Raw genomic sequence first — 57,671 nt, 5'->3', positions numbered from 1 at the left:
TGCTGATCTATCTTGTCTTTCTCGCGCTGTTCGCCGTATTTTGGGTTGCGGTATGGCCGACGCTTCAGGGACAGATCCAGAACTTCATCGACAATGCGCCTTATCTCGTTCAGAACATTCAGTACCAGTTCAACAAGCTGCGCGATAATCCGTTATTCGGCCGATATCTGGGCGGTGAGTCGGATCTGACTGTAAGGCTGTACCAGTATTTGCAGAATGCTGTAACCTGGGTGACGAATTCGATGAGCAACCTGATCGCCGTGATCTCCAACATTGTCGTCATCATCGCCACGCTGCCGATTCTGCTGTATTACATGCTGAAGGACAGCCATAAGCTGCCCCGTATCCTCCTTGGCCTCATTCCGCGCAAATACCGCAAGGAGGGCCAGGAGATGCTGACGGATATCGATTCGGCGCTCAGCAGCTTCATTACGACACGAGTGCTTCTGAATGTGATTCTAGGGGCCTTGCTGTATATCGGGTTTCTCATTATCGGTCTGCCGTATGCGCTGCTGCTGGCGCTCGTCTCGATCCCGTTGAACTTTATTCCATATATCGGCGCCATTCTCTCAGCCATCCCCGTAATCGCGGTCGGGTTTATCGAATCGCCCATGACCGCGTTATGGTCTCTAGTTATCATCGTGGTCGCCCAGCAGATCCAGGATAACCTGCTTACACCGATTATCACCGGCAAGACGCTCGATATTCATCCGTTGACCACCGTTGTTCTGGTTCTTGTCGGCGGCGAATTTTACGGCATTATCGGCGTGCTTATTGCGCTGCCCGTCTATATGACGGTCAAAATCATTTTTCTTAAGGTATACGAAATCGCGATTGCCGGGAAGATGGACGAGTATTAGCTTATGACGACCGTCATATTCTCTGAACCTCCCCGTACTTAAATAGGCCTTCCCTCAGTCATCTATATGATTGAGGGAAGGCCTATGCAATTTCATCGCGCTGTATTTCTACGCGCCACATTTCTTCGGCTCGCGCAATACAAGCTGCTAACCCCGCAAAGACCGGACCACGAACAAATGCGTGGACTTCACCAAGGTCCTGCCATCTTCAAGCGTGACCGAGCCCTTCGTATGCGACACCAGCGTTGTATTCAAAGCGACCAGCCGGTCGCCCCTCCATACCGTGACGGCGGATTTGAAATAGACGGCGTTATCGAACTGCAGCCGGTCTTTCATAATATACCCCACGGAATGAAGAACGGGCGGAAGGGCGCGCTCCTTGGGAGCCAGCGCTTTGATCAAGGCAATGTTGCGGATCGGAATGCCGGTCTCCTGGTGACCGACCACAATCCGCCCGGCGGCGGCGTCCCACTTGCGCAGAACTCCTCTCAACGTTACGTAAGGAGGCTCTCCCAGGTACACAATAACGGGTTTGCCCAGCCAATGTCTCATTTCATCAGCCTCCTATTCTTGTCCGCCCTACAAATTGGGAATATTCCAATCGATCGGCGCCAGTCCGTGCCCATTGAGGAATTCATTGGTTCTTGAGAATGGACGGCTGCCTAAGAAGCCCCGATGTGCCGAGAAGGGACTCGGGTGCGGCGACTGGATAACCAGATGCCTGCTCTGATCAATAAAGGCACCCTTCTGCTGTGCGTGGCTGCCCCACAGTATGAACACGAGCGGCGTCTCCCTCTCATTCAGTTTCTCCATAACAGCGTCCGTAAATGTCTCCCAGCCGATTCCTTTATGCGAATTCGGAAGACCTTCACGCACGGTCAATACTGCATTCAGGAGCAGCACGCCCTGGTCGGCCCAGTGCAGCAGCGAACCGTGATTCGGAGGATTAGCCCCGATATCATCGGACAGCTCGGTGTATATATTCCGCAGCGAAGGCGGAATCCGCACACCCGAGCCCACCGAGAAGCTAAGCCCGTGGGCTTGTCCGGGTCCGTGGTAAGGGTCCTGTCCGAGAATGACAACCCTTGTTCCCAAATAAGAGCAGCGTTTCATCGCCGTGAAGAGCAGCTCTTTTGGAGGATAGACCGAATTCTCCTTGTATTCACGCGCGAGTGTATAGCGCAGGTTCTGAAAATAGGTTTTTTGCGTCTCCTCTTGTAATACGTCATCCCAATCATTATCGAAAATCAACCTGTTCCCCTCCGCTCTCCTCGCCTGATGGCTTGTCATTTTCGACCGTAATCCGCCTTGATCTCTCCCCATTCCCTTGTCTGCCACTTCAGCACCTTGTTGCTGTAGGTATGGGTATGCAGCCAATTGACGGCGCGGTCCACCATGGCCCAGATCTCCATCGTTGAATGATCCCGTGGCAAGGTTGTCGATACCTTCTTCTCTCTTACCCATTTCATGGCGTTCACCGAGTCGCTGTAAATGGTGCGGTTGCTTCCCTCTTTCTGAAGTAACGCAAGCGCGTGTACGATGGCCAGAAACTCACCCAGATTATTCGTTCCCTTGTTAATCGGCCCGCAGGAGAAAATCACTTCACCCGTACGGGTATCTACACCTTTATATTCGACAGGGCCAGGGTTTCCCCTTGTTCCCACATCAACCGAAATACTGTCGTAATCGATGGAGCTTGTCTCGCCGGAAGAAGCCGCAGCTTTCGTTCCACCTCCGCCGGTGCTTCCCTTTCCCGCTGCCGAACTGCCCCAATTGCCCTTCCAGCCGGCCCGAAACGCCGCTTCCGCAGCTGCCTTCGATTCATAGGACTTATATTTCGCTCCCGTGAACTGATCCGTCTGTTTCTTGCATTCGGCCCAAGTTAAATAAATTCCGGGCTTCCGGCCTTCCCATACCACATAATACTTCTGACTTGCCAACGCTGACTGCTCCCTTCCGCTTCCATATTTATTTAGTGTAAAGGACAAATCCGAAGGATACAACCTTGAATCCCTATCTTCAAATACGAGCGATAAATTCGACAAATCCGCTGCCCAATCAACATATTTTCGCATTTCATGTCGAAAAACGGCTATTCCCGTCGTTGTTAAATATTTAAAATTTTAGATAAAAAGCAGCGGGCAATCGATTGAATCCGCAGGAAATACGAAAGGATTAAGGACTATGGAGCTATTTTGCATTTTCGCAGTTTTCCGACAAAATCTACTCCTTCACGCTAGGGAGGTGTTCCGGTATCATATTGGGTATACAGTTCGAGGCACAGCCAGAAGGCTCGCCTGAACGGGCAAATCCTGGTGTGCTATCCATTACGTTAGGAGGAACAGCCCATGGTACTCTTAATTCACAGCGTTAATTCAGAAAGGCTGGAACGTCTGTCCTATGATGTGCAGAAGGTGAACGAGGAAGCTCGCCGGTCCTTTTATGAAATGTCCGCCATCCGTAAGCCCTGCGGCCACGGTTATGAATGGGAGGTCACCGTCTATGGCAGAAAGGTCAGCGTGAAGTCGGAGGACATCTTCAAGCTCCAAAAAGAACGCCTGCACCTGAGTGTTCCCGAAATTTTCAAGGAAATCGTCGCATGGAAATTGAAAACGCTTACTATACTGGAATCCTGAATTTCTTTCCTGCTTGCCATACAGCAGCGGCCCTCCCGGCTTCGGGAAGGGCCGTTTGGCTTTTATACATAGATAATCCGTAACCGCCGCACTCTAATTAACAGACCGGCAGAAAGGAATGAGAGTTATGGCAGACAAGCAAACCGCGAAGGAGCCCCCGGCAAAATGGAGCAGATCGTCGGAGGCATCGTGGATAACGTGCAGGAGACGCTGACCGGTGAAGGAGATCATCCATCCCATCCATCCGGATATAACGATCAGGAAGAAGCCATGAAGCAACCGCAGCCCTCGGCAGCGAATCGGCGGCATATCCCTGGCTGTTTGTGACATCTCAACTACGCCTCTGGTTGGTGTACATACAGCGGCTGTACATTTACTGCCATGATCTGTCTTATTTTTCAATCTTGTGACCAATGAGCCCGCCTATTGTAACTTTCCAAACACCATTGTATAATTTAGCAAATTAACGCGTCTGCGTAGATAGGAAACTAACATAGGAGGGATCAGCATGCCTTATACACTTATGAAGAATGTCGAATTTTTTACCGCTGCTCTATCACGCAAATATGTATTCGCGCTTCAGCTTGGGCCGGACGGCATGTACTCCCGGGTCGGCACAGGGATTGTCGAAATGTTCTCCGACGAGCTTGTCCGATTGAAGAATTTCGACGGAACGGCTACGCTCTACTCCAGAAACGATACGAAGTTCCAGCACTGAGGACCGCGACTGCGGTCTTTTTTGTTGGATACGGGAGCTTTGATACGGTAGCTCATCTTCCCGCCTTCTCTTCCGGATTAAGGTCGTTCTTTCTCCATAAAAATCAGGGTTATGTGCTCCGCCAGCGTCTCCTTGCGAAACGGCCGATAACCCAGCGAAGTATAGAGTCTGATATTATCGGCGCTCTTCTCCCCCGCAAAAAGCTCATATCTTGAACAACTCGCAAATTCCCGTTCAATCTCCTTCAGCAGCGCAGTCCCGGTCCCCTTGCCCTGGCGGGCGGGATGGACGAACAGCTTGCCAATTTTGCAGCTTCCGTCCTGCTCATAGGCCCTTACAGATCCAATAATGCTTCCCTCGGCCACAGCTTTCAGTACGACCTGGCTCTCCAGGTCCTCTCTCATCCCGTCCAGAGTCTGGGTCAGCGGTGGAATGGTATAGTCCCCATACCGTTCACCCTCACTTTGATAAGACAAAATCTGAAGCTTAAGAAGTTCTTCCGCATCATTCATTTCCGCCCGCAGAATCGTCATTTACAGCGCCCTCCTTTATACAAAATCCCGGTTCACCCATCTCATACCCGGTGCTCCGGCCGGTCGTTCCTCGAATCCGAACCTTTTGTAGAAATCCGCTTTATCCGCAGCGGCGAATAATTGGACAAGCGGAATTTCCCGTTCTGCGCAGCGTTCCAGAAGCCGTATCAATATGCCCGAACCGACGCCGTCTCCCTGATAATCCGGCCTAATAATCAGATCGCAGATCAACGCCTGCAGCACACCGTCCGAAATGATCCGTCCCATACCGATCACCCGGCCGTCATGGAAGGCGGTTATTGTGTACCAGCTATTCGACAGCGCCTCTTCAAGCTGGGTCGCACCTTTCTCCGCTATTCCCAGCCAACCCGCACTTTCAACCAGACCGGTGAATTCGCTGCCGGAGGGTCGATGCTCGCGGTAGATTACCGGGTTCAGCTGTTTGGCCATTACAATGCTTCTTCCAAAGCGCTCCGATTCCGAAATATGCTGCTCGATATAGCCCATGTTGGCATAGAAATTCTGTGCCGTAACGCTGCTGGGGACTTGCAGGGAGTCAATACCTTTGCGAAGCGCCATCCGCTCCAGCTTCCCAACCAGCATTCGCCCTACTCCCTGCTTATGATAACGGCCGTCGACAAATACCGTATAAACCGTGTTCTCCTGAAGACTTGCTGTTCCGATCACGCGATCCTGATCGACCGCAACCAGCATCTCACGGCTCTTGGCCAATCCGCTGATGTACTCAGATGTGAATAACGAATACATATTCTGAATGATGTTATCGGGATAATCCAGGCTATTCACTTTCAACAAATTCTCGCGAATAAGCGCCGATAAGACCTCGCCGTCTTCTTCGGCATAATGACGGATTTGAATCGGGTTCATCCACGTCCTCCTCTCGCCGGTTTGCGCGCGATCCACAGGGTCCACCGATCCTTTTCCACGACAGGCTGTCCCTCTTACAGTTTTTCACCTATGTAAGCGACAAGATCATGAAGTTCATCAGCGTTCAACTCATGTAAAATAGATCTTCCCGTCCGCCCTGACAGATCGCGGCCAAGCTCTTGAATCTCCCTGTAGCTCCGGCGTAATTCCCATATTGTAAATTCTATAACAAATGCCAGCCCGCTATCGCGAAATGCATCCCTCACTTGTGCTCCGGATGGCCGACGACGAATATCAAGTTCCTGTAACCGGGGGAATTTCTCAAAAATATCACCGGATATGATGGATAACTATATATGCTTCCGGAATCCCCGCACTTGTTCATCCCCGTAACCCAATTGCTCATAGAGTCGATGCGCTTCACTTCGCTGTCCGCCCGATACCACAATAATGTAAGAACAGTCCCGCCGCACTGCGGCCTGTTCGATTTCCAACATCAATGCTCGTGCAATGCCCCGTCTGCGGAATGACTCCGATACGATCACATTCTCGATGACCATAAATGGGCGGCAGCTGCCGACAAGATCCTGACAGACGATTCCCATAAGGGAACCCGCCAGCACATTCTGTTCAAAAGCGCCGAGCAGGATGTAGCTGCCAGTCCGCTCTATGGCTTCAAAGCTTGTCCGCAGTTTGACATCATCTGTAGAAGTTCCCATCAGCTCTTCATACAGCCTGCCTAACCCGGGAAGGTCCTCCTTGCTTATGTCCCGGATTTCGATCATGGCTGAAGTTCCTTCGTCATGGATGGGTCAAAAAAATCATACAGCTCACTCACCGTCTTGAGACAGTAAGTCGGACGGATTGCTTCCATCTCGTCAACGCTGCCATAGCCATATAGCACGCCGATTGAGGTGATACCGTTGTTGTGGGCTCCGATGATATCATGCTTGCGATCGCCGATCATGACAGTCTCTACAGGGACAAGCCCGTTCCGCTCCAGAATAAACCGGATGATCTCGGATTTGTCCGACAACGTCCCGTCAAGACCGCTTCCGACAACCGCCGAGAAGAAGGAATCAATGCCGAAATGCTTCAGAATTCGCTCAGCGAACACCTGCGGCTTGGAAGTGGCGACGATCAATTCCGCTCCATTCTCCGCAAGATGAGCAAGAAGCTCCGGAATGCCGTCATACAGCTCATTTTCAAAAATTCCAGTGTCGGCAAAATACTCCCGGTAATTCTGGACTGCCTCCCACGCCTCTTCCTCTGTGAACCCGTAAAATTCACGGAATGACAATGCGAGCGGCGGACCGATGAACGGCTCAAGCTCATCCAGGTCTTCTACGGTGATGTTCGCTTTGGACAACGCATACTGAACGGACTTGGTAATCCCGATCTTGGGGTCGGTCAGTGTCCCGTCCAGATCAAACAGTATATGACTATACTTCAAGTTCCCGCCCCCCTTCCGGCAGAACGGTATAAATCTCTTGTATAGAATGAATGACTGCATCCGCTCTGGACAAATCCTGATTTCCCGAATTCGGATTCAGAAAGCCTATGCAGCGCATCCCTGCCGCTTTGGCGGCAGTAACACCGTTTCGGGAGTCCTCCAGCACCCAGCAGGATGAAGGGCTCACGCCCAGTTTACTTGCCGTTTCCAGGTAAATATCCGGTGCCGGCTTTCCGGCGGGCACTTCCTCTCCGCTGATGATACATTGGAATACATCTTCCCATCCGAATTTAGCCAAGACTCCTTCAATAAATGAGCGTGGAGAAGAAGAGGCAAGCCCGATCGGTATCGATCGGCTCCGCAAATAGGCCAGCAGACCGGGAATGCCGTCAATCGGCTCCATCGGAGTATCTCTAAGCAGTTCTAGCTTGCGGGTCGACTGGTAATCGATCACTTCCTCCACCGTCTGAGCCAATCCATGCTCCACCTTGATGATGCTCCACATTTCCGGATTCGTCATGCCTACGAATCTCTCCAGATAGTCCTGTTCGGACGCAACTCCCAGAAACTGCAGCACCGCCAAATCAACTTCAAAATGAAGAGGCTCACTGTCCAGGATTACTCCATCCATATCGAAGATAAATGCATCTATCACCTTAACACTCCCGCCTTTCCCAACAGTGAAATGATATGTCTGAAATTATACGAAAGGGCGATCATTCACGAAATGCAATCGGACACACCCCAGCATTTTCCTTAATGCCATTCCTGTAAAAAGACAATCCGCAACAAAGAGGAATAGGGGGACGTTCCTGAGTTCAGCCAGCAGCCGGAGGAAGGAATACTCGGTCATGCTGCCCGCCAGCTTGGTTTCTTCCTAAAAAGCAGCGGCCAGCGATCCCAAATACTCCTTCAGCACGGTGCTCACCTTGCCGAGAGCGTCTGCGCTCGGAGCAAGCTTGCCCGGATACCATGCCGCATCAGCCGCCGAACTGGATTCGAAGGCGGTCGGGTAAGGCTGCACCTCCATCCCCGCATGCTTGAATTCAGTCACCGCCCTTGCCATCTGAAAGCCTGCGGTAACGAGCACCGGATGGCTGAGATTATGCTCTTTCATTAATTCCACCGAATACTCGGCATTCTGCGCGGTGTTCAGCGATCGGTTCTCGATCAGAATATCCTCGGATGCCACCCCGAGCCCAAGCAGCTGCCGGCGGGCAATATCGCCTTCGTTGCCGCTATCCGCATAAACCTTCCCGCCGCTGAACAAGATCGGCAGGCCGCTCTCACGATGCAGCCGGACCGCAGTGATGAGCCGGTTGGCAGCAGATCCGCCCATATTCCCCTCTCCATCGACGTCCGGAGTCCCCGTCACGGCTCCTCCGCCCAGTACAACCAGAACGTCGCCGGATGGCTCCGCAGGCTGCGGGTAGCGGTTCTCCAGCGTGCGCATCAGCGGGTCGGCGACCAGCGGCGTTGAGACCAGATATAAAATCAGGGTTATCGTGATCAGGAACACGGCGGTGCCGCGCTGCCTCTTCCACAGCATCCACAGCGACAACAGCACCAGAAATACGATAAAGATGCCCGGGGGCAATACGAAGCTGTATACAAACTTGATGAAGTAGAGCATGAATACGCCGCCTCCTCTGGCTTGATGAGACTAATGATCTTGCGTGAGCCGTGACCGGATCATCATGACAAGCTGTTCCTTCTCCGCTTCCGGGATTCCTTCCGCCAGCCGTGCGGCAGCTACGGGCAGCAGCCACTCATCGATTGAAGTGCTGTACATTCCCGTGGCTTTCAAATATTGACTTAAATAGACCGACTTAAGCCTGCGTCTGACCAGATTAATGAAGACAGAAGCTGTGCGGGACGTATTCTCCGGCATAGATCCGACGCTTAACAACACCAGGGTCCGCGCTGCATCCCCGGCTGGATGACCGCACATGCCGTTCATCCAGTCAATGGTCCAGCAGCCGTCATTCACGATGACGTTGTCCGGGTGAAAATCCCCGTGGCAGAGCGAAGAGCCCGCCGGCAGCCGGTCCAGATGGAGCCGGACCCTCTGCTTCTCTTCCGGTGTCAGCAGCGGCGCTGCCCCGATATTGTAATCAAGCACAGATTTCTGCGTAACAAGCTCACCACCCTCGCGGGAATGAATCTCCGCGTGCATCCGCGCAAGCGACCTTGCGCTGGAGGAGACGGCCCAAGGCTTCTGAAAGATGATGCCTAGCAGAGTAATTCCCGATATATGCTGATAGACAACTCCGGTGGCTGCATCGATTCGGACACATTCATAGGGTCTTGGAGTACGGATGCCAAGTGAGTAGGCCAGACTGCTCGCGGCCCATTCCCGTCTGACGCCTTCCTGGGGGATTCCCGGCAAATATAACTTGATAACCTTGTCTTCCGCGTATGCATACACCGAGGCGGTCCGACCTTGCCCGAGCAGCTTCAATGCAGAGATATCCAGATCACATTGTTCCAGGCGCTCCATCATGATTTCCTCATTTCTATAGCCGTATATTCCGGCGGCTTCCGATATTGTCATCTCTTGGTTATTTCGATCATAACGGCACAGGTGGCTGTTGACAAGTAATGCCTGGATCGCCGGCCGTTACGGCGTCACCTGACAGCTTAATCTGCCACAGCAGTAATGGGACATCCATGGCCCATCTCTTTAGCCAGGCTTGCTGACTGACAAGATAACGGCAGCAAAGAAGGCAGCCGGAGAGTTTCTCCGGCTGCCTTCTGAATGCCTTATGCCTTCTTTGCCTAAGCTCATAGCGTCTTCATGAACTGATAAATCTTGTCGTTCATGCCCGGAAGGTCTTCGTGCCCGAAATCCGGGAATATTTCGAGCGTGAACGGTGCGGTCATTTTGTTAATGGCCGCGAACTGGGTGGACGGCGGACAAATATTATCCATCAATCCGACGCCAATCAGCAGCTCCGCCTTGATGCGGGGAGCCAGATTCTGAATGTCAATGTAGCCAAGCCGGGTAAAAGTCTCGTCCTCCCGTTTGTGCTGGGGATCGAAATTGCGAAAATAATCACGCAGTTCGCTGTAGGCTCCCGCAGCCAGATCCATTTCCCATACACGCTTGTAATCGCTGAGGAAAGGATAGACAGGAGCCGCCTTCCTGATTCTCGGCTCAAGCGCGGTGCAGGCAATCGTGAGCGCCCCGCCCTGTGACCAGCCAGTAGCCCCTACCCGGTTCTCATCCACTTCGTCAAAGCTCATGACAATGGCAGCCAGCTGCGCGGTATCGAGGAAGATATCCCGCATCAGCAAGCGATCCGCCCGGTCGTCCAGACCGCGGACGAATTGCCCGCTGAAGGTCGTGCCCTTAACACCGCCGGTATCCTCCGACAATCCGGCCTGGCCTCTAACGTCGAGCGCAGCGACGGAGAAGCCGAGCGCCGCATACTGCAGCTTGCCCTGCCAATCCCCTGAGTTCCCCGAGTATCCGTGAAACTGGAGTACGGCCGGGTGCGGCTTGGGAACATTCACCGGGCGGACATATTTCGCATGAACTCTTGCACCGCGTACGCCGGTGAAATAGAGGTCATAGCATTCGGCGAATGGTGCCTGAAACTCCGAAGGGACCAGTTCGACCCGCGGATCGGTCTGCCGCATTTCCTGCAGCGCCGCTTCCCAGTAGGCGTCAAAATCATCAGGACGCGGATTGCGTCCCTTGTAGCTCTTTAATTCATCTAATGGCATATCCAGCATGGGCATCTTATGATCACTCCCGTTGTATAATCGGTTCTCCGGTCTATTGTAACCGATGCAATCCTGGGGTGTTAGTAAGCGATTTCCAAATCTCCGAATTTTCCTCGGATGACATCTGAACCGCCGTTAACTTGAGTGTTCTGCCATGTTGAACAGCGCTTGCGCCGCTTCGGCCCGCGTAACCGCAGCTTCCGGAGCAAACTCGGTATCGGTTCGCCCCTTGATAAGCCCCTGTGCATACGCCGACCGTACAGCGGCATCCGCCCATGCTGCGATCCTGTTCGTATCCTTGAAGGGAACAACCGCCGCACCGGAGGCAACCGGCGACGGAGCAGTACCGCTCAAAAGGGATGCCGCCTTGGTAAGCATCACGGCCATTTCCTGGCGGGTAAGCGTTCCGCCGGGATCGAACACGCCGCCGGATCGCCCGTTAACGAGACCGGCTTCATGCGCAGCACCCACAGCCCCCGCATACCATGAGCCGGATGGCACATCCTTGAACGCCGTGACGCCGGTATCCTCCGGCAGCCGCAGCATGCGGACGAGCATGGCCGAGAACTCCGCGCGCGTCACCTTCCGGCCGGGCTCGAACTGGCCAGCGCCGCTGCCATCCGCAATCCCTCTAGCGGCGAGCGTCCGGATCGCTTCATTCGCCCAGTGAGCGGCTGGCACATCCTTGAACTCATGGCTTACCTTCAGAACAGAGTATACGCTGAAATGGCGAATGGAGGCCGATACCAGGTCTCCCTCCCATTTTGCACCTTGAAACTCGGTCTTGCCGTTATCATCAATGTAATAAATACCCGTAAGACTCCGGTCCCGGGAAGAGTCGCCTCTCAACCGCAATGTCAGCGGAGAGTCAAAAGACTTCACCGGAATGGCCGTCCCCTGTCCGTCGTTCACGCTGAGCGTGAATCCGAAGGTCTGCCCGGCAACCTCAACGGAGCTTGATGCTGTGCCGAACGTGCTTCCCGAGGATAGAAGAGCCGATGCTTCAGCTGGCGAATAAGGCTTCATCTTTAGGGATAAAAAGCTTCCGGAAGCGGACAGCCGCCCCGCCAGCGCCGCAGACACCGCTGACGGAATATCGAGCGAGAAGGACTGCCCGGATATCGCAACAACACGGCCGGATAATAAACTCATCACGTCGGCGGGAATTCGGATCTCAAGAGCGTCTGCCGGGAAAGGCAATGTCGCTTGAGACGATCCTGCGCCGCCTTTCACCATTTCCGGTGTAATAACAACCGGCGTCCCTCCCGCTGCCGGTGAGCCCGCACCGGTCTGCGCGGATGAGGATGAGCCTGAAGTTGCCCCCTGGCTTGAGCCCGTGCCTGAAGATGTGTCTGTTCCACTACCCGTGCCTGTGTCTGTTCCAGAGCCCGTACCGGTGCCTGGGCCATTATCTGTGCCAGTGCCTGAACCGCCTGTGCCACTTCCCGCATCCTGACTTTGGCTGATCAAAATGGAAGCATCAACCGTCTGCTCCAGCTTGACGCTCTTCAGCTTGCTGTCAATGAGCGTAATGCCGGACAGCCGCACAAGCGCCGCACCGGAGCCTGCCGCCTGGAAGGTGACAGTAAGCAGCCCATGCGAGCCGTCCGTTCCGGACGTCTGATCGCCTACCTTCGTGAACGCATAGGTCAGCTTGCCGTCCGATACGCTGACCGGAAGTCCGTAACCGGCCGACTCCAGATCATAGGCCACGCTTTTATACGTCAGCTTCTGCGGATCATAGGCCAGCGTCAGCTCGTAGGCATACAGATCCGCCAAGTTGTCTCCCTTCACCGTTACGCTGACCTGCCCGCCTGCCTGAGCCGTGTCCGGCGCCTCAAGCGACAGGGCAGGGGCAGGGACCGGGGCGGCGCTTGCCGCCTCCGTAACCGGAATCAGCAGCAGAACCGCCGCAAGCAGGATGGACATGAAGCGGAGAAGCCTGTTGTTTCTCACCTTGTGTTCCCCTCTCTGCGATCCGCTTTAGAATTTACCCGGAATTATCTTGGCTGTTGCCGCAAGGTCTGCGATATTGATGATATTGTCCTTATTGGCGTCCAGCGGCTTATACAGGTACCAGTCACTGTCCGAGGAAGTCTTGCCATAGCCCTTGGATACGCTGGCCAAATCTTTGATTGTTACCGGAACGCCAAGCGTTTCGAGGGTATAGGCGGAATCCAGATAAGTCTGCACCGCCGCCGTCAGCGCTGCAATCGCGCTGTTCACATCGCCTTGCGATGCTTCCGCATTATTGTATACCTGCTTCGCTGCCGCTATAGCCCCCTGGAAGGCATTGCGGCTCTCGGTTCCATATCCGCCAAGGAAAGCGCCTGTCTTGGTGGCATTGTACTTCTCCTCGGCCGAGTTGATGCCAGTCAACAGCGCGGCCTTGTCTGCAACGGCCGCTACGGTGATGGATGCCGAGGCACCGGCCGATGCCGTAATATCGTCGCCGTCCGAGACCGAAACGTTGACGGCCGTTACCGTCGCCGCTCCACTGGAGGCGCCTTCCTTCACTTTAAATCGAAGATCAAGCAGCGATGGAGTAGCGGATACGGTCCCGGTTGTCGAAGCCAGAACGAGGTATACCGAGCTGCCATCCTCACTGGCCTTCTGCTGGACAACCTCCAGCCCGGACACGAGAGAATCCGCTCCCAGGAATTCCAGACGAGAAGGATCGAACCGGAGCGTCATTTCCTCTGTAAGAAACGGCTTCTCAAGATTGCTGAGTCCGAAGTTCAGACCGAACTCATCTCCCGGAGCCTTGGTGATGCCACCGCCCGTCAGGGATGCCGAAGGCTGAGATGCTTTTACAAGCTCAAAATCGTCGAAATATCCCCATCCCTGAGCCGGTGCTTCAACATCAAACCCGACAGTAATCTGGCCGTTCGTCACATGGATGTTCTCAACCGAATACTGCTTCCAGACATTCCAGCCGGTATTGACGGCATCCGTTCCCAGCGCGTCTCCGCCGAAGCCTTCCGCCAACAGTCTCAGCTTCGTTTCGCCGCCGCCGCCCGAGGACCAGGCGCGAAGCGTATATACCCCGTTCTCAAGGCCGGTGATGGTCTGGGACACTTTATATGCGTAATTCGAGGCATACCAGTAGTTAAAGGCGTTGTTGCCGGTATGGGCATTCGCCGCGTTCTTTTCCACTTTTCCCGCAGCAGTGCCGGTAACGGTCCAGTTCGTCATTCCGTCCTCAAAGCCCGGATTCAGCACGACATTCTGATTCGCGAGCACCTTTATTTCGATGGAAGCTTCTTCTTCCAGACCGCTCACTTTTCCTTTGAGTGTGAACGTTCCGGGTGTATTCAGACTGTCTGCCGGAATGCTGTCCCAGACTACAGACGCCGTTGTAATCGAGCCATCGTTGTAGAGAACATCCGCCGTCTGGGGAAGCTCCGGCTGCGCTCCTTTGACAATAGTGATTCCGGCGGAAGGGTACACCTTGATTGGAAGCGTATCCAGACTTCCGGGCTCGTATTGGAAAGCGTCCAGCGAATCCAGCGCGTTGCCCTCAAAGTCAAACATCGCCTGGTTCTCCCAGCCGTTAACATCGCCGGATTTCCAGCCTACTCCGGAGAGCCATGCCGGCTCCCAGTAGAATACGCCTAAGCCTTTTCCGTCCGTTACATGCGCCACCGTGTTCATCACCGCTTCGGTTACCAGCTTCTGGTTCGCCACGGATGCCGGGAAGCCGGCAGTATCGGTCTCTTTTTGACCGGCAATATTGCCTCCGGCATTATCCGCATCGTCAAGGGTAAAAGGATACGCCGTTTCGGCAACAACGACTTCTTTGCCATAGCGGGTAGCCATATCGTCCATGTTCGTCTTCAGCTGCTGCAAAGTGCCGTGCCAGTACGGATAGTACGACATGCCGATCACGTCATAATCGAGATTATTGGCCTTGGCCTTATCGAAGAAGCTCCGGAACTTCGCGTTATTGCCGCCCTCGGCCAGATGGAGCATAATCTTGACGCTGTGCCCGTCCGGAGTCGTGTCCCGCACCGCCTTAATGCCTTCATTCAGCAGCGCAGCGAGATTGGTGAAATTGCCGACCGCCCCATCCGGGAGAAGGATGCCGCTGTTAATTTCATTTCCGACCTGCACCATATCCGGGTAAGCGCCGACCTGATCCAGCTCCGTCAGCACCTCGCTGGTGTATGTATACACGGCTGTCTTCAGCGATTCAAAATCCAGATTGGCCCATGCGGCCGGTTTGACCTGCTTGCCCGGGTCGGCCCAGAAGTCCGAGTAGTGAAAATCGACGAGCAGCTTGAAGCCGGCCGCCTTGATCCGGGGCGCGAGTTCGAGCAGCTTCTCCTTGTTGTTGAAGCCATCCGATTCGGTCGGGTTGTTCCATACCCGCAGCCGGACGTAGTTCACGCCGTGCTCTTTAAGAACGGTAAGCAGATCCTTCTCCTGCCCGTTCTCATAATATTTGATGCCTTGGGCTTCCAAAGCCTGAAGCGTGGAAATGTCCACCCCTTTAATAAAAGTGCCGGGATCGGACAATGCCGATGCGGCGGCCGCTTCGTTCTGCGGAAAGCTCATCCCCCACCCCGTAAGCGCTACTATAATAATCAAAGCCATAATGCCCAGTTTACGAAACCTGATGCTGATCCAATCTGATCTCATGAATCGTCCCCCTTTCGTTATCGCTTCCAATTATAAGATTAAGCGCTTACACTAAACATGGAGCGAAACAACGAATCCTAATACCTTTGCTACAATCTGCGGTATAGGTTGAGTGTTCATGAAGTCAAGCTACCCCGAATTGCCAATGCCCGAAACGGCTGGTATCCTTAGCAGCGGGGGTGAACGGAGCTGACTTTTGTGAACTTAACCAATTGGACCGGTGCCGGGCGGGCACATTCTTCTCTAACCTCCCGCCTATGCCTGTGCACCCGTCACTTGCCGGGAATACAGATGGCGGGATGCGTTGCCTGGAGTCCGCTCGTTTTTTGCCCGAAAAATGCAGTTTTGTTCATGAATCTTGGATATCTTCACTACCGGAATTTCGGAATCATCTTTTATAATAAATTTGGAATACAGTCGCTTCGTCCCGGAGCAAGCCAACTATACACAGGGGGAGATTTCCATGACAACGAACGATATGCGAAGCAGAGGGAACTTGTACGCCAAACTGCTCATGACGATCACTTCCTGCATATCGTTAACGCTACTCATCACGACCATTTTGTATTATACCTACTACACCCGCATAGAGAAGACAGACGCCTTTCGCGCCGACCTGGATAATCTGACGCAAACAAGCAGGGAAGTCATCGGCCTGACTGAAAACGCGCAATCGCTTTCATTTCAGCTGTACCGCAACAGCACCATTTCCAAGCTGCTTTTTTACAATGAACCGAATATTTACGACGTTACGGCAGCCATGTCCGAACTGAATAATTACCTGTCTTCCATTCCATATATAGACTCCATCTATGTCTACAATCCGAAGAACGCGGTCTATTACGTTGCCTCCAGAGACAATCAGAACGGGGTCATCGCTGAACAGGAGCTGACGGACAAAGGTATTGTGAACCTGCTGACCAATTATGAAATGATCAAGCCCTTTACTCCGATTCCCCGAACCTATCTCGGGGGCGTGGACGGCAAGACCGAGACTTCGGTATATTCCTTTCTGTGCTTTGACGCCGTCAATTGGAACCGGACGCTCAATTCAGCTGTCGTCGTCAATATATCCGCTTCCTGGATCAACCGGGAATTCGCCGGTCCCAAGAGCCGGGGCGTTACTTATCTGCTGGACGATCAGGCACGTTTCCTGTCCGGAACGACGCTGAAGGCGGAGAGTCTCACGCCTGAAGAGCGGCGGTGGATCGATAAGCGGATCAGCGGCAGCGCGGAGAGCTACTTCGTCGGCAGCTTCAGAGGCCGAAGCTCTCTGATCTCCTACACGTCACCGGATACGCTGGGCTGGCAGTATGTCCGTATCACTCCTTACTCCTGGATCACCCGGCAGACCGTTACCATCCGCAACATGACACTGCTGATCTCTGCCCTGATCCTGCTGGCGGGCCTGCTGGTCTCCCGCATGCTGTCCAAGCGGCTGTACATGCCGATCGGCCGGATTGTAGACGAAATCAATGTGCTGGCTACGGAAAAAAGAGACAATATGTACGCGCTCCGCCAGAACGCCCTGCGCGAGCTGGTGCTGGAATCCAAGCCCTCTGAGGCCGCATGCCGGCCGGAGAAGCTCCGGCATCTGGGCGTTGGGCTCGATCTGAACGAACCGTGCCGGCTCGTCCTGCTCCGAATCGACCGGTTCCGCGAACTGAAGGAGACGAGGGGGCTTAGTGTCCGCCCTTATAAATTTGCCATCATGAACATCGCTTCCGAAATCGCCGGAACAGACGGGCGGATCGAAACGGTGGATTTGAATGACGACAGCGTGCTCTTGTTGATAAACGAGCCCCTCGAAGGCTCGTCCGATAACCCGGACGGTGAAATGGAGAGCCTGCTGACCCAAATCCGGCAGGCCTGCCTCGAATATTTGAAGATCAGCATTACCTCCGCTTACAGCCCCGCCGGAAGCGGAGTCACTCATTTGAATCAGCAGTACAAGGACATCTGCGAGGCGTCGCAGCATCGTCTGTTCGAAGGTCCTGGCAGTGTGATCAGCTCGGCTCGAATGATGGAACAGCATCAGAAGGACTTCGCCTACACCTATCCTTCCGAGCTTGAGAAGAAACTTGTGGAAGCGCTTGCCGGCGGCAAAGCAGCCGAGGCCGGCCAATATTTCTCCGACATTCTGGAGGGCACGCGCGATTTCTCGTTCCGGGTCATTCAGCTCGCCGCTTCCCGTCTGACCGTTACGGTCAAATCCGCCATCGACAACATCCGTCGGAGCGGACTGCTGCCCCTCGAAGAGATCCAGCCGCTCCCTTCCCTGAGCGATTGCGAGACCGCCGGGGAGCTATCGGACGCCTATCTGCGGCTGTTCGAAGAAATCGGCGGACAGCTGGCCGATAAGCGGAGCTCGAAGCAGCATGAGCTGGTCCGCCAAATCAATAGCAAAATAAACGCTTCCTTCATGGACCCGAACCTAAGCCTGAACCAGATTGCGGATGAACTCGGCATGTCTCCGATTTACATTAGCCGGGTGTACAAACAGCAGACGCTCTCCGCCATTATGGATGTCGTCATGGAGAAACGCATGCAGGAGGTCGAGCGGCTGCTGAAGGACACCGATTACTCGGTTTCAGCCATCGCAGAGCAGACCGGCTTCACCAGCAGTTCCTACCTGCACCGGATGTTCAAACGGCATTTCAGTGTCACGCCGATCGAGTACCGCAAATCAGCTAAATAACTTTCTCTGGCGAATAGGCTTGGATTCCGGGTAAATCCTGAATCTGATGAAGGGCACTATACTGAAGCCGGGGCCTCCTGACGGCAGTTCTGAAAGCCGGCAGGAGACTCCATGCTGCGAAGCCGCTTGCGGCCGCGCCAGCGCCGCAGGACGAGCACGCCTCTCAGTGTCTCGTCAGCGATCATGCACCAGTAGATGCCCTTCAGCCCCCAGCCGGCCATGATTCCGAGAAGATAGGCGCAGCCCACGCTGATCAGGAACATGGAGACCACGGATATATACATCGTGAACCGGGTATCGCCGATTGCATTCAGCGCATTCCCCATTGCCATGTTCAGCATTTTGGCAGGCTGCAATAGCAGGTTCATGGCCAGCAGCGACACCCCCAGCGAGATGATGACGGGATCATGCGTAAAAATGCCGAGCAGATGGCGGCCGGACAGAAAGAGAACGGCCATATTGGCGGTAACGATCGCAAGCCCGATGAAGAGAGTACGGAACGCTCCGGCATATGCATCCTCCGTCCTGCCCGCGCCGTACAGATGGGCGGTCCGGATCTGTCCCGCCAGCGCAACGGCATACCCGAGAGCGAAGCAGTACGACTCCAGCGTGTTCAAATATGTGCGCGCCGCCAGCGCTTCCGCGCCCAGACGGGCGAGGAAGGAATAGATGATCAGCTGTGAGAACACCCAGCTGGAGGAATTGACGCCAAGCGGCCAGGCAATGCCCAGAATTTCCCGGAACAGCCGGATGCTGAAGGCGGCGAAATCCTTGACCTTCACCCGCATCTCGAACGATCGGCTGAACATAAAGTAGAGCACGGCGGTTCCGAACAGTCTGCTGACCAGATTGGAAATCGCAATCCCCGCAAGCCCCATTTGGGGCAGGCCGAAGGCGCCGAAGATGAATCCGTAATTCAAGGCGATATGAATAACATTGACCGCAATGCCCGTGTACATCGGCCCCCGGGTGTTGCCTGTATTCCGGATGGCCGTTCCAAGTGCGACGCTCATGCCCACCAGAAATAATCCGCCGCCGACATAGGCGATGTAAATATCGGAGAGCGGCTGAAGCTCGGGCGAGATGCTGAGCATCACTCCGATCGGGCTGGCGAAGCAGAAGAGCAGAATGCTGACGGCTATGCCGAGACCCGCGCTGATGGAGACGCCGAGGATGGCAATCGAGCGGGCTTCTGTGGTGCGCCCCGATCCGATGCGCTGCGCGATCAGTATCCCGGCGCCTCCCGCGAACGTAGTGAACAGCGTGGTTAACGCGCCAAAAAGCTGATTCGAAATACCGACGACCGCGACGGCGTCGTCTGAAATGCGGCTGACCATTAACGTATCGACTGTACCAAGCAGCGTCTGCAGAAACAGCTCCAGAAAAATGGGCCAGGCCAGCATCCACAGGCCGAAGCCATTTTGTTGTTTTTTCACTATACAAACTTCCCTTCCGGCATTATCCTGTAGACAGCAGTACCCGGTCTTTCACAGTGATAATTGATAGTTAATTATGATCCGTGTTCAACATTATAGTGGATTTCATCGTTTATTTAGTTCAGATTGCCAACCTGATCTTTCATTATTCCAACCTGATCAAGGAGTGCGGCCATAATGATCCTGCACCTTGCGGCCCCGCCGCTTCCCTACTATATCGCCAGCGGCACCCATCGGTTCACGCCGGGCCAAAGCCACTTGAACCGTCAGCATATTCATATTTTTGATCTGCTGTATGTCCGCAGCGGTTGCCTGTACATGGGCGAAGAAGAACGCCGGTATGAGGTCCGGGAGGGCCAGGCGCTGATCCTCCTGCCGGACCGGCATCATTTCGGCTCCAGGGGCTGTACCGAAGCGACCCTCTATGACTGGCTTCACTTCTCGACATCCGGCCCGTGGGGCGTCCGCGAGACAGGCGGTTCTGAGGCCAGGCATCCGGAGGCCAGGCATTCGGAAGGCAGGGATTCGGAGACTAAACATTCGGAGACCAAACATTCGGAGACCAGGCATTTGGAAGTCGGGCATCTGGAAGCTGGGGATCTGGTAAGCAGCCTTCAGGGATCAAGCGGCAAAGACCCTGCTCTCCGGGATTTCGAGGCGAATCCGTTTCTTCTTCGTCTGCCCCAGTACACCACCCTTCCCCGGCCCGCCCGTATGGAAGAATTGCTGGACCAATTGACCAAGCTCGCACCGGAAGGACATTTAAGCGGGACGCCGCTTCGCCAGCAGATTCTGTTCCAGGAAATTCTCAGCCTGCTCGGCGGCTCGCTTGAAGCCGGACGCTTCTCGCCCCAGACCCAGTGCGCCGAGCTCGCCGCTTCCTTCCTGAGAGGGCATTACCGTGAAGAGATCACCGCGTCGAGGCTCGGAGAAAGCCTCAATTTCCACCCGGTCTATATCGCCCGGTGCATGAATAAGGCCTACGGCTGCTCGCCAATGGAGTACCTGCTGCGCTACCGGATTGAGCAGAGCAAGCTCCTGCTGATGCAGACCGGATACTCCGTTGCCCGAATCGCCGAAGAGGTTGGATTCAGGAGCGCCCCTTACTTCAGCGCCACCTTCTGCAAGCTGGAAGGCGTCTCCCCGAGACAGTTCCGCCGCCAGTTCTCGTAGAGCGCTCTTCGCGCCTACTTCATCCTTAAAATGCAAAACCGGGTTGCTCCATTACGGAGCACCCGGTTTGCATTTCCCTCGGCTTCTTCAGCTTCTTCGACTTGTTCAGCTACTTTGGCATTCCCAGCCTCTTCAGCTTGTTTAGCCTCTGCGGCTTATTCGGCCTCTTCCAACCTCATTACCCATTCAGCTCTCAGCAGGCACGGCCTGCCAGCGCCCCCCGCCGGGGAGCGGGCAGGACCTCTCCTTCAGCTTCGCGACGACCGGGATGATGCAGCCGCATACCCGGCATGTAACGCCGCCCTCAAGCTTCGGACAGGTCCGGCATGCCTCCAGCCGTTCCTGATACATCGGTTCCGGAACACAGCGCTCCGAAGCGAACATCGGAGCTGCCAATATGCGGGCGATCTGCTCTTCGGTCACCCGGTATTCGTCACGGCAGGCTTTGCAGGCAGATTCCCTATTCATTCCTTCACCTCAGATTAATTCACGCTAGCTCCAGAGCGGTCACCGACATCGGCGGCAGCGTTACTGTCAGTCTACCCGCTGTGAGGGCAAACGCGCTGAACGGCTGCGGCTTCACGGCTTCCGGGTGTGCGAACGTATTATGCGAGTCGAGAGAGCTGCCCGCAAGTGTCATTCCGGTTACCTGCAGCGAATCTCCCGCCAGTCCGCGGATATCCAGCTCAACTTCAGAAGATGCCGAAGGGTTCAGGTTGCACAGGCTGATATGAACCTTGCCTTCACTGTCCTTCGAGGCGGTTGCGGAGACGGCCGGGATTTCCTGTCCGTTATAGGCATAGCTTCCGGCTTCCAGCGTCAGATCCAGATGCTCGGCGTCCTGATGCACCTTGTACATGTCGAACACATGGTATGTCGGCGTCAGCAGCATCTTCTCGCCTTCCGTCAAAATTACGGCCTGCAGCACATTAACGGTCTGGGCAATATTCGCCATGCGCACCCGCTCACTGTGGCTGTGGAATATATTCAGTGTAATGCCGGCCACCAGAGCGTCGCGGATCGTGTTCTGCTGGTACAGGAAGCCGGGAACGGTGCCGGGTTCGACATTATACCAGGTGCCCCACTCGTCAACGATGAGTCCGACTCGGCGCTCAGGATCGTATTTGTCCATGATCGTACTGTGCCGCGTAATCAGCTCATCCATCTTGAGGGATTTCTTCAGCGTGGAGAACCATTCGGTTTCGTCATAGCCGGTGGCATTCCCCTTATCCTCCCATGATTCCAGCGGAAGCGTATAATAGTGCAGCGTGATGGAATCCATGAAGCGCGAAGCTTCACGCATCAGCACGTCCGTCCAGTTGTAATCATCCGCGTTCGGGCCGCAGGCGATCCGGTGAATCTTGTTGTCGTCATAGTTGCGGACATACGTCTGATAGCGTCTGTACAAATCCGCGTAGTATTCCGGACGCATGTTGCCGCCGCAGCCCCAGTTCTCATTTCCGACGCCGAAATAGGTTACCGCCCAAGGCTCCTCATTACCATTCTGCTTCCGCTTCTCGGACATCGGCGATTCGCCGCCGAAGGTCAAATACTCCACCCATTCGGACATCTCCTGCACCGTTCCGCTGCCCACATTGCCGTTGATATACGGCTCGCATTCCAGCTGGCGGCACAGCTCCATGAATTCATGGGTGCCAAAGTGATTATTCTCCACCACACCGCCCCAGTGGGTATTAATCATCCGCTTGCGGTTCTCCTTGGGCCCGATGCCGTCCATCCAGTGATATTCGTCGGCGAAGCAGCCGCCCGGCCAGCGGAGCACTGGAATCCGGATCTGTTTAAGCGCATTCACAACATCATTGCGAATCCCGTTCGTATTCGGAATAGCGGAGTCCTCGCCAACCCAGATTCCCTCGTAAATGCATCTTCCCAGATGCTCGGAGAAATGCCCGTAAATATTCCGGTTGATTGTCCCTTTGCCGATATCGGCGTTAAGTACACCTTTCAGTGACATGAATGTAACATCTCCTTGATTAATATAATTATTAATTAATTTATATTTTACAAAATCATTATAGAGCGATTTCATTCGCAAAGTCAATTCATATATTAAATATATTTCTCCAAAAATGCGTAAGGGATTGCTTTAGCCCGTTCATTTGAGTAATATATTTATTAACGATACTTCCGAAAAGGCGGAATTCTATGAAACTCGATCTTACCGAACAATCACTGCCGGTCTACGAGGCCCTGGCCAGCCCGGTGCGCCTGCATATCCTCCGGCTGCTGACCGAACAGCCGATGAATATCAAGGAGCTGGCAGGCGCGGCCGGTCTGTCCAGCGCGATCATGACGATGCATGTCCGCAAGCTGAGCGAAGCGGGGCTCATCGAGACCCGGATGGCTCCCGGAAAGAGCGGGCTTCAGAAGATTTGCTCGCTTGCCGCAGCTTCCATTGAAATTCTGTTCCCGGCGGATTCTTCCTCTGTCCGCAAGAGCCACCGCGTCGAAATACCGATCGGCCATTACTCGGATTTCAGCATTGAACCGACCTGCGGTCTCGCCACAACCGGGCATGTGATCGGAAGCTTTGACGACCCCCGCTATTTCTGGGATCAGGAGCGGATTCATGCCGCGATTCTCTGGTTCGGCAAAGGCTTCATCGAATACAAGGCGCCCAACTTCCTGCTCTCCAGCCAGCAGCCCGAGGAACTGCTGTTTCGTATGGAAATCGCTTCGGAAGCGCCGGGTGTCAGCCAGGATTACCCCTCGGACATCACCTTCACGCTGAACGGCGTGAAGCTCGGCATCTGGACGAGTCCAGGCGATTACGGCGACCGAAGAGGGAATTTCACCCCGGCCTGGTGGCCGCAGCGCACCAATCAGTACGGCCTGCTCAAGCAGCTGAGCCTGTCTCATTCGGGCACCTATATGGATGGCGTGAAGCTGTCCGGGGTAACCCTGAAGGATGTCGATATCCGGCGGAAGGAATGGACCCTCCGCCTGTCCGTCGAAGATGACGCTGTGCATCAGGGCGGATTGACGCTGTTCGGCAAGGGCTTCGGCAATTATGACGAGCATCCGTCGATGGAGCTGTTCTATGCCGATTCAGGAGACAGCGAGAGCATCTAGCCGCCCTGGCGCACACAAGCGCCCCGTGCAGGGACCGGAGCCTATAGCTTCGGCCGCCTTCATCGGGGCGCTTGTCATTGACGGCACGGCATCGGAACCGGCCGGGCAGTTGCCCGGCACATCCTGAGCCGGGTCATTTTATTTTTTCCGGAACTTATTTAATATTTTTCTCCGGGACTTCGGAACTTGTTTTATTTTTCCAGGAACTTATTTTATATTTTTCTCCGCGCAGTAGGCCTTCCACTGCTTGATATACTCGGTCTGGATCTTCTCAAGCCCCGCCTGCTTCGCCTTCTGCATGAACGTGTCCAATCCCTTCTGCACATCGTCCACCAGTCCGGCTTGAAGCGGATACAAATACTGCTTCTCCACCTGCTCAAGCGCGGCCTTCTCCGCCTGGTAGGAGGTATAATCCTCTGCGAACCCGAGGAACAGGTCCGGCTTCTGTACTTTATCAAGCTCGTCGAAGATTTTCTTCACATTGTCGTAGGACGGCTCAAACAGCATATATTCCGGATTGCGCCAAGCCCAGCCGTTCATGCCCTCGCGCGGGAAGCCGTTGGTGTCGACGGTTCCGATCATTTTGTAGTAACCGTTATCCACCGAATAGTTCTTGCCTTCAATTCCGTATTCCGTCAGCTGGTTATAGCGTTTGTCGGTCACCAGCTTCTCATAAAAGGCCAAGGCGCGCTCGGGGTTCTTGCTGTTCTTCGGAATGGCGAAGCCGTTATGGATCGGGTGCACCGGCGTTGCGAAGCCTGTGACTCCGGCGTAAGGCGTATAGCCCAGCTCCCAGTCGGGATGCGCCGACTTCATCTTCTGGTTCGTCTCATTGAAGCGGTTCGGGTTATCGCCGATCATGCTGGCGGCTTTGCCCGCGATGACCGGATCGTTCAGCGTATCCTTGATATTCAGCACGTTCTTGGGAATATAGCCTTTGTCCTGCCAGCTCTTCATCAGCTTCAGCTCTTCCAGATGCTCCGGCGATCCCCAGTACGAGTAGGCGTTGGTCGGGTCGTCGTATTTAATGCCCACACCGTAAGGCACCCCGGAATAGACTTGGCCATGCAGCTCGGCCCAGGCGTAGTGAAGAGCGCGGATATCGCTGTTCAGCGACATCGGCAGCATATCCGGCTCGTTCGCCTTGATGCCCGCGAGATACGCTTCAAAGGTCTCCAGATCCTTCGGCACCGGCAGATTGTATTTCTTGCGCAGATCCTCCCGGTAGACGAAGCCGCCGGTTACGTATTCTTTGTAGGTGGCCGGCACGGTGTAGATTTTGCCGTCGACCTTAACGGCGTCCCACATGTCCTGGGGAACGAACTTCTGAAGCTCCGGCGCAGCCTTGGGCAGCAGATCATCGAGAGCGAGGAAAGCCCCCTTCTTCGCATACGCCTGGTACTGGGTCCAGTCGGCGGTGAAGATCAGGTCGATTGACTGGCCTGTGGAGAGCAGCAGCTTGTATTTCTGGTCCCAGTCCGTCCAGGTTGTGTAATTGAATTTGACGGTAGCGTTCAAATCTTTCTCCGCCATTTTATTAACCTCGGCCTCGATGACCGAGAGGTCTTTCGGCGCATCGCCGAGCATGTAGAACTGAAGCTCAACCTTCTTCGACGTGTCAATGCCCGAGGAAGACGCAGTTTTCGTGTCTCCTGCCGGAGCTGCCGTTCCTGGCGAATTTCCATTGGAAGCGCTACCGTTATTGCCGCCACAGCCGGCGACCAGGCTCAGGGCCAGCGCCGATGTCAGCAGCATGGACATGCGCTTGCGTGTTTGAATGGTCATTGTTAGAATCCTCCCTTTGTGATTATACCTCTATGTCAGCCGGATTGCCCCCCTCGCCTTCCGGGGGAGGGACTGTCCGGTTCTAACCGCTTGTGACTTTGATTGTTGGACCTTCAGCCCTTAACCGCCCCGATCGTCAGCCCTTTAACGAAATAGCGCTGAACGAACGGGTACAGGAAAAGAATCGGGCCGGTCACGATAATCGCCATCGCCATCTTCATCGACTCGGTCGGAATATCCCCGGCCAGCGAAACGCCGCTGCCCGCCCCCATCTGGGCCATAAAGGTCGCCGAGTTGATAACGTTATACAGATAAAATTGCAGCTGGTATTTCGCGGTGTCATTAATGAACATCGAGGATGAGAACCAGTCATTCCAATAATTAAGCGCCAGAAACAGCCCTACGGTGGCGATACCCGGCATAGCCAGCTTCAGCACAATCTGCCAGTATATCCGGAAATCCCCCGCCCCGTCGATCTTGGCCGATTCGAACAGCTCTTCGGGAACGGCTGATTTGATAAAATTTTTCATCAGAATGATTAGAAAAGGGGTCATCAGTGCCGGAATAACGAGCGCATTATACGAGTCCATCCAGCCGAGATACTTCGTGATCAGGATGTACCAAGGCACCAATCCGCCGCCGAACAGCGTCGTGAAGTAAATATAGAAAGAGAAGCCATTGCGGTAGGTGAAATCTTTGCGCGACAGCACATACCCCGCCATCGTCATGCAGAACAGGCCAAGCCCCGTCCCCAGAACCGTAGCGGAAGCGGTGACACCATAAGCCCGGAATACCTTCTGTGGAACCTGAAACACCGTCTTGTAGCCTTCTAGCGAAAAATCAGTGGGAATGAGATGATACCCGTTCCGGATAATCGCCTCATTGCTGGTCAGGGACGCCGAAATAATGAGCAGAAAGGGCAGCAGGCAAGCCAGCGACACCAGCACAATTATGCAGTAGGACAGCACCCGGAAGAGCCGGGTATAGCTGTCGTCTTGAATCCTCATAGCCTCGTTCCTCCTAAAAGAGCGCGTAATCGTCATTGATTTTACGAATAATGTAATTCACCGTCATGATCAGCACGAAACCGAACAGGGACTGGTAGAGGCCGGCGGCCGTGGCCATCCCCATATCGAACGTCACCTTCAGCGAGCGGTACACATAAGTATCCAGAATATCCGTCGTATTGTAGAGCACCCCGTTGTTGCCGATCAATTGATAGAACAGGTCGAACTGTCCTTTCATAATGCTGCCGAGCGCGAACAGAAGCAGCACGATGAACGTAGATTTCAGCATGGGAACGGTGATATACCAGATCCGTTGAAAAATATTGGCGCCGTCGATTTTGGCGGCTTCATAATACTCGTCGCTGATGCCCGTGATCGTCGCCAGGTAAATGACCATGTTGTAGCCGAGATTTTTCCACAGAAAGAAGAGAATAATCAGAAAAATCCACACCCACGGCTTGTTGTACACATCCACCGGCTCTGCCCCGAGGGAGGTCAGCAGCGTATTAAAGAAACCGTTATCATAATTAAAGATGTTATAGACGATAACGCTCAGGATGACGAAAGAGACGAAATAGGGCAGGAACATCACGGATTGCGTAATTTTCTTGAACCATTTCCCCCGAAGCTCGCTCAGCAGGATGGCTACGGCGATGGCGAGCACATGCCCGAGTACGATAAACGCGACATTGTAGCCGATCGTATTCAGCGTCAGCTTCAGCAGCGTCCCGGATTTCCAGAGAAATTCGAAGTTCTGCAGGCCGATGAATTTGGCGTTGAACAGCGAGGTGTTGAAGTCGTACTGCGTGAATGCGTAGTAAATGCCCACCATCGGAAAATAATTGAATACGAGGAAAAACAGGATGGTCGGCAGCAGCATCAGATACAGCACCCGGTTCTTGACCAGGTCATACAGAAAGCCTTTTTTCCTGCGGGTCAAAAGCGAGCTGCGGGACTCCCGCTTCAACGGCGCTGACGACACCGGCGCACTGACCGTTCCTCCTTGCGAAGTTTGATTCAAATCGGTTCACTCCTTTTTTATTCGTTGTTGCAGCATGGGTGAAGGCGCTGTCTTATGGCCCCACTATAATCCGGGAGGCGATCCTGCGGGAAGTGGAAAGTAGCGATATCCCTGTACAAAACGGCAGTATGGGGTGTGAACAATTCGAACTTTGCTGTCCGGAACCGAATAACGGGTGCTGTGTACAGGCATTTACAGCCAAAAAAGCGCCCGCGAAATCGCGGGCGCTTCAGGTATCGTCTAAACCTATGGATAAATTTCGTTGGTGTGATAAGGCAAACTACAGGGCATTTACATTTACCGCTCCGTATTTGCGCATGCGGATGCGGTAAATATGCGGCGTACCGAAGGACTTCATGTAAGAGGTGTATTCTTCGGTCGCGCTCTTCGGCAGCAGCGCCATGATAACACCGGCGAATCCGCCGCCGTGAACACGGGTTGCGCCAGCGCCGATTTTCTTGATGAACAATTCGGTCAGCGCAAGGGAAATCGTTACCCCCTGCTCGCCCGGAGCCGTGTTGGAGTAGCAGTTCTGCAGCCATTTCCAGGAGGAATTGCCCGATTCGGTTACCAGACGGAGGAAATCCTCCGGACGATCTTCTTCCAGCGCCAGGATCTGCTGGTCGACACGGTTATTCTCTTCGAAGAAGTGAAGGGCACGAAGCACCGCACGGTCGCCGGCCTTCTCTCTTACTTCTTCCAGACGTCCCAGCAGATCGTCCAGCGTCACTTCACCCAGAACCTGGGCTCCGAGGACACGGGCTGCCGCTTTCATTTCTGTCGGAATCGAGGAATATTCCTCGCTGAGGTCGGCATGGTTCGCGCCCGTCGGGACGATCAGCAGATCGTAATCCTTGTCGATGGCTTCAAAATCCACGCCCTTAATGACCGGATTGACACTGTCTTTAAAATCAATCGTAATGAGGCCGCCGTAGCCGCAGGCGATTTGGTCCAGCAGGCCCGACTGTTTGTCCCACTTGTTGTTCTCGGCGTACTGGCCGATTTTGGCGCGGATTACGATATCCATCTCGCCTTTGTTATAGAAATCATTCAGAATTTCGCAGATCAGCATTTCGAAGGAAGCGGAGGAGCTGACGCCCGCTGCGCTGATAACGTCGCTTGTGATGCAGACGCTGAATCCGCCGATGTTGTAGCCGAATTTCTCGAAGCCTTCCAGGATGCCATCAACCAGCGTGTAGGTTCCGGATTGCTCTTCGCCCTCGCCTCTATGGTCAAGGTCGATGACGAAGTCTGTGCCATAGTCCAGACTCTTGATGCTGACTTTGCGGTCGTCTGTCTTCGCGGCGACGCCGACACAATCCATATTGATACTGGTTGCAATGACCTTGCCCAGGTTATGGTCGGTGTGATTGCCGCTGATTTCGCTGCGGCCCGGCGAGCTGAACAGATAGACATCGCCTTCCGCATAGCGGCCCTCGTAGGCGTTTACAAGAGAAGCGTATCTTTCACCTTGGCTCTTCAAAGTATCGGTATTGTCTCCGTAGAGCTTGATCAGCTTCTCCTTGAAATCTTCACTTTGTATTAATTGAATCGTATCAGCGATTGACGGCACGTAGCATTCCTCCATACATGTTAATTCAGTATCTTAATGAACCAGCAAGCTCAACCAAAGGATACCGCAAAATCCGGTTTTGGGCTATGGAGAAACGTTACTTTCTCATGGAATATTATGACCATTGGCTGGAGATGGCATCCCGGAAACCCGCATTGTATCTGGATTTAATTAAGATACCGCTCCGGCGTTCCCCCGTCAAATGTCGGATTTGGATTCGGGCGGCATCGGCTTCTTTTCCGCTCAATAGAGATTATCGAAGTCCCTGTGTGGAGTACATGAAACGAACAATGCTTTCGGCCGTCTTCTCGATATTCTCCCTGCCCTTCATTAACGCCTCTTCAATCGAACCGGCCTCCTTCATAATGCCAAAGACGGAATCGATTCCTTTCTCGTACAACATCTCAATATCTTCGCCAACTCGGCCTGCCAAAGCGACCACGGGCTTATTATGTTTCTTGGCTACGGCCGCCACGCCCAATGGCGTCTTCCCGTATTGCGTTTGAAAGTCGAGGCTTCCTTCCCCGGTCCATACCATATCCGCTTCTTTTATCATTTCCTCAAGGCCCGTATATTTGATGACCAGATCAACACCTCTATGAAGCCTTCCGTCCAGGAAGACCATCAGACCGTAACCCAGTCCACCGGCAGCGCCGGCGCCCGGCACATCCATCAAGTCCTTTCCTAACTGTTCCCTGATAACGTTCGCGTAATGATTCAGACTCCGGTCCAGCTGCCCTGCTGTCTCGGCGTTTGCTCCCTTCTGCGGACCAAACACATAAGAGGCTCCCTCCGGCCCGCACAGTGGACTGGTCACATCGCAGGCCACTTCAACTTGAACCTCCAGAAGCCGGGGATCAAGCCCGGTGAGGTCAATTCGGTCCAGCTGTCCCAGTTCGCCGCCCCCATAGCCGATTTCTTGCCCATGCTGGTCAAACAGCCTGCCGCCAAGGGCTTGCAGGACTCCGGCGCCGCCGTCATTCGTCGCGCTTCCGCCGATTCCGATCAGCAGCTTCTTTACGCCACGGTCGAGACAGGCTTTAATCAGTTGGCCCGTTCCGTAGGTCGTGGTTACAAGCGGATTTCTTGCGGCAGGCGGAACGAGATGGATGCCGCTTGCGCCGGCCATTTCCAGCACACCGGTCTCGCCGTCTCCGAGAATGCCGAAGCAAGCCTCCACTTCACCGCCAAGCGGACCCGTTACGTTCATCCTGAATACATGTCCGTTCGTGGCGTCGACCAGCGACTGCATCGTCCCTTCTCCGCCGTCGGCCATCGGAACTTGGATACAGGTGATATTCGGATCGACTTTTCTGATTCCCAGTTCCATGGCGTCGCAGGCTTCCTTCGCTGTCATGCTCTCTTTGAAGGAATCGGGCGCCAGAACGAATACCAAATGTTTTTTCATAAATCAGCTCCACCTTGTCGTACGGAATCAGCCTCATCCGCGATTTGACTCTAGTTTAACCGATTCGCCTAGGAGGCGGAAGAAACGGTTAATCTGAATGTACTGAAAGCAATCCCTGTGCAAACAACCGGCAGGATGTATAATAGGTAGAAAAAAACTGGATAGGAATGTTGCCCTCTATGCTCCTTACACTGAATCGGCGGCTGAACCGCATGATGCCGCTGATTACGCCAACCAGCATTTTGATCGGCGTTCTGCTCGGCGGACTGCTGTCCCCGTATACGTATCTGTCTCCCTGGCTGTTTGCCTTCATGACCTTCGCCGGAAGCATCAGCCTCGGCTTCAAGGATTTCCTGAACGTCCTCAAGAAGCCCATGCCGATGATCGTCTGTCTCTCCATCCTTCATCTAATCATGCCCTTGATCGCCCTCGGCGCCGGACATCTCGCTTTTGCAGGTGATCCCTACACCATTACCGGTCTGATTCTCGGCGCGGTTATTCCTACAGGCGTCAGCAGCTTCGTCTGGGTCAGCATCTATCGCGGCAACATCGCCATGACGCTGTCGATCATCCTGATCGACACGCTGCTAGCCCCGTTCATCGTGCCGGGAATCCTCTCGGTTCTCGTTGGGGCGGATGTGCATCTGGATGTGATCGCGATGATGAAGAGCCTGCTCTGGATGATCGTCGCCCCCTCTCTGCTCGGCATGCTGCTGAACGAATGGACCAAAGGGTCAATCGCGCCGGTCTGGGGCCCGAGATTCAACCCGCTATCCAAGCTGTGCATGGCTGCCGTTGTCATGATTAACGGGTCCGTCGTCGCACCCTATTTGACGAACTTCAACTGGAAGCTGCTCGGACTCGCCGCCCTCATCATCGGCTTGTTTGCCACCGGATACTCGCTCTGCTTCCTCTTCGCCCGGATGCTGGGGTGGAACGAAGGCGACCAGGTTGCGCTCATCTTCAACGGAGGCATGCGCAACATCAGCGCAGGGGCCGTACTTGCCGTCTCCTACTTCCCCGCCCCGGTCACCTTGCCCGTCATCCTTGGCATGGTGTTTCAGCAGGTGATGGCCTCCGTCGTCGGGCTGCTGCTGGACCGAAGATCAAGAGCCGGTTCGCCTTTGCCCAACGATAATCATCTGCACGCATCTTGATGGCATGGTAGGGCGATGGACGGGAAATACAAGATCAGTTTTATGCGCGAAGCTGATTGTTCCCGATGTCAGCGGCTTGGCTCCAAGGATGGTTACTAACTGCCCCTGTTTCAAAAAAATCGCATAGCCACCGCTATACAAGCGGGACTATGCGAATTTAGCCGGAGGTTCCTATTCAATTTCTATTGACCGTTCATCACTTCATACCTGTTGCGCTTCATACCTGTGGTGGCCGCGTCAAGCCTGCTCCGGACCCAGGAATCGGATGGCCAGTTCCCTGTAGAAGGTAATGGACTCCATATAGGCGTCAATATCCACCCACTCATCCGGCTGATGGGCTAGCTTCTCGTCGCCGGGACCGTAGATCAGGATGGGCGGCTTCCCGTCATGATGCAGAACGGAGCCGTCCGTATAATAGGGGACACCTTTCAGCTCCCCGCGCGATTGACCTGTTAAATCCAACGCCGCCGTGATCAATTCATCATTCGGATCGGTATAGACCGCGCTTCTGTCCAGCAGCAGCTCCATTTCATACCGGTATTGCGGATTCAGCTTCTTCATCCCGTCAAGGCTGATCTCGATCTCCTCCATCAGCAAGGCATGATCCTGGGGCGGAACAGTACGGATATCAACGTCAATGATGCAGCGGTCCGGAATGACATTGGTCTGCACCCCGCCTTGAATCCGGTTGACGGACAGGCTGCCCGTGCCGAGAATCGGATCGCTCGTTCTCCACTCCAGAGCGTGACGGTGGAGCAGACCGATCAGCTCCATCATGCCCTCCACCGCATTCAGCCCGAATTCGGGCATGGAGCCGTGGGCGCTTCTGCCAAACAGCGTAATGCGCAGCCACAGCGCCCCTTTATGGCCGAGCGCCACTTTGCCTGAGGTAGGCTCCCCGATCACGATTCCATCCAGGTCCCGGGTGCTGTGCCGATCCAGATACATCCGGGCACCGCAGCTGTCCACCTCTTCCCCGGCTGTCGCCAGGAACAGGAGGTCTCCGTCAAGCCGGATTCCATCCTGCCGCAGAGACATCATGGCCAGCAGCATGGCAGCCAGCCCGCTCTTCATATCGGAAGTGCCTCTGCCGTAAATCCGGTTGCCGCTGATATCGGCGCCGTGGGGAGCATATTGTCCGGCCGAAGCCGACCAGGGACTTACCGTATCCATATGCCCGCAGAACATCAGCCGTCTGTGTCCGCTCCCCTTAAGCGCCGCCGTCACATTGCTGCGCTTCGAATCCAGAGGGACGATCTCGCAGGGGATTCCGGCTTCATTCAGGAACGGCTCCAGCACTACCGACAGCCGGTGCTCATTGCCGGGAGGATTACAGGTATCGACGGCGATCAGTCTTTGCAGAAAAGGGATGGCGAACTCCCGGCTGCGGACATCTCTCATCGCTTAAATCCCCTCCAGCACTTGCAGCTTCAGCGGAGTCACCTTCCAGCCGTTGACCGGCGCAAGATCCTGCGAGCAGGCGGACACTGCCACAACCACATCGTCTAGCGCTTCCAGCATGACATAATCGCCCGGCTTGGACAGGGGAGGCTCAATAACATAATCGCCGTTGTCGTCCAGCACATTGTTCATGAACCAGTTGATCGGGTCCGGAAGCTCCGTATAGCCGAGTCTGTATGGCTTGAGCGCTTTTTCCAGATTATCGTGGCAGTTCGGATGCTCCTCCAGATCGAAATCCACTTTATACCGGTAATAGTCGCAGGCGGGGAAGAAAAAATCATGCTTGCCGACCGTATCTTTGACCAGTGTCATCAGCGGCCGCCGATGATTGCTGTACAGCCCGTCCCCTTCCTTCAGCCGAATGCTGCTCAGCGATGATCTCATATGGACAGGAGACACATGTTCTCCGGGATTGCCTTGGTTAAAGCAGACGAAATCACCCACCTGCTGTCCTTCCATATCAATAATGCATAGATAATGGCCCTTGGGCACGACGACGGCCCGTCCCTCATAAGCGGGTATGATAACCTCTTCCTTCAGTCTGGTTCTCAGCATTGCTCTTCCTTCTTTCCGTATCCCCCGATCCGCTCTAGTCGATCAGCACAGCGACCGCCCGGACAGGCGAGCCTGTGCCTCTGCGGATTTTCAAGGGGAGTCCAAAATAGAGAAACCGTTGATTGACAACCTCGTCCAGCCGGCACATATTCTCCGTATTTGTCATTCCGTATTCCCGGCAGATCAAATGGCCCGCATAGCTCATGTCCGCCGGATTATCGATGGACGGAGCGTCAACGCCGATGTTGACCACACCCTGCTTCGCCAGCCATTCCCCGGCGCCGTAGTCAAGGCCCGCATGACGTGTCAGCCACTCTTCCTTGCCGTATGACCTTGTATAATGCCCGGTGTGAAGCAATACGATATCGCCCCGTTCGATAAACAGTCCCGAGCGCTTCAATTCCTCCTGCAAAATGGAAGCCGTAATGTAGGAGTCCGGCGATACATGCGAGACATCCAGACAGATCGCGGGTCCGTAAAAATACTCCAGCGGCATCTCATCAATCGTCTTGCCGTTGCGGTCATATTCGTAGATCGCGTCGCTATGCGTCGGTCCATGCTCATTAATCAGCAGATTATTGGTGGCAAATTCAAAGCCGAGCTTCTCCTTGCTCTCCTCATGCGACATATTCGGGAAGATCATCGTCTTCTGATGCGGAGGAAAGACCGGCATGCCCTGATAAATTTCCTGCGACAGATCAATCAATCTCAGCCCCATGACCATCTTCCTTTACTGTAAAATAGTCGGCAGCTTCTCGAACTTCTCCGCATCGATCAGTCCGAGATCGGTAATCTTCCACTTCGGACTGGTTACGAGGGACAGAAAGCTTAGATGCATGAACGGAACATGCAGCGTACAGCCCAGTTCTTCCTTCGCCAGTCGGTGAAGCTCAGATACAGCCGCGCTCATCTCCTTGCCGGTCAATTCATCGGACATCAGCCCGCCGATGCGCAGCGGCAGATCGCCGGTCACCTTCCCGTCCTTGATCATGCAGATGCCGCCGTTCATGGCGATTACGCGGTTGACGGCCACCTTCATATCCTCATAATTGGTTCCGGTGACGATAATGTTATGCGTATCGTGGGCGATGCTCTGGGCGATGGCCCCTTCGCGCAGCTTCATACCGCGCACGAACGTCCGGCCAATCCGGCTGCTGCGGCCATGTCGTTCAACGACAAGCAGCGGCAGAATATCGCTCGCGACATCAGGCTGGACGACGCCATCCTTCACCCTCAGATCGACCTCCAGCGCCCCGGTCAAATTCTGATCGGGAATCACTTCAAGGGCGCGGGCTTTGACTTGCGTTCCTTTCGCTTCGATATATAGGTCCTTCACCGTAACGGGTGAACGCTTCACCGACGACTTCACGGACGCCGGATACGTATAAGAAGGAATATCGAGCAGCAGCTCGCCCCGCGCCGCCGTCTTGACGCCGCCGAGATATACGCTGTCGATGGACATCTGCTGCAGGTCGGAGATAACGGCGATATCCGCCCGTTTACCCGGCGCAAGAATCCCGATATCTCCGAAGCCGAAATGAGTCGCCGGATTGATCGTAACCATCTGGATCGCTTCCACCGGATCAATCCCCTGCGCGATCGTTCTGCGGACGATGTCGTTCATATGACCGAGCTTCAGCAGATCCTCCGGGACCATATCATCCGATACCAGAATGGCCCGGCGCGAATCGACGCCTTCCTCGGTAATGGCGCGGATGCATTCCGCCATATTGCGCTGGGAGGAGCCTTCCCGGATAAACACGCTAACGCCGTAGCGGAGCTTCTCCATCATCTCTTCCTTGGTCGTCGTCTCGTGGCAGGAGACATGCGTTCCTCCGCCGATAATATGGGCGGCCAGCTCCTTGCCGAACAATCCCGGCGCGTTCCCTTCCACCGTCTTCCCGATGCTCTTCGCATACACGACGGATGCGATCAGATCATCAATAAGGGGAGAGGCATGGTTGTAGACCGGCATGACATTGCTGAATCCCTGGATTTCGCCGATGCCCTGTACGTAAGGATCATTCAGCAGCTCCTTCATGTCTTTGGAATTGATCTCGGCGCCCGCCGTTTCCAGACCCGGCGCATCCGGCGTCAGGCACGGAACGGTATAGAGCACCCGGTTCGGGAGGCTCCGCGCCTCGTCGATCATCGCCCGGATGCCGGGAACCCCGAGTACATTTCCGATTTCATGGGGATCGGCAATCAGCGTTGTCGTTCCTGTGGGAATCGACAGCTTCGAGAATTCGGTCACCGTCAGCATTGCGCTTTCAAAATGCATATGGGAATCGATAAAGCCCGGGCTGATAAATTTGCCTGCTACCTGCTCAACAACCGTATCCGGGCCGATCAGGCCAGAGCAATCCCCGACCATGAGAATGCGTTCGCCTTTGACCGCGACATCTCCCGGGTATATTTCTCTTGTAATGACATTGATGATGAATCCGCCGCTGAGCACCAGATCGGCATAGCTGCCGCGATCCAGCAACGTATCGATCAGCCGCCGGTATTCCAGCGCTTCCTTGATTCTTGTTGGTTCCACTTGGATCAGCCCCCTACTGTTCACTATCCAGACTGTCTATGATGCCGACGATCGCCGCGTCGACAGGAGCGCCTTCATTCGCAATCGCTCTTGCGGCCATGCTGCCCACCACAAAAATCACCTGCTCCCCTACTCCCGCTCCTACGGTATCCACCGCAATGATGGGAGTTCCGGTCAAAGTCCCGTCAAGCCGGATGGGTTGAGCGATCAGCAGCTTGGTGCCGACAAGCCGCTCATCTTTTCTGGTTGCGGTCACTCGCCCGATCACTTTTCCGATTTGCATCTACATCGTCTCCCCATCCCGCGCCTGCAGGATCTGTATTCCGTATTGTGCCGCCAGGTCGCGGGCAAGCGGCGTTATGATCGAACCTCGTCCAGGCTTCAGTTCCGTAACGCCGCTTGACACCGCCGACAGAATATCCTCTCCGGCAATCAGTACCTTCTTCTCACTGCCGCTGGCGATCCAATCCTCTATGACTTCGCTGCCCAGCAGCGTAATTCCATAACTCCGCAGCGTCCCCAGCATCGCTGCCGCTTCATGCCTCATCGCAGGCGGCATGGACAAGCCGCGCGCCATCCATTCCGGACCGCCATCCTCAGCGCCTGAACGAAGGGCGGCGACTTTCTTGCCCGAGCACAGGCCCTGAAGGATCATCCGCACGATAGACGATTCGTCATCCAGCCTGGAAATCCGGGACATTAAGGAGAAGGACAGCACCGGGATGAACAGATACTGAATATTGGAGGCCAGCGGCAGTTCCATGCCGGCATGATCGCCGGGATTGCGGTGATTGCCAGAATTGCCGGAGTTTCCGAGAACGCCGGGATTGCAGGGATACCCGGGACCAACGGAATTTCCGGGGTCACTGGAAATTCCAGGAACGCCGGAATCGATTGCAATCCGGAAATTCACCCCCGGCTCCAGGAAGTCATCCACTCCGGTTGCTAATGCAATCTCTCTCCGTCCAAGAGATTTCCCCATAGCAGGGTCAATGCAGAGCTGAAGCCTCAGCTTCATCCCGGCAAGCCGCCGAACAGCGGCCAGGCCTTCCTCCATCCCGATCCAATGATCGGTTAGGAGTACCAGTACACGGGGATACTGCATGTCCAGCTCCGCTTCCCTGCCGCGATACAGCATTTCGGCGGCGGTTCGTACGGCGAGCGTGCTAGATGAGGATCGCATAACGCGACCTACGCTTTAATGCTCGACAGAATTGCTTTTTCCACTTCGCTGTGAGGTCTTGGAATGACATGCACCGAGATCAGCTCGCCTACCCGCTTGGCCGCACTGGCTCCCGCATCGGTAGCCGCTTTAACCGCGCCTACATCTCCCCGCACCATAACGGTAACAAGACCGAAGCCGATTTTTTCATACCCGCAAATCTCTACGTTGGCCGCTTTGACCATCGCATCCGCCGCTTCAATTGCTCCGACAAGCCCCTTCGTTTCGATCAATCCCAAAGCTTCTCCCATTTCCAATTCCTCCCGTTTCATTAATGATTCTGCATGCAGGCTATGTTCCAGGGAACTTAGGCCGCCTATGATGTTTACATACTGCTATTTCAGCTCACATGTTCTATGCCAGCTTACATACTGCGCTTCAGTTCAAAGGCTGCTTTTTTCGGCTAACATGCTGTTATTCCATCTCATATGCTGTTATCCGCCTCACAAGCTGAGCATCTATTGTGCTCGCATGCTGCTAGTTGGTTCACACACTGCTATTTGTCTCACACACTGCTATCCGGCTTCGGCGGAGTTTGTCTGCCCGGCCCTGACGGCCGCTTCTTGACCTCGGCTGCGGAAGAATCCGGCTCAGCGATTTGAGCCTGCGCCGGCTGCTCCGCTGGGAACACTTCAAACCGCGACAGCATCTTCGTGACGACATCGCTGTGGGCTCTTGGAATGACATGCGCGGAGACTACCTTGCCGATTCGCTCGGCCGCCGCTTTACCGGCCTCGACCGCGGAGGCGACAGCCGCCACATCCCCGCTGAAATGGATGGTCACACCGAGCATCCCTCCCACTCCGATAACTTTTTCCACAGCTTCAATCGTGACATCTGCCGTCTTCAGCGCAGCGTCCGCTGCCGAGACGGCGGTTGTAAATCCGATCGCTTCAATAAGTCCCAATGCTTGCTGCATCAGCTAATCCCTCCTTCCGTAATCAGGCATAAGGCTCTATCAGCTTTCCGAGCAGCGCCGAGGCTTCCGACAGAACTCCCCGCTCTCCGGTAAGAATCACGTATTCATCTGCAATGCTGATCTTCACCCGGGGACTCATGCCCAGCTTGAGCGCTCTGTCCAGGAGTGCAACGCTGCGGTACCGTGAAATCCCCTCCAGAGCGGCGACTGCATCGCCTCGGGAGATATTCAAATGCTTTATCAGAATTGGCGAGGGTTCAAGAGCGATATAGCTCTGAATCCGGCGGCTCGCATTACGCTCGCATTGATCGTACATGCACTGAAGCGCGCTTCGGATATCGGATGAAGCCTCGCCGGTAAGCACGGCTTGAAAAGCTCGCTCGCCATCCAGCTTCCAGTTAATCTCCACATCGACGCCGGAAGCGACGGAGCATCCATCCAGCAGGAATAATTGCCCGGGCCGACAGCGGTCCTCGGTGATAATTCCGGCGGATTTCGCCGAAGAGCGGCGGATGCCCAGCTCCCCGAACAATTCGGGCTGCAGCTCCGGGTAATACCAGAAGTCCATCCCGGCGCAGCTTCGGCCTAGCATACCGGATTCATCCGGAGCAGCCGCAGTATCCGCGCAGACTGCCGAGCACTCTTCCCGGCTGTTCCCCTGAACCAGGGACATCCGCATCAAGGGCGCCAGCGATTCCTCAATGAAATCGCGAGTCAGCAAAGCCGCGGATGCAGCGGCAGAAGCCGGAACCGCCGGGACCTTGGCGGCCACAGGCGCATCTGCCAAATGAGACGCGAACGCAGGTAATGATGACGCATGCGCAGGCACGAATGCTGCCGCAGGCGAACCGGCCGAAGCCGGTACAGATGCAGCCGTCAGTACTGCCGCTGCTCTTCCATTACCGCCTGAGGCTGAACCTGTCACCATCCCCAGCCCCGCTTCTAACGCCGCATCTGACACCGAACCGGCTGCCAAGCCTGTCACCGATCCGGTCACCGCGCCGAGACGCTGCTCCTTCCGGTCCCGCTGGTAATTGGGACGGCTGATGCCCGGTACGGCGGATGTGCTCCGCGCGCCCGGATTTTGCCGGGAAGGCTCATTGCCGCGAATCAGGTCCTGACGTCTGCCGGCCCCGCCGCGATTCGAGTCCTGACGTCTGCCGGCCCCGCCGCGCAGCGCCTCCTGCACAATTTCCTTCATAAAATCCGACACCGCCCATCACCTCCTAGAATAAAATTTTGGCAAGCTCGGGATGAGGACGCGGGATAACATTGCAGGAGATCAGTTCTCCCCCCGTGCGCTCATAGGCGGTCTTCCCGGCTTCCACCGCAGCTGTCACAGCGGCGACATCGCCTTCCACGACGACAGCCACAAGGCCCGAACCGACGACTTTCATATCGATCATCTTGACGGTAGCGGCTTTGCACATCGTATCCAGCGCCTCCATTGCCGCGACAAGTCCGCGGGTTTCAATCAGGCCGATGGCTTCCATAACAACGATTCACCTCCTTCATCATAAATAATCCTGGATATTGAAATCGGGAGCGACCGGAATGCTCGTACGCCGATAGGACTCCTTGGCCGCGATCGGATATGTCGCATCGATTCCCATCTTGGCCGACACTCCCCGAAGCTGATGGGACGGCTCCAGCGGCGAGCCTTTGGCTCCGGGAACGATGAACACATCAAGATCGGCCTGTACGCGCGTCGCAATCGCCCATTCCACATCCTGCGGATCGAACAGATTCACATCTTCGTCGACTACCACGACATGCTTCAGATCCTTGTCGCTCGCGAAGGCGGCCAGCAATGCCTGCTTCGCGTCCCCTTCACTGCGCTTGCGGATCGAAATCACCGCATGATAGCGGCCGATCCCGCCTACCGTTAAATGCACATTCAGCACCTCCGGCACAACCTGCCGCACAGTGCTGAGCAGCGTCGCTTCCCGGGCAAGCGCCATCGGCAGATGCTCTTCATGGCTGGACGGATAAATCGTCTGCCAGATCGGCTCGTTCCGATGCGTAATCGCCGTGAATTCGATAACGGGCTGCGGCGTGCAATCTCCGTAATAGCCTCCGAGTTCACCGAACGGCCCCTCCGGCTCCCGGACATGGGGCAAAATCTTGCCCTCCAGCACAACTTCCGCCTCGGCAAGCACCTCCAGATCCACCGTCCGGCATTGCACGACATCCAGCGGCGTACCGAGCAGCGCCCCCGCTACATCAAGCTTGTCGCAATGGTACAGATGCGTGCTGATCTGCGACGCAAGCACGACCGCAGGCACGACGCCGAACATGACCGCAACCTCCATCGGCTCTCCCCGCTGCTCGGATTCCAGGAACTGCCGGTGCAGCTCCGGCGAAGAGATCAGCACGCTGGAGCGATTGCCTTCCAGCATCTGCATCCGGCGGATCGAGGTATATCGTCTGCGGCCGCTCCGGTCCTTAACGACGAGAATGCCGGAGACAAGATACGCTCCCGAATCGTCCTTGTGATACGTACAGACCGGAAAATAATCGGTCACCCTTTTGGGCCGCAGCACTACATTTTCATGAACGGGACCCGAAGCGACCTTCCGCGTCTTGATCGGATGAACGATGGAGTCGATCAACTTCTCCAATAGCCGGTCCTTCGTAATCCCCATCGTCTCTGCCAGCAGATCGCGGTCCCCGCCAAGCCCCGAGACCATCGGCATGTTATAGCCCTTGATCTTCTCGAAGTAGAACGGCTGCTTCCCTTTCCCGGTCTTGATGACCGCCCCAACCTCAAAGACGGGATCGACTTCCTTGCGGATATGGGTGATGCGGCCGCTGCGTTCCAAATGCTGAACAAGCTCCCGGATGTTATTCATTCGTCCACCGCTTTCTCTCCCCATCTGGCCATCAGCCGGTGGTCGATATTCAAGGCGTCCAGAATCCGGGCGATCACAAAGTTGACCAGCTCCCAAATTTCGGTCGGATGATGATAAAATCCGGGCGAGGCGGGCAGGATGTCCGCTCCTGCGCGGGCCAGCCGGGTCATATTCTCCAGATGGATCAAATGAAGCGGAGTCTCACGCGGAACGACGATCAGCCGTCTCTTCTCCTTGAGCATGACGCTCGCCGTCCGGCTGAGCAGGGTGTCCCCCACGCCGTTCGCAATCGCGCCAAGTGAATTCATCGAACAGGGCAGGATGACCATCCCGTCCGTCTTGAACGAACCGCTCGCTACGGATGCGAAAAGATTGCCGTTGTCCAGCACCTCCGCGTAAGCCTTGATCTCGTTCATCGTAATGCCGCACTCGAACTTCATGACCTTTTTAGCCATTTCGGTCGCAATAACATACGTCTCGATATTCAATTGATGCAGCGCCCGAATCAGCGTATATGCGTAGATGGAGCCGCTCGCTCCTGTAATGCCTACCACAATTTTCATCTAGATGTCTCCTTTAACTGCTCCGGAACACGTTGTTAGCTCCAGGGAATCATGGTCTGCACTTTCTCCAGTCTGCGTGCCAGGAACACGAGCAAAATCGGAGTGCCGATCACAAGCGGAGGCACATCGCTGATCCCGATCCACAACATGGCCCACCAGAAATCAAATATGCCAAGCAAGCTCATGCTGGCGCATGTCACCACAATCATGATTAATCCGGCAATCAGCGACCAGACCGCCGATTTAATCATCAGCGACTTCTCATGGCCCAGCTGTTTAAGAGTCTTGCCCCGGCCAACCATCATTGCAGGCAGCCAGCCGGTGAATCCGACCATAATACCGTCAGCCAGCATCGAATGAGCCGGCAGGAATGTCCCGGCGAGCAGCGCCCATACAACGGTTCCGATATATCCGCAGAAGAATCCTGTTCTTGGTCCGAAGATGATGCCAACCACAGCAGGCAAAAAAGCGAAGATGCGCAGATGAATCACGCCGGGAACAATAGCAATCGGATTGACATAAGCCCAGAGCACACCGGTGAGCACACCGAAAATCACCCAATATACAACGCTCATCATCATGTTCGAGCTTGTTCGTGCATCGTTTTTTGTATTAAGCTGACCTGTCATGTGGAACCACTCCTTTAAAGGTTGAATTTGTAATTCGTCTGAATGACCTGTGTCAGCATTTCTTGCAGCTTCTGTACAGCGTAGCGGATAAATACATGACCTTTCTCGACCGTCGCCAGAGTAGGCGCCCCGATGACGCCCTTTCGGGATACGTCCTTGGTCTTCCAGCCCGGTGTAATCGGGCCTTTGAGGGTGACATACGGATTATCCGTCAGCTGCCGGTCGGGATATTCATCCACGGCTTTGCTCATATCCACCCGCTCCGGGCAGAATACAAGCATTAGCGATGTTTCCAGCTCGCAGGCATGGAATACCCCGTAATTGCCGGACTGCTGGACCTGCTCCAAAATGTCGTTCCAGAAGGAGGTGAACCACCAGTCAAATACGAACAGCTCCATATCATGCTTGATCCGCATATCCCGGCTTAGCACATTCAGCAGATCCGTATTGCCCCCATGACTGTTCATAAGCAGCACTTTGGTGAACCCGTGGCGGCGGATTGATTCGCACAGATCATCAAGCATGGAATAGAATGTTCGGGTGCTGAAGCTGAGGGTTCCCGGGAATTCCATATGCTCCATGCTCTTGCCCACCGGCAGCAGGGGAGTGATCAGCACCTGATGATCCGGGAACTCGCACTCCTTCATGAACACCTTTAGCAGGTTCTCCAGGATGATTGAATCCGTTCCGACCGGCAGATGGCTTCCATGCTGCTCGGTTGCCCCGATCGGAATGATTACCAGAGAATGATCCTTGTCCATCCCTCCAATCTCTTCGGTTGTGCACATACTCCATTGTTGAATCATGAACACCCGCTCCTTTACGCTTTTAGCATCGGAAATAGAACTCCCAGACAAACAGCGGCCGCCCACAGCAAGGTGAAGCATCCAAAAAACTGCAGGTCCCTGGCTGTTATTCGAAATGTCCGGTACGAACTGCGTTTTTGCTTGAAATTCAGATTATAAATATGCATGGACAGCGAAATGCTCTGACCCGATTGAATAGCCCGGATAAACAGGGGGAACAGAATTGCCGAGTAGCTTCTCAGCCGCGCAATCAGCCCGCCTTTGTCTAGCTCAAGTCCTCTGGCGCGCTGGGCATCGGCGATCGTCTGAAACTCGGAGATCATCATCGGGATTATCTGGAATACCAGACCGCACATAAAGGCCGCTTTAAACGGCAGCCCCAGCTTCTGAAGACCATAGATGATTTCACTGAAGTTGGTTGTCATGATCAGCGTATAGAATACCGATACCATCAGAAAGATACGATCCGCTGCAACTACCGATTTCAGCAAATCCTTGTCCTCAATCGCGAAGCTGCCAATGCTCCATAATACATGCCCGCCATTATTCTCAAAAGAACCGATGATCAGCCAGGTTAAAAAGGCCAGAATCAGCATGGGCAGCAGACGCCGAAGCAGGCCGCTCATCTCACGTATCAGTCCGGACATCAGCCAGAGCAGTACACAGCCTGCAGTGAACAGGGCCAGCACCACCAGGTTTTTATAGAACACGACCATCAGCGTCATCACGACGAACCAGATCATTTTGACCCTTGGATCAACCCTGTGAAGCAAAGATGGCTTGTGGACATAACCCGAGAATTTCATCCTTCGCCCCCCCCAACGGCTTGACGGATCGGCACTTCTGGACAGCAGGCAGCCACAAATTGCGGAACCGTCAATATATTCTCCTGCCCGAAGCAGTCGGCCAACCGCTTCACCTGGGGCGGCTCAATACAGACTTCGTGAAGCAGACTGCCTCTGCCAAAAATATCGGGCAGCGTTCCCTTCAGCAGGATGCTGCCGCTCTTCATCAGAATCGCCTCATCAGCCGTTTCCGCCACGAAGGACATCTCATGGCTGATCAGGATCAGGGTCTTGCCCATTCCCTTGAGCTTGGCCATCAAATCCTGAAGCATGCTCTTCATCATCCGGTCCATCCCCAATGTCGGTTCATCCAGAATAATGACATCGGGATCGGTGAGAAGCACGGACAGGATGGTCAGCATATGCTTATGGCCCATCGACAGATTCATGGGAAATGCATCCTTGTACTCAAGCAGATCATGTTCCCTAAGCAGCTCTTCAACCCGGCTTTCATCAGCCTTACGCTTCATAATCCGGCTGGAGAACGTAACCTCCTTCCATACGGAGTCCTCGAAGATCATCTGGTCAGGGTGCTGGAACACATAAGCAATGTCTCGCGCCAGGTCCGCCGTGCTTCGGTCCGCGATCGGACGCCCTTTATAATGGATAGAACCCGAGGTTGGCTGATACAGACCGATCAAATGTCTGGCCACTGTCGTTTTTCCCGAACCATTCTGGCCCAGCACCGCTGTGACCGTCCCCGGAAAGAATGAGACGCTGACCCCGTCAAGAGCGCGGAAGCCATCGAACTCTTTGACGAGTTCATGTATTTCAATGGAAGGAGATTGCTGTTCCCGCTCCTCGTGAAGCGGTCTGTATAGTTCTCTTATGCCAGCGCCCGTTCCGGGGCAATGCTCTCGGAAGAAATCGGAGGCCGCCTCAACGGTTGTGAACAGAGCCGAACCTTCATTCTTTCCGCAGGCATGATACAGCTCCAGCATTTGCGGCACCGTAACTCCGAGACGAATATACAGCTCCTCATCGAGAAAAAAATGTGTCTTGTCGCCGTCAAAGACCACTCTTCCGTTCTCAAGTCCGACCACTCTGTCAACCGCTTCAGCCGGCCAATCGAGATTCTGGTCAATCAGCAGCACGGTCTGACCCTCTTGCTTGAGCTGAATGAGCACCTTCTGGATCAGCGATTTCCCCAGCGGGTCCAGCGAGCTGACCGGTTCGTCCAGGATGAGCAGCTGCGGCTCCATTGCAAGTACCGATGCGATGCACACGGTCTGCTTCTGTCCTCCTGACAAGGCGCTGACCGGCCGGTTCCGGAATACCTCGATTCCAAACAGCTTCAGCACCCGTGTCAGACGCCGTTCGATCTCTTCCTGCTCAAGCCCCATATTCTCAAGTCCGAATACGATGGCATCTTCAACCCGATAACCGAATAACTGGTTCTCCGGAATTTGCGATACGAAACCCACCTTATAGTCTCCGGTGTCCCCAAAACTGACTTCGCCGCCAAGCTCGCTCCCCTTGATCATTTGAGGAATAATGCCGCTGAGAATGTAGCCCAGTGTGGATTTTCCGCTTCCGCTCTTCCCGACCAACGCCACTGTCTCGCCGGCCCCAATCTCCATACTTACTTCATCCAGCGCCCGATGCTCTCCATGCATATGCCGGTAGGAAAGATCTCGTATCGAAACCGGCATCTTATTCTCTTCCTCCAGTTTGAGGCCGGGACTCAAATTTCAGATCTTCCACACTGACGATTTGCCCAAGCACATAGTCAATATGCTCCAGGGCGGCTTCATGCTGCTTGGCGCTGGTGCCGGCCACACATTCTCTCGGAACGACCACATAATAGTCATGCTGCTGCGCGTCCGTCGCCGTTGCCCGCACGCATACATCCGTTGCCGCTCCTGTCAGAATAATCGTCTTTACGCCCAGCCCCTGCAGCAGAACCTGAAGATCGGTCTGGAAGAAGGCGCTGTATCTGCGTTTTTGAATGACATAATCGCTCTCTTCCGGCTTCAGCTCCTCAATAATTTCCACGCCATGCGTTCCTTCCACGCAGTGGATCGGCTCGCTGCGGTCCAGCTCCCGTCCAAAGTCAACATGTGACTTCCGGTGAATTTCCTGGGTATAGATGACAGGAACTCCCGACTCTCTGGCGTAGGCCAGCAGCTTCTGATTGGATTCGATCAGACCAGCATCCGCTTTACATGGAATGACAGCTTCCTCTCCGACGAAATCGTATTGCATGTCGATAACAATGATGGCAGCGTTCTTGATGCTCAGCACTTTCATCCACTCCTTTTACTCTGTATAAATTTGTAAAAAAAAGAGAAGCGGCCGTTGCCGGAAGGTATTCCTTCCGGCAACGGTCGCTTCTCATCGTAAACGAATCGAAAGTTACCGTTTCCTCATCATATCAGGCTATCTACCCGAGATAAACCCCGGGAGATCCCCTGCAAGGATTCATTTGTCCGCCGTACTACTCCACAATGACTAAAGTGGATGCCCATTCCGTTAATGGATCGTAATCGCGAAGAATAGAGACTACCTTAAGAGCCGCTTCGGCCTCTACCCTCTCCCGAAAGCGTAATTTGAATTCGGAATGAAGGGCGTGATCGACGGCCATCTTGGTGGAGGCGTGACGCATTTCCAAGGCTTTGAGAGCAACCACCCTCTGATGCTTGACCAGAAAGTGAATCACATTATCTTCAATGGTGATCTTGAGCTGATTGACGCCGTATCCGTAGATTTCCTTGTTAACTTCATTGTAAATCCGGGAGAGCAGCTTCTTTTGCTCGCTGTTATCTTGCCATTTTGGAATAGCCATGGATATGCACCGCCTAATCTCCTGCTATTAAGTGTCTGTTCTAGTTGTCCCGCGATTAGTTCCATTATACGCATATTCAGTTTTAAGTAAATACCTTCATGCAAATTTTCCTGACATGAGTTTTTATTTTTTCTTGCCCTTCTTTCTGGATTCATTGATGGAATAGATCATCAGGCCGATGATTGTTACCACATAAGGCACCGTCGATACGAGCTCGGCCGGTATTTTGAACAGCTGCAGCACATTCGACATCGCTTCGGCAAACCCGAACAGAAACGAGGTCAGTGCCGTTCCGATGGTCGTGCTTCTGCCCATTGATTCCGCAGCAAGCGCAATCCAGCCTCTTCCTGCCGTCATATCCCGGGTGAAGAGCGAGAGATAGCCCATCGACATATACGCTCCGCCAAGACTTGCGAACAAACCGCTTAGCAGAAGGGCTATGTACTGGGTGCGGACAACCTTGACTCCAACGGACTGCGCCGCCTGAGGATTCTCGCCAACCGCCCGGATCTGTAGTCCAAGCGGCGTCCGCTTAAGCAGATAATACACTGCAGCGACGGCAATCAGCGACAGATAGGTCAGCACATGATGTCCCGAAATAATCGGGCCGATAACCGGAATATCCTTGATCAGCGGGATGTCAATGTTGGGCAGCACCTTGCTCGCCACGGACGAAGAGGTCCCCTTGTCGCCGGTGAGCAGGTACAGGACGAAGATCGTCCCTCCGGAGGCGAATGCGTTGATCGCGATACCGCCCAGAATAATATGCGTTTTGAATTTCAATGTAAAAAAAGCTAACATGCCCGCGATCAGCACGCCTCCGGCGGCGGCTCCTAGCAGCCCCAGCCAGGCGCTTCCTGTGTAGGCGCTGAACAGCACGCCCATGAGTGCTGAGGTTAACATAATGCCTTCCAGACCGATGTTGACAATGCCGGCTCTATTGGAGATGAGCGCGCCCAGCGCCGCGAACAGGATCGGGGTCGTAACCCGCAGAATGGAGAAGGCGAACTCGGTTGTGAAGATGGCGGCGAAAAAGTTACCCATTCTTCTGCGCCTCCTTCAGCAGCATTCTGTTCTTCCAGAATTTCAGGAACTGCTCTGCGGACACCAGGAGCAGAATCACGCCCTGGATTATGGAAATCATCTCGGCAGGAACGTCGGACAATCTCGACATCATATCCGCCCCTACCCGGATGTAGGCAAGGAACAGGGCCGAACCGATAACTGCGAGCGGATTGTTCTTGGCCAGCATCGCTACAAGCGCGCCGTCCATTCCGTAACCCGGCAGGGATGTCCAGTCGAACCGGGTGTGCATGCCCAGCACTTCCACCGACCCGCCAACTCCGGCAATAAACCCGGCAAGCAAATGGACATATACGATAACTCTTCCGGTCTTGATTCCCGAGTATTCTGCGAACTCCCGGTTGGAGCCGGTCATCCGCAGCTCATACCCCCATTTGGTCTTGTACATGAACAGATGAGCGCCGACAATACATAGCAGTACGATGATCAAGCCCGAATGAATGCGGGTTCCGGGAATAATGCGGCTTAGAACCGCATCGGGATTGAACTTGAATGAGGCTGTCTGGAACGCCGCCGCATCCCTGAGCTTGTAATTAAGCAGATACAGCCCGACTCCCAGCAGAATGCTGTTGAACATCAGCGAGGTCACCAATTCATTGGCGTTCCATTTCGCTTTGAGGATGCCGGGGATCGCCATGATCAGCGCACCTACAAGCCCTCCCGCGATAATGGCGACAGCGGGATGCAGGAATCCGAGGCCCGAACGAATGGCAATGGATGCCGCCACCAGGCCGGAGAAATAGAAGATCCCTTCAGCCCCTAGATTGAACATGTTCATCTTGAACAGCAAAGCCAGTGACACGCCCGCGAACATGAGTGGAATCGCCATTTCCACCACGTTCCCCGCGTGGGACAGCGAAGAAATCGGCTCATACAGGAAGATGAACATCGTATGCCATGGCTGATCACTGACAAAGGAAATGATCAGAAGAGAAAGGAGGAGAGCGATAACGACAACCGCCAGTGTGCGGAACCATTCGAAATATTTCAGCTTAAAAATGTTGAGCCCCCCTTATCTCTTCCTCATCCTGTCTCTTGATGCCCAGCATGAACAGTCCGAGTTCTTCTTCCGTAAGCTCAGAGGGACGATCGAAATAGCCGACAATTTCTCCTCCGTACATGACCGCCAGGCTGTCGCTCAGCTCCAGAATCTCGTTCAAATCAGCCGAAATTAGCAGAATCGCGCATTTCTCCGACCGCAGGTCGATCAACTTCTGATGGATCAGCTGTGCGGCGCCGACATCCACGCCCCGTGTCGGCTGTTCGGCAATCAGCAGCTGCGGCTCCGTCGAGCTCTCCCGGGCCACGACCACCTTCTGCATATTGCCGCCGGACAGCATGCCGATCTCCTGGGCCGGACCCGATGTCTTGATGCGGAACGAGTCGATCAGACTCTCGGCAAGACGAAACATCTTCTTCCGCTTCATGAACATCCCGCTGCTCCAATCCCTCTTCTTGAAGATGGTGGAGACCAGATTGTCCACAATGCTGGCATCTTTAGCCGTCCCCTGTCTCATCCGATCCTCCGGAATGTAGGAGACACCGAGGTTCCGGATCGCTCCGATATCAAACTGTCCGATATCCGCCCCGCCCACATGGACGGCGCCCGGCGGAGACTTCAACTGGCCGGTAATGGCCTGGACCAGCTCGGATTGGCCGTTGCCTTCGACTCCGGCAATGCCCAGGATTTCACCTTGGCGGATCGAGAGCTGAACGGATTTCAACAGATCGTTGCCGTGCTCTCCCTTGAGCGACAAGTCTTTGACAGCCAATACCGGCTCTCCATATTCATGCCGCTCTTTCTCATATTTCAGTACGACATCTCTTCCGACCATAAGGCGGGAGATTTCCTGCTCGGTAATATCCTGGACACCGAAGACGCCTTCTGTCCGGCCGCCGCGCATAATCGTAATCCGGTCGCAGATAGCCTTGACTTCCTTGAGCTTGTGGGAGATAAAGACGATGGTATGTCCAGCCTCCTTAAGCTGCTTCAGCTCCTGGAAGAGCTCCATCGTCTCCTGCGGCGTCAACACAGCCGTCGGCTCGTCGAGAATCAGAATCTTCGCGCCGCGGACCAGTGCCTTCAGGATTTCCACCTTCTGCTTCATGCCTACGGACAAATCCCTGACCTTCTGCTCGGGTTCAACCGCGAGATTATATTTGGCCGAGTATTCTTTGGTGATTCTGACGGCTTCATTATAATTGAAGGACACGCCTTTTCTCGGCTCCATGCCAAGAACCATGTTCTCGGCTACGGTGAAGGAAGGAATCAGCATGAAATGCTGATGGACCATTCCAATTCCGATGTCGATCGCATCCTGCGGAGAGCCTAGCCTGATCGTCTTCCCTCTCAGGATCATCTCACCTTCACTGGGCTCTTCCATCCCGAACAAGATTTTCATGAGCGTCGATTTGCCGGCTCCATTCTCCCCGGCAAGCGCGTGAATTTCGCCCTCATTCAAGCTGAAATTCACATTCCGGTTCGCGACCACGCCATTCGGATATACCTTCATTACACCACGCATCTCCAGCAACGCCCCCATCATTCGCCGCCTCCTTCCTGCTGTTATTCCCGGATTCATTGAATCACGGATAGGGATAAGGAGGAAATTCCTTACGGAATCTCCCCCTTTGTGTTGCTTGATTTCAATGCGCTTATGGTTTTACAGCGTTGCGAATCTTCTCAACTTCGGATGTTTCCATTTTGGATGCATCACTGACCACGATTTCTTTGTTGATCAGCTTCTTCTCGATCTCTTCGATCTTCGCCTTCATCTCCGGAGTGAACGCAGCGTTGTAGATATCATTCTTGGCGATGCCTACCGCACCTTCCGTGAAGCTGAGCGTTTCGCGCTTGCCGAACTCCAGAGTGCCTTCCTGATACTTTTTCACAGCCCGAAGGATGGATTGGTCAATGTTCTTCATGGAAGAGGTCAGGATCAGGTTCGCCTTGTCCGGGTCGGTGCCCTTAACCATTTCAGCCTGGTCGGAGTCTACGCCGATCGCGTATTTCTTCTTCTCCTTGGCGGCATCGAAGATGCCAAGACCCGTTCCGCCCGCAGCACCGAAGATAACGTCAGCGCCGGAATTGTATTGCACGAGCGACAGCTCCTTGCCCTTGGCCGGGTCGCCGAAGTCGCCTGCATACGAAGTGATTACTTTAATATCAGGTACGACATATTGAGCGCCCTCTATGTAGCCGACGAGGAAGGCGTTGATACCCGGTACATCCAGCCCGCCCAGAAATCCGATGATTTTCTCAGGGTTGGCATTGGGAAGATTAGAGGTGGTTGTCAGTGCCGCTGCCGCTCCGGCGAGGAAGGAAGCATCATTTACACGGTACCACATAGCATACACATTGTCCGGCACATCTTCGAAGTCGGTGTCAAAATCGATGAATTTCTTCTCCGGATGCTCGGCCGCAATGGCGTGGAAGATTTCCGAAGCGGTGGAGTTGCCCGAAATAATGAGGTCCCAATCCTGCTCCACAACATCCCGGTAGATCGGCTCCCATTTCGTTTGGTCCGTGCCCATCTCGATGACTTTGGTTGTTGCTCCCAGCTGGTCCCGAACCAATTCAAGACCTCTGTTCGCCGAATCCAGGAATGATTTATCGCCCAAGTTGCCGGGAATCAGCAGGACTACTTTCAGTTTGTCCCCATCCTTTGAGGCAGCCGCTTCGGAAGCGGCCGGAGCATTGCTGCTGGTAGCTGCTGTGTTGCCGGTGGCGGAGTTGCCCGAGCCTGAACAAGCGGTCAGAATAACAAGCATGAGTACACTTACCAGAGCCAGCATTTTCTTCATAAAATAATCCCCTTCTTCGCCTTAAATTTGTGATGGCTTGGACGTTGACCAGTCAATCTATCCTCTAAACCGTTTCACCTTATCCATGAAAATCCGTACCCGGCTCTCGTCCACCAGGTTGTCGAACTTTCCGTCCACCTTAAAGGTGGTGCCTACCACGGCTCCGTCCGCGATGCTCAGCTGCCGCTCGATATTATCCACGGTACAGCCTGTGTTGCAGAACACCACCGTCTCCGGAACCGCATCCTTCACTCTGGAGAGAACCTCACTGCTGGTCTCCGCCCCGGCCGTCAGACCGGACACGCACAGGGCGTCGGGTCTGTTGTTGAATACTGTCGATTTGGCGATATCTATGATGTCTCTGTCTCCCAGATAGGCCGAAGCCTCGGGTACGATGTTGAACAGGATTTTAAGATCATGGGCTCCAAGCTCCGTCTTGTGGCGGATCGTCTGTCCGACGTTCGTATTCCATAAGCCGAAGTCGCTGGCGTAGACTCCCGTGATGATCTCCCGGATGAAGCTTGCATCGGTGGCGACTGCCAGATCAATCGATGCAATGGGGTCCCACAGTACGTTGACGCCAAAGGGGATTCGGATATCTCTCTTCAGCTCCCCGATGACCCTGGCCATGGCGGCCGTTGTCTCAGGTCTGACCTTTGTCAGATAAGGCAGGCTGAATTCATTCGAGAACATCACGGCGTCTACCCCGCCGTTCTGGAGTCCCATCAGATCCTGTCTGGCTAATTCTACTACCCGATCCATGCCGCCTTCGCGTTCATAGAAAGGGTCTCCCGGCAAAGCGCGAATATGGCACATGGCAATAATCGGCTTTATCGTTCCAAATGTCTGTTTAATCCATTCCATAGTTTTGACTCCTCCGTCGTGGTGTATCGGGTGAGGGCTGCTGTTCCAAGCCCGTCCCTTCGTGTCAGATTAGATAACATATTGCTTTATTAATTTAACGCAATTATATCTACTCTTTTCCGATGACGTCAAGAGCTTTTGTGATAATTTATTTATTTTTATTTTCTTTTTATTATCTTTCGTGGTTTTTCAATTGATTTCCAACAGAAGAAAAATCACACAAAAAATCCGTGAAAAAATGCTGAAACCCTTGATAAACAAGAGGTTTTTCAACATTTTTCCACGGAAATCCAGTGAACAGCATTATTCAGCAATAAGTACCTCTACGCCATTTTTTTCCAACTCTAACCTAAAATGATCATCGATTCGATTTGTTATTAATTTATCAATTTTGGAAATTTCACACAAATAACAAAACACCTTCGTGTTATGTTTACTATCATCCGTTACCATAATCACTTCTTCGGCTGCATCGATCATGGCCTTCTTGGCAGGCACTTCTTCCCTGGTCCGGTTGGAAATCCCGAATTCCAGATCGATGGCGTCACAGCCCAAAAAGGTCTTGTTCACATGAACCTTTTTGAAAAATTCGACGGTCTGATCGCCGACAAGGGTATACACGGAATCGCTGAGCGCGCCGCCTGAAACCATCAGCTTCACGTTGGGCTTCATCGCCACTTCCATCGAGATTTTGATGTCATTGGTTAGCACGGTGATATCCTGCGTCTTCATGCTCTTGGCGATTTCCAGCGTGGTGGAGCCCGCGTCGAAGACAACAATGTCGCCCTCTTCAATCAGACTGGCAGCAAGAGCTCCAATCTTCTTCTTCGCTTCGGAATTCGCCTCGAACTTGCTTGCGATCGGAATCTCGTAGGCGAACTTGTTCATGATGGACATGACGCCGCCATGGGTCTTGACCACAAGCCCTTTCTCCGCCAACTCGTCCAGATCTCGTCTGATCGTGACTTTGGACACCTCGAACTGCTCGCTCAGTTCTTTGACGTTGGCTTTCTTCTTGCGGTTGATATATTCGAGAATTTTCTCAACGCGTTCAATTTGGAACACGGTTCATCCCCCTCCACAAGTGTCAGGCCAGAGCAAGGGCAATCTGCATCATGCCCGTGAAGGTCATCTCCCGCTCTGCGGCCGTCGTCGGCTTCTCTCCCGGCTTGTCCGAGATCGTGACCATGCACAGCGCGTGCTTGCCGGCTCTGGCGGCATTCATATACAGGGCGGCAGCCTCCATCTCGGATGCAAGCACACCCATTTTGAGCCAGCCTTCATCATGCTCCTTGGCATTGTCGCAGTAGAAGACGTCACCCGACATAATGTTGCCCACTCTAACTGGCAGCCCAAGCTCCTTGGCCGCTTCCACGGCCTTGCTGAGCAGCTCGTAGCTGGCAATCGGGGCGAACGTGCCGGGCAGATTGAAGCTTTTGGCATAATTAGAGTCCGTACACGCCCCCATGCCGATAATGATATCACGCATCTTCACATCCGGCTGAATAGCGCCCGACGAACCGATCCGGATAATATTGTCCACATCATAGAAATTGAACAGCTCATAGGAATAAATCCCCATCGAAGGCATTCCCATCCCATGGCCCATTACCGAGATGCGCTTTCCTTTGTATGTTCCCGTGTAGCCCAGCATGTTGCGGACTTCATTGAAGCATACCGGATTGTCCAGAAAGTTCTCGGCGATAAATTTGGCCCGCAACGGGTCCCCGGGCATCAGAACCGTCTTGGCGATATCTCCCGGCGAAGCTGTAATATGCGGTGTTGGCGTTGACATAGTGAATCCCTCCATGTTGTGTAAATCTTGTATTGTGATTGCCGTATCATGATTGGCTGTATTGTGATTGGTTTGTTTGGTTATGCGATTCCTGCGATTCCGGGCTGCTATAATTCCGAATTATTGCGAATTGTATTATCCAATTCTGGTTACTGCGATTCCAGGTTACTGCGGCTCCCGGTCCGATTGCGCCAGAGACTGAAGATAAATATCCGTCGTCTCATGCATCCAGTCTTTGAAGCCGGGATAAATTTTGCGGTACTGTTCAAAAATGCGTCTGTACTTGCGGTGCGCCTCGGGATTCGGAGTGATGACCTTCTCCAGCTTGACCATCGCCCTGGTCGCCTCCGCCAACCCCGGATAGATTCCGGCCGCCACAGCAACGGTGATCGCACAGCCGAGACATGGCGCCTGCCGGTCCTGCGGCACGTTCACCGTCACATTGCTGACATCCGCATGAATTTGCATGAACACATCGGACTGCGACGTGCCGCCTGCAATATTGATCTCCTGTACGGGAAAGCCGCTGTCTCTGAACTGTACCAAAAGATTCTCCGTGCCGTAGGCAATTCCCTCCATAAGCGCACGGTACATATGCGCACGAGTATGATTAAGCGAGAGTCCGTAGAACATGCCCCTGACCTTCGAATCGAGATAAGGATGGCGGTTGCCCTGCCAGTAATCCAGCACAATGAGTCCCTCTGATCCCGGCTCAAGCTCCGCGGCCTGACGGTTCAGATAATCAAATACGCCCTCTTCGACATCCTCCAAATCGCGGCAAAATTCCCGCCGGAACCAGCTGAGTATCGAGCCCGACGAGACCTGGCCCCTGTAGGAGGTATAATAGCCCGGAATCAGATGATCCGGTCCCGTATTGATCAAGCCTTCATTGAACAGGGCTTCAGCCGTCAGCGACATAGCCAGATTCGAGGAGCCGGTAATGAGCGCGAGCTTGCCCGGTTCGCTTACCCCCATCCCCAGAATGGCGATGGAAGAATCGATTCCGCCCTGCGCTACCAGCGTATGATACCCGAGGCCAAGCTCATCCGCCGCCTCTTTCGTCAGCGTTCCAATCGCGTCTCCGACTGCATACACATGCCCGTCCGGGAACTTGGACACCGCCTCCTCCAGGCCGATCGTCTTATAAAAATCCTCCGCGAACGCTCCGTCGCGGGCATTGTACCCCCAGTTACAGGAGTTGTTGATGTTGATGGACCAGATCCCCGTCAGGCGATAAGTAAGCCAATCCTGATATTCGCAAAAGACCTCCGCCTTCTCGTAGTTCTCCCTCTCATGGCGCTTCAGCCAGAGCAGCTTGCCCGGCATCCATTCCGCCGACAGCTTCGCTCTCGTCATTCCTTCAATCTCATTCACTTCCTGCGAAGCGCGGACATCCATCCAGATCAGACAATCCCTCACCGGAGTCCCGTCGAGCATGCTCAAGACCACGCTGCAGCTGGTCGTCGCCGTACTGATGCCTATAATCCGGTCCTTGGTTATGCCTGTCTCCGCCATGCCCTTCGCGAAGCTTGCTTTCAGGGCTTTCCACCAATCCTCCGGCGACTGCTCCGCCCATCCGGTATGTAAATGGGTTGTCCGATATTCGGTCGCCGCGAATCCCAGGGAGTTCCCCTGCAAATCGTAGAATCCTACCCGAATGCTTCCTGTACCTCCATCAATACCGACCAGCACATCCCGTTCCATTCCTTCACCCCTTATCCTGTTCACACATGAAGCCTGATCTTCTAATAGCGATGAAGATTAAAATCCCTGTTAATCCCGTATATGGCCCCCGTGACGACGATGCCGACCTGCTCCAGATCGTTCAGATCGCAGGTCTCCATCGGCGAGTGGCTGTAACGGTCCGGCATCCCCATATCGAGGCACGGAATACCGTCATTCTCCAGCTGCAAATACGCCGTATCACTCAGCGCCCCCCGAGCGGCACTCCGCTGAAGTGTTATTCCTCTATCCTGCGCCGATTGCTTGATTAACTCGAACAGCCCCTTGTGGGCGATATTGCCGTTCAGCGTGCCTTTTCCATGAAAATTGAACAGCGTGACGCCCGGCCCGCCGCCAAGCACCACATTGTTGACGCCCCGCTGATCCGGGGTATCTCCGGCGCCGGGGCCGAGCAGGCAGATGGCCATATCCGTCTTGACGCTGCGGGCCGCCATCATCGCGCCTCTGGCATTAAATTCTTCCATTACAGTCCCCACCAGATGAACGGTGCATTCCGGTTTCTTCTCGGCCAGGGCGGAGGCAATCTGCAGCAGATTCGTCAGTCCGGCCGCATCGTCGATATAGGCGCCGGCAATCCGGTCGCCGAGCAGCTCCACATGATGAGGCGCAAAAGTTACAGGACAGCCGACATGAATACCAAGCTCATGCACCTGTTCCATGCTCTTCGCTCCGATGTCGATGAACAAGCTGGGGAACGGATCGACCTTCGCCTTATCCTCAGGGGATTGAATATGATAAGCCTTCGCGCCGATCAGGCCGGGATAGTAGTCTCCATTTTCGCTGCCGACCATCACGGGAATGCCCTGGACGATCTTCTCGGAAATGCCTCCGACCCGCTCGATCCGCAGAAATCCGTCGGGCTCAATCCGGCTGATGACGAAACCGATCACATCCATATGCGCAAACACCATCAGATGGGGCGCTTCCGGATCACTACCCGGAATGGTGGCGATCACATTCCCTGTCTTGTCGATCATCACCTGATCGGTGTATTTGGACAGATCATCCTTGAACCGGTAAGCCATTCGGGATTCATAGCCCGACAACCGGATGATTCCCATATATTCCCTCAGTGTTGTCTTTAGTTCTTCCTTCTGCATCAAGGAACATCACTCCTTTGGAATCAAATCCGCGAATATGATCATTTATGTTCTTTTATGATCGTTTGATATTCTTTTTCTTATTATTATATACATTTCATGATTGTCTGTAAACAATGATGACATCATTTTCTTGATGCTGTATGAATAACTCAACTTAGACCGCCATGACGTAATATTTTTTGACATTCGATTCAGGAGACATTCCTTGTACACTAGAGCATCTTCATATCCTGTGCGGATGGGTGGGGCGCATGTCGACCTCACTTCAGAAGGCGTACTACCCTTTTTATA

The 57,671-nt window shown here is 54.2% G+C and carries 56 protein-coding genes (1 of these 56 running past the window's edge); 8 read left to right on the top strand and 48 right to left on the bottom strand.

What is annotated here, in order from left to right:
- Positions 1–860 carry the 3' portion of an AI-2E family transporter gene (locus KIH86_RS12055; RefSeq protein ID WP_316503323.1) on the top strand. 226 nt of this gene lie to the left of the window's left edge, so 860 of the gene's 1,086 nt are visible here — the last part of the coding sequence; its start codon lies beyond the left edge, outside the window; its stop codon occupies positions 858–860.
- A gap of 147 nt (positions 861–1,007) precedes the next feature.
- On the opposite strand, the gene KIH86_RS12050 is transcribed toward KIH86_RS12055, so the two are convergent.
- From KIH86_RS12050 to rnhA, 3 genes are read right to left on the bottom strand one after another with little or no spacing between them, the layout of a single operon-like run.
- Positions 1,008–1,412 carry a hypothetical protein gene (locus KIH86_RS12050; protein WP_223086195.1) on the bottom strand — a complete coding sequence of 135 codons (405 nt, stop codon included), beginning with the start codon at positions 1,410–1,412 and terminating at the stop codon, positions 1,008–1,010.
- Positions 1,413–1,439: 27 nt separating this feature from the next.
- Positions 1,440–2,108, bottom strand: coding sequence for a uracil-DNA glycosylase (locus KIH86_RS12045; RefSeq protein WP_223087635.1), 669 nt, complete (start codon positions 2,106–2,108; stop codon positions 1,440–1,442).
- 38 nt (positions 2,109–2,146) lie between these two features.
- On the bottom strand, positions 2,147–2,800 hold the full coding sequence (rnhA, locus tag KIH86_RS12040; protein WP_223086194.1) for a ribonuclease H: 654 nt from the start codon (positions 2,798–2,800) through the stop codon (positions 2,147–2,149).
- Positions 2,801–3,208: 408 nt separating this feature from the next.
- On the opposite strand from rnhA, the gene KIH86_RS12035 reads away from it, so the two are divergent.
- The 3 genes from KIH86_RS12035 to KIH86_RS12025 all read left to right on the top strand — a co-directional run bounded on the left by KIH86_RS12035 (position 3,209) and on the right by KIH86_RS12025 (position 4,214).
- Positions 3,209–3,496, top strand: a complete 288-nt coding sequence (locus KIH86_RS12035; protein WP_223086193.1) for a hypothetical protein — start codon at positions 3,209–3,211, stop codon at positions 3,494–3,496.
- A 165-nt stretch (positions 3,497–3,661) separates the two neighbouring features.
- Positions 3,662–3,823 carry a hypothetical protein gene (locus tag KIH86_RS12030; RefSeq protein WP_223086192.1) on the top strand — a complete coding sequence of 54 codons (162 nt, stop codon included), beginning with the start codon at positions 3,662–3,664 and terminating at the stop codon, positions 3,821–3,823.
- A 181-nt stretch (positions 3,824–4,004) separates the two neighbouring features.
- Positions 4,005–4,214 (top strand): hypothetical protein, encoded by a 210-nt coding sequence (locus tag KIH86_RS12025; protein ID WP_223086191.1) that lies wholly within the window; start codon positions 4,005–4,007, stop codon positions 4,212–4,214.
- A 77-nt stretch (positions 4,215–4,291) separates the two neighbouring features.
- On the opposite strand, the gene KIH86_RS12020 is transcribed toward KIH86_RS12025, so the two are convergent.
- The 10 genes from KIH86_RS12020 to KIH86_RS11975 all read right to left on the bottom strand — a co-directional run bounded on the left by KIH86_RS12020 (position 4,292) and on the right by KIH86_RS11975 (position 15,458).
- A complete protein-coding gene (locus KIH86_RS12020) occupies positions 4,292–4,747 on the bottom strand; it encodes a GNAT family N-acetyltransferase (protein ID WP_223086190.1) in 456 nt (151 codons plus the stop codon).
- Between the two features lie 15 nt (positions 4,748–4,762).
- A complete protein-coding gene (locus KIH86_RS12015) occupies positions 4,763–5,635 on the bottom strand; it encodes a GNAT family N-acetyltransferase (RefSeq protein ID WP_223086189.1) in 873 nt (290 codons plus the stop codon).
- 350 nt (positions 5,636–5,985) lie between these two features.
- Positions 5,986–6,420 (bottom strand): GNAT family N-acetyltransferase, encoded by a 435-nt coding sequence (locus tag KIH86_RS12010; RefSeq protein WP_223086188.1) that lies wholly within the window; start codon positions 6,418–6,420, stop codon positions 5,986–5,988.
- Positions 6,417–7,088, bottom strand: coding sequence for an HAD family hydrolase (locus KIH86_RS12005; RefSeq protein ID WP_235775386.1), 672 nt, complete (start codon positions 7,086–7,088; stop codon positions 6,417–6,419). Before KIH86_RS12005 ends, KIH86_RS12010 begins: the two co-directional genes overlap by 4 nt.
- Positions 7,078–7,743 (bottom strand): HAD family hydrolase, encoded by a 666-nt coding sequence (locus tag KIH86_RS12000; RefSeq protein WP_223086186.1) that lies wholly within the window; start codon positions 7,741–7,743, stop codon positions 7,078–7,080. The genes KIH86_RS12005 and KIH86_RS12000 overlap by 11 nt, the downstream gene beginning before the upstream one ends.
- Positions 7,744–7,965: 222 nt before the next feature.
- Positions 7,966–8,721, bottom strand: coding sequence for a YdcF family protein (locus tag KIH86_RS11995; RefSeq protein WP_223086185.1), 756 nt, complete (start codon positions 8,719–8,721; stop codon positions 7,966–7,968).
- 30 nt (positions 8,722–8,751) lie between these two features.
- Entirely contained in the window at positions 8,752–9,642 is an 891-nt protein-coding gene (locus KIH86_RS11990; protein WP_235775385.1) for a phosphotransferase family protein, read from the bottom strand.
- Between the two features lie 230 nt (positions 9,643–9,872).
- On the bottom strand, positions 9,873–10,832 hold the full coding sequence (locus KIH86_RS11985) for an acetylxylan esterase (RefSeq protein WP_223086184.1): 960 nt from the start codon (positions 10,830–10,832) through the stop codon (positions 9,873–9,875).
- Positions 10,833–10,952: 120 nt separating this feature from the next.
- Positions 10,953–12,773 carry an S-layer homology domain-containing protein gene (locus tag KIH86_RS11980; RefSeq protein ID WP_223086183.1) on the bottom strand — a complete coding sequence of 607 codons (1,821 nt, stop codon included), beginning with the start codon at positions 12,771–12,773 and terminating at the stop codon, positions 10,953–10,955.
- 27 nt (positions 12,774–12,800) lie between these two features.
- Positions 12,801–15,458: a glycosyl hydrolase 53 family protein gene (locus KIH86_RS11975; RefSeq protein WP_223086182.1), complete on the bottom strand. Its 2,658-nt coding sequence runs from the start codon at positions 15,456–15,458 to the stop codon at positions 12,801–12,803.
- Positions 15,459–15,921: 463 nt separating this feature from the next.
- Here KIH86_RS11975 and KIH86_RS11970 point away from each other — a divergent pair, with 463 nt between their 5' ends.
- The gene (locus tag KIH86_RS11970; RefSeq protein ID WP_223086181.1) at positions 15,922–18,156 is read left to right on the top strand and encodes an AraC family transcriptional regulator; all 2,235 of its coding nucleotides are present in this window, start codon (positions 15,922–15,924) and stop codon (positions 18,154–18,156) included.
- Between the two features lie 56 nt (positions 18,157–18,212).
- Here the strand turns inward: KIH86_RS11970 and KIH86_RS11965 are convergent, their stop codons facing one another.
- Positions 18,213–19,595 (bottom strand): MATE family efflux transporter, encoded by a 1,383-nt coding sequence (locus KIH86_RS11965; protein ID WP_235775390.1) that lies wholly within the window; start codon positions 19,593–19,595, stop codon positions 18,213–18,215.
- Positions 19,596–19,769: 174 nt separating this feature from the next.
- Between KIH86_RS11965 and KIH86_RS11960 the strand changes: the two genes are divergently transcribed.
- Complete coding sequence (locus tag KIH86_RS11960; RefSeq protein WP_235775384.1) at positions 19,770–20,765, top strand: helix-turn-helix transcriptional regulator; 996 nt, start codon at positions 19,770–19,772, stop codon at positions 20,763–20,765.
- A 186-nt stretch (positions 20,766–20,951) separates the two neighbouring features.
- On the opposite strand, the gene KIH86_RS11955 is transcribed toward KIH86_RS11960, so the two are convergent.
- The gene (locus KIH86_RS11955; RefSeq protein ID WP_223086180.1) at positions 20,952–21,233 is read right to left on the bottom strand and encodes a DUF6171 family protein; all 282 of its coding nucleotides are present in this window, start codon (positions 21,231–21,233) and stop codon (positions 20,952–20,954) included.
- Positions 21,234–21,252: 19 nt separating this feature from the next.
- Positions 21,253–22,740, bottom strand: a complete 1,488-nt coding sequence (locus KIH86_RS11950; RefSeq protein WP_223086179.1) for an alpha-N-arabinofuranosidase — start codon at positions 22,738–22,740, stop codon at positions 21,253–21,255.
- Positions 22,741–22,931: 191 nt separating this feature from the next.
- Between KIH86_RS11950 and KIH86_RS11945 the strand changes: the two genes are divergently transcribed.
- A complete protein-coding gene (locus tag KIH86_RS11945; protein WP_223086178.1) occupies positions 22,932–23,858 on the top strand; it encodes an ArsR/SmtB family transcription factor in 927 nt (308 codons plus the stop codon).
- Positions 23,859–24,065: 207 nt separating this feature from the next.
- On the opposite strand, the gene KIH86_RS11940 is transcribed toward KIH86_RS11945, so the two are convergent.
- The 5 genes from KIH86_RS11940 to KIH86_RS11920 all read right to left on the bottom strand — a co-directional run bounded on the left by KIH86_RS11940 (position 24,066) and on the right by KIH86_RS11920 (position 30,652).
- Positions 24,066–25,643: an extracellular solute-binding protein gene (locus KIH86_RS11940; RefSeq protein ID WP_223086177.1), complete on the bottom strand. Its 1,578-nt coding sequence runs from the start codon at positions 25,641–25,643 to the stop codon at positions 24,066–24,068.
- Positions 25,644–25,756: 113 nt separating this feature from the next.
- Complete coding sequence (locus KIH86_RS11935; RefSeq protein WP_223086176.1) at positions 25,757–26,650, bottom strand: carbohydrate ABC transporter permease; 894 nt, start codon at positions 26,648–26,650, stop codon at positions 25,757–25,759.
- A gap of 13 nt (positions 26,651–26,663) precedes the next feature.
- Positions 26,664–27,530 carry an ABC transporter permease gene (locus tag KIH86_RS11930; protein WP_223087623.1) on the bottom strand — a complete coding sequence of 289 codons (867 nt, stop codon included), beginning with the start codon at positions 27,528–27,530 and terminating at the stop codon, positions 26,664–26,666.
- A gap of 421 nt (positions 27,531–27,951) precedes the next feature.
- The gene (locus KIH86_RS11925) at positions 27,952–29,259 is read right to left on the bottom strand and encodes a galactokinase (protein ID WP_235775383.1); all 1,308 of its coding nucleotides are present in this window, start codon (positions 29,257–29,259) and stop codon (positions 27,952–27,954) included.
- 238 nt (positions 29,260–29,497) lie between these two features.
- Entirely contained in the window at positions 29,498–30,652 is a 1,155-nt protein-coding gene (locus tag KIH86_RS11920) for a glycerate kinase family protein (RefSeq protein WP_223086175.1), read from the bottom strand.
- 179 nt (positions 30,653–30,831) lie between these two features.
- Between KIH86_RS11920 and KIH86_RS11915 the strand changes: the two genes are divergently transcribed.
- Positions 30,832–31,809 carry a bile acid:sodium symporter family protein gene (locus KIH86_RS11915; RefSeq protein ID WP_223086174.1) on the top strand — a complete coding sequence of 326 codons (978 nt, stop codon included), beginning with the start codon at positions 30,832–30,834 and terminating at the stop codon, positions 31,807–31,809.
- Between the two features lie 237 nt (positions 31,810–32,046).
- Here KIH86_RS11915 and KIH86_RS11910 read toward each other — a convergent pair whose 3' ends face one another.
- The 27 genes from KIH86_RS11910 to KIH86_RS11780 form a co-directional block, all read right to left on the bottom strand.
- Positions 32,047–33,210 (bottom strand): M20 family metallopeptidase, encoded by a 1,164-nt coding sequence (locus KIH86_RS11910; RefSeq protein ID WP_223086173.1) that lies wholly within the window; start codon positions 33,208–33,210, stop codon positions 32,047–32,049.
- A 3-nt stretch (positions 33,211–33,213) separates the two neighbouring features.
- Positions 33,214–33,825: a DUF1989 domain-containing protein gene (locus tag KIH86_RS11905; RefSeq protein ID WP_223086172.1), complete on the bottom strand. Its 612-nt coding sequence runs from the start codon at positions 33,823–33,825 to the stop codon at positions 33,214–33,216.
- Positions 33,826–33,859: 34 nt separating this feature from the next.
- Positions 33,860–34,543 carry a cyclase family protein gene (locus KIH86_RS11900; RefSeq protein WP_223086171.1) on the bottom strand — a complete coding sequence of 228 codons (684 nt, stop codon included), beginning with the start codon at positions 34,541–34,543 and terminating at the stop codon, positions 33,860–33,862.
- Between the two features lie 12 nt (positions 34,544–34,555).
- Positions 34,556–36,367, bottom strand: a complete 1,812-nt coding sequence (locus tag KIH86_RS11895; protein ID WP_223086170.1) for an adenine deaminase — start codon at positions 36,365–36,367, stop codon at positions 34,556–34,558.
- 13 nt (positions 36,368–36,380) lie between these two features.
- Positions 36,381–36,650, bottom strand: coding sequence for a EutN/CcmL family microcompartment protein (locus KIH86_RS11890; RefSeq protein ID WP_038697435.1), 270 nt, complete (start codon positions 36,648–36,650; stop codon positions 36,381–36,383).
- Positions 36,651–37,550, bottom strand: a complete 900-nt coding sequence (locus KIH86_RS11885) for a hypothetical protein (RefSeq protein WP_223086169.1) — start codon at positions 37,548–37,550, stop codon at positions 36,651–36,653.
- An 8-nt stretch (positions 37,551–37,558) separates the two neighbouring features.
- The gene (locus KIH86_RS11880) at positions 37,559–37,840 is read right to left on the bottom strand and encodes a BMC domain-containing protein (protein WP_038697438.1); all 282 of its coding nucleotides are present in this window, start codon (positions 37,838–37,840) and stop codon (positions 37,559–37,561) included.
- A 254-nt stretch (positions 37,841–38,094) separates the two neighbouring features.
- The gene (locus KIH86_RS11875; RefSeq protein ID WP_223086168.1) at positions 38,095–38,508 is read right to left on the bottom strand and encodes a BMC domain-containing protein; all 414 of its coding nucleotides are present in this window, start codon (positions 38,506–38,508) and stop codon (positions 38,095–38,097) included.
- Positions 38,509–38,530: 22 nt separating this feature from the next.
- On the bottom strand, positions 38,531–39,721 hold the full coding sequence (locus KIH86_RS11870) for a hypothetical protein (protein ID WP_223086167.1): 1,191 nt from the start codon (positions 39,719–39,721) through the stop codon (positions 38,531–38,533).
- Between the two features lie 13 nt (positions 39,722–39,734).
- Positions 39,735–40,001, bottom strand: a complete 267-nt coding sequence (locus KIH86_RS11865) for a BMC domain-containing protein (protein ID WP_038697442.1) — start codon at positions 39,999–40,001, stop codon at positions 39,735–39,737.
- 21 nt (positions 40,002–40,022) lie between these two features.
- Positions 40,023–41,360: a UbiD family decarboxylase gene (locus KIH86_RS11860; RefSeq protein ID WP_223086166.1), complete on the bottom strand. Its 1,338-nt coding sequence runs from the start codon at positions 41,358–41,360 to the stop codon at positions 40,023–40,025.
- Complete coding sequence (locus tag KIH86_RS11855; RefSeq protein ID WP_223086165.1) at positions 41,357–41,923, bottom strand: UbiX family flavin prenyltransferase; 567 nt, start codon at positions 41,921–41,923, stop codon at positions 41,357–41,359. The genes KIH86_RS11860 and KIH86_RS11855 overlap by 4 nt, the downstream gene beginning before the upstream one ends.
- A 35-nt stretch (positions 41,924–41,958) precedes the next feature.
- The gene (locus tag KIH86_RS11850; protein WP_223086164.1) at positions 41,959–42,552 is read right to left on the bottom strand and encodes an aminotriazole resistance protein; all 594 of its coding nucleotides are present in this window, start codon (positions 42,550–42,552) and stop codon (positions 41,959–41,961) included.
- A 14-nt stretch (positions 42,553–42,566) separates the two neighbouring features.
- A complete protein-coding gene (locus KIH86_RS11845) occupies positions 42,567–43,358 on the bottom strand; it encodes a creatininase family protein (RefSeq protein ID WP_223086163.1) in 792 nt (263 codons plus the stop codon).
- Positions 43,359–43,372: 14 nt separating this feature from the next.
- Positions 43,373–44,164 (bottom strand): energy-coupling factor transporter transmembrane component T family protein, encoded by a 792-nt coding sequence (locus KIH86_RS11840; RefSeq protein WP_223086162.1) that lies wholly within the window; start codon positions 44,162–44,164, stop codon positions 43,373–43,375.
- The gene (locus tag KIH86_RS11835) at positions 44,161–45,855 is read right to left on the bottom strand and encodes an ABC transporter ATP-binding protein (protein WP_223086161.1); all 1,695 of its coding nucleotides are present in this window, start codon (positions 45,853–45,855) and stop codon (positions 44,161–44,163) included. The genes KIH86_RS11840 and KIH86_RS11835 overlap by 4 nt, the downstream gene beginning before the upstream one ends.
- A gap of 1 nt (position 45,856) precedes the next feature.
- A complete protein-coding gene (locus tag KIH86_RS11830; protein WP_223086160.1) occupies positions 45,857–46,447 on the bottom strand; it encodes a cysteine hydrolase family protein in 591 nt (196 codons plus the stop codon).
- A gap of 193 nt (positions 46,448–46,640) precedes the next feature.
- Positions 46,641–46,988 carry a DUF2294 domain-containing protein gene (locus KIH86_RS11825; RefSeq protein ID WP_223086159.1) on the bottom strand — a complete coding sequence of 116 codons (348 nt, stop codon included), beginning with the start codon at positions 46,986–46,988 and terminating at the stop codon, positions 46,641–46,643.
- A 123-nt stretch (positions 46,989–47,111) separates the two neighbouring features.
- The gene (locus tag KIH86_RS11820; RefSeq protein WP_223086158.1) at positions 47,112–48,032 is read right to left on the bottom strand and encodes an ABC transporter permease; all 921 of its coding nucleotides are present in this window, start codon (positions 48,030–48,032) and stop codon (positions 47,112–47,114) included.
- Positions 48,025–48,960 (bottom strand): ABC transporter permease, encoded by a 936-nt coding sequence (locus tag KIH86_RS11815; RefSeq protein WP_235775382.1) that lies wholly within the window; start codon positions 48,958–48,960, stop codon positions 48,025–48,027. The genes KIH86_RS11820 and KIH86_RS11815 overlap by 8 nt, the downstream gene beginning before the upstream one ends.
- Before the next feature lie 103 nt (positions 48,961–49,063).
- The gene (locus KIH86_RS11810) at positions 49,064–50,617 is read right to left on the bottom strand and encodes an ABC transporter ATP-binding protein (protein ID WP_223086157.1); all 1,554 of its coding nucleotides are present in this window, start codon (positions 50,615–50,617) and stop codon (positions 49,064–49,066) included.
- 109 nt (positions 50,618–50,726) lie between these two features.
- Positions 50,727–51,875 (bottom strand): BMP family ABC transporter substrate-binding protein, encoded by a 1,149-nt coding sequence (locus KIH86_RS11805; protein WP_038697460.1) that lies wholly within the window; start codon positions 51,873–51,875, stop codon positions 50,727–50,729.
- Between the two features lie 57 nt (positions 51,876–51,932).
- The gene (locus KIH86_RS11800) at positions 51,933–52,739 is read right to left on the bottom strand and encodes a BtpA/SgcQ family protein (RefSeq protein WP_223086156.1); all 807 of its coding nucleotides are present in this window, start codon (positions 52,737–52,739) and stop codon (positions 51,933–51,935) included.
- A 303-nt stretch (positions 52,740–53,042) separates the two neighbouring features.
- A complete protein-coding gene (locus KIH86_RS11795) occupies positions 53,043–53,804 on the bottom strand; it encodes a DeoR/GlpR family DNA-binding transcription regulator (protein WP_223086155.1) in 762 nt (253 codons plus the stop codon).
- A 22-nt stretch (positions 53,805–53,826) separates the two neighbouring features.
- Entirely contained in the window at positions 53,827–54,534 is a 708-nt protein-coding gene (gene deoD / locus KIH86_RS11790) for a purine-nucleoside phosphorylase (protein ID WP_223086154.1), read from the bottom strand.
- A 165-nt stretch (positions 54,535–54,699) separates the two neighbouring features.
- A complete protein-coding gene (locus tag KIH86_RS11785; RefSeq protein WP_223086153.1) occupies positions 54,700–56,238 on the bottom strand; it encodes an FGGY-family carbohydrate kinase in 1,539 nt (512 codons plus the stop codon).
- Between the two features lie 41 nt (positions 56,239–56,279).
- The gene (locus tag KIH86_RS11780; RefSeq protein WP_235775389.1) at positions 56,280–57,377 is read right to left on the bottom strand and encodes a M42 family metallopeptidase; all 1,098 of its coding nucleotides are present in this window, start codon (positions 57,375–57,377) and stop codon (positions 56,280–56,282) included.
- Between the last annotated feature and the right edge of the window lie 294 nt (positions 57,378–57,671).

The organism is Paenibacillus sinensis (assembly GCF_019904155.1).
In the GTDB taxonomy this organism is placed as follows: Bacteria; Bacillota; Bacilli; order Paenibacillales; family Paenibacillaceae; genus Paenibacillus_AQ; species Paenibacillus_AQ sinensis.
The sequence above is the reverse complement of the archived record's forward strand: the minus strand, read 5'-3'. Positions and strand labels throughout refer to the sequence as shown.

Coding starts and splice junctions, on each gene's coding strand:
- KIH86_RS11810 (WP_223086157.1), bottom strand. CDS start 50,617: ATGATGGGGGCGTTGCTGGAGATGCGTGGTGTAATGAAGGTATATCCG.
- KIH86_RS11800 (WP_223086156.1), bottom strand. CDS start 52,739: ATGGAATGGATTAAACAGACATTTGGAACGATAAAGCCGATTATTGCC.
- KIH86_RS11865 (WP_038697442.1), bottom strand. CDS start 40,001: ATGGAAGCCATCGGCCTGATTGAAACCCGCGGACTTGTCGCGGCAATG.
- KIH86_RS11885 (WP_223086169.1), bottom strand. CDS start 37,550: ATGCGATCCTCATCTAGCACGCTCGCCGTACGAACCGCCGCCGAAATG.
- deoD (WP_223086154.1), bottom strand. CDS start 54,534: ATGTCAACGCCAACACCGCATATTACAGCTTCGCCGGGAGATATCGCC.
- KIH86_RS11805 (WP_038697460.1), bottom strand. CDS start 51,875: ATGAAGAAAATGCTGGCTCTGGTAAGTGTACTCATGCTTGTTATTCTG.
- KIH86_RS11950 (WP_223086179.1), bottom strand. CDS start 22,740: ATGTCACTGAAAGGTGTACTTAACGCCGATATCGGCAAAGGGACAATC.
- KIH86_RS11935 (WP_223086176.1), bottom strand. CDS start 26,650: ATGAGGATTCAAGACGACAGCTATACCCGGCTCTTCCGGGTGCTGTCC.
- KIH86_RS11880 (WP_038697438.1), bottom strand. CDS start 37,840: ATGGGAGAAGCTTTGGGATTGATCGAAACGAAGGGGCTTGTCGGAGCA.
- KIH86_RS12025 (WP_223086191.1), top strand. CDS start 4,005: ATGCCTTATACACTTATGAAGAATGTCGAATTTTTTACCGCTGCTCTA.
- KIH86_RS11845 (WP_223086163.1), bottom strand. CDS start 43,358: ATGATTCAACAATGGAGTATGTGCACAACCGAAGAGATTGGAGGGATG.
- KIH86_RS11985 (WP_223086184.1), bottom strand. CDS start 10,832: ATGCCCATGCTGGATATGCCATTAGATGAATTAAAGAGCTACAAGGGA.
- KIH86_RS11995 (WP_223086185.1), bottom strand. CDS start 8,721: ATGCTCTACTTCATCAAGTTTGTATACAGCTTCGTATTGCCCCCGGGC.
- KIH86_RS11970 (WP_223086181.1), top strand. CDS start 15,922: ATGACAACGAACGATATGCGAAGCAGAGGGAACTTGTACGCCAAACTG.
- KIH86_RS12050 (WP_223086195.1), bottom strand. CDS start 1,412: ATGAGACATTGGCTGGGCAAACCCGTTATTGTGTACCTGGGAGAGCCT.
- KIH86_RS11930 (WP_223087623.1), bottom strand. CDS start 27,530: ATGCTGCTGCCGACCATCCTGTTTTTCCTCGTATTCAATTATTTTCCG.
- KIH86_RS11915 (WP_223086174.1), top strand. CDS start 30,832: ATGCTCCTTACACTGAATCGGCGGCTGAACCGCATGATGCCGCTGATT.
- KIH86_RS11850 (WP_223086164.1), bottom strand. CDS start 42,552: ATGACAGGTCAGCTTAATACAAAAAACGATGCACGAACAAGCTCGAAC.
- KIH86_RS11840 (WP_223086162.1), bottom strand. CDS start 44,164: ATGAAATTCTCGGGTTATGTCCACAAGCCATCTTTGCTTCACAGGGTT.
- KIH86_RS11855 (WP_223086165.1), bottom strand. CDS start 41,923: ATGAAAATTGTGGTAGGCATTACAGGAGCGAGCGGCTCCATCTACGCA.
- KIH86_RS11975 (WP_223086182.1), bottom strand. CDS start 15,458: ATGAGATCAGATTGGATCAGCATCAGGTTTCGTAAACTGGGCATTATG.
- KIH86_RS11815 (WP_235775382.1), bottom strand. CDS start 48,960: ATGTTCATCTTCCTGTATGAGCCGATTTCTTCGCTGTCCCACGCGGGG.
- KIH86_RS11905 (WP_223086172.1), bottom strand. CDS start 33,825: ATGCTGAGAACCAGACTGAAGGAAGAGGTTATCATACCCGCTTATGAG.
- KIH86_RS11900 (WP_223086171.1), bottom strand. CDS start 34,543: ATGGGGCTGAGATTGATTGATCTGTCGCAGGAAATTTATCAGGGCATG.
- KIH86_RS12010 (WP_223086188.1), bottom strand. CDS start 6,420: ATGATCGAAATCCGGGACATAAGCAAGGAGGACCTTCCCGGGTTAGGC.
- KIH86_RS11780 (WP_235775389.1), bottom strand. CDS start 57,377: ATGCAGAAGGAAGAACTAAAGACAACACTGAGGGAATATATGGGAATC.
- KIH86_RS11955 (WP_223086180.1), bottom strand. CDS start 21,233: ATGAATAGGGAATCTGCCTGCAAAGCCTGCCGTGACGAATACCGGGTG.
- KIH86_RS11835 (WP_223086161.1), bottom strand. CDS start 45,855: ATGCCGGTTTCGATACGAGATCTTTCCTACCGGCATATGCATGGAGAG.
- KIH86_RS11890 (WP_038697435.1), bottom strand. CDS start 36,650: ATGCAAATCGGAAAAGTGATCGGGCGAGTGACCGCAACCAGAAAAGAT.
- KIH86_RS11920 (WP_223086175.1), bottom strand. CDS start 30,652: ATGAAAAAACATTTGGTATTCGTTCTGGCGCCCGATTCCTTCAAAGAG.
- KIH86_RS12015 (WP_223086189.1), bottom strand. CDS start 5,635: ATGAACCCGATTCAAATCCGTCATTATGCCGAAGAAGACGGCGAGGTC.
- KIH86_RS11990 (WP_235775385.1), bottom strand. CDS start 9,642: ATGACAATATCGGAAGCCGCCGGAATATACGGCTATAGAAATGAGGAA.
- KIH86_RS11825 (WP_223086159.1), bottom strand. CDS start 46,988: ATGGCTATTCCAAAATGGCAAGATAACAGCGAGCAAAAGAAGCTGCTC.
- KIH86_RS11860 (WP_223086166.1), bottom strand. CDS start 41,360: ATGAATAACATCCGGGAGCTTGTTCAGCATTTGGAACGCAGCGGCCGC.
- KIH86_RS11945 (WP_223086178.1), top strand. CDS start 22,932: ATGAAACTCGATCTTACCGAACAATCACTGCCGGTCTACGAGGCCCTG.
- KIH86_RS11925 (WP_235775383.1), bottom strand. CDS start 29,259: ATGGAGGAATGCTACGTGCCGTCAATCGCTGATACGATTCAATTAATA.
- KIH86_RS12020 (WP_223086190.1), bottom strand. CDS start 4,747: ATGACGATTCTGCGGGCGGAAATGAATGATGCGGAAGAACTTCTTAAG.
- KIH86_RS11785 (WP_223086153.1), bottom strand. CDS start 56,238: ATGGAACGGGATGTGCTGGTCGGTATTGATGGAGGTACAGGAAGCATT.
- KIH86_RS11940 (WP_223086177.1), bottom strand. CDS start 25,643: ATGACCATTCAAACACGCAAGCGCATGTCCATGCTGCTGACATCGGCG.
- KIH86_RS11960 (WP_235775384.1), top strand. CDS start 19,770: ATGATCCTGCACCTTGCGGCCCCGCCGCTTCCCTACTATATCGCCAGC.
- KIH86_RS11875 (WP_223086168.1), bottom strand. CDS start 38,508: ATGCAGCAAGCATTGGGACTTATTGAAGCGATCGGATTTACAACCGCC.
- KIH86_RS11820 (WP_223086158.1), bottom strand. CDS start 48,032: ATGGGTAACTTTTTCGCCGCCATCTTCACAACCGAGTTCGCCTTCTCC.
- KIH86_RS11910 (WP_223086173.1), bottom strand. CDS start 33,210: ATGAGAGATGTCCGCAGCCGGGAGTTCGCCATCCCTTTTCTGCAAAGA.
- KIH86_RS12030 (WP_223086192.1), top strand. CDS start 3,662: ATGGAGCAGATCGTCGGAGGCATCGTGGATAACGTGCAGGAGACGCTG.
- KIH86_RS12035 (WP_223086193.1), top strand. CDS start 3,209: ATGGTACTCTTAATTCACAGCGTTAATTCAGAAAGGCTGGAACGTCTG.